Origin of the sequence: Parabacteroides sp. AF18-52 (assembly GCF_003479145.1) — a bacterium.
Lineage (GTDB): Bacteria > Bacteroidota > Bacteroidia > Bacteroidales > Tannerellaceae > Parabacteroides > Parabacteroides faecis.
In genome coordinates this window covers 230,686-283,379 of record NZ_QUGR01000006.1, presented here as the reverse complement: position 1 = coordinate 283,379, position 52,694 = coordinate 230,686, and the positions used below count along the sequence as shown (strand labels likewise).

General features: G+C 44.2%; 25 protein-coding genes and 1 pseudogene. 4 read left to right on the top strand and 22 right to left on the bottom strand.

The window, feature by feature from the left end:
* Positions 1 to 472: 472 nt before the first annotated feature.
* The 11 genes from DWX23_RS12585 to DWX23_RS12535 form a co-directional block, all read right to left on the bottom strand.
* Positions 473 to 4,114, bottom strand: a complete 3,642-nt coding sequence (locus tag DWX23_RS12585) for a family 78 glycoside hydrolase catalytic domain (RefSeq protein WP_122374748.1) — start codon at positions 4,112 to 4,114, stop codon at positions 473 to 475.
* Between the two features lie 174 nt (positions 4,115 to 4,288).
* Positions 4,289 to 7,456, bottom strand: a complete 3,168-nt coding sequence (locus DWX23_RS12580) for a DUF5107 domain-containing protein (protein WP_122374747.1) — start codon at positions 7,454 to 7,456, stop codon at positions 4,289 to 4,291.
* A 59-nt stretch (positions 7,457 to 7,515) separates the two neighbouring features.
* On the bottom strand, positions 7,516 to 10,500 hold the full coding sequence (locus tag DWX23_RS12575) for a glycoside hydrolase domain-containing protein (protein ID WP_122374746.1): 2,985 nt from the start codon (positions 10,498 to 10,500) through the stop codon (positions 7,516 to 7,518).
* Between the two features lie 317 nt (positions 10,501 to 10,817).
* Positions 10,818 to 13,649, bottom strand: coding sequence for an NPCBM/NEW2 domain-containing protein (locus DWX23_RS12570; protein ID WP_122374780.1), 2,832 nt, complete (start codon positions 13,647 to 13,649; stop codon positions 10,818 to 10,820).
* A gap of 77 nt (positions 13,650 to 13,726) precedes the next feature.
* The gene (locus tag DWX23_RS12565; protein WP_122374745.1) at positions 13,727 to 14,962 is read right to left on the bottom strand and encodes a glycoside hydrolase family protein; all 1,236 of its coding nucleotides are present in this window, start codon (positions 14,960 to 14,962) and stop codon (positions 13,727 to 13,729) included.
* 131 nt (positions 14,963 to 15,093) lie between these two features.
* Positions 15,094 to 17,070: a glycoside hydrolase family 97 protein gene (locus tag DWX23_RS12560; RefSeq protein ID WP_122374744.1), complete on the bottom strand. Its 1,977-nt coding sequence runs from the start codon at positions 17,068 to 17,070 to the stop codon at positions 15,094 to 15,096.
* Between the two features lie 198 nt (positions 17,071 to 17,268).
* The gene (locus tag DWX23_RS12555; protein WP_122374779.1) at positions 17,269 to 19,419 is read right to left on the bottom strand and encodes a TIM-barrel domain-containing protein; all 2,151 of its coding nucleotides are present in this window, start codon (positions 19,417 to 19,419) and stop codon (positions 17,269 to 17,271) included.
* 59 nt (positions 19,420 to 19,478) lie between these two features.
* A complete protein-coding gene (locus tag DWX23_RS12550) occupies positions 19,479 to 21,188 on the bottom strand; it encodes a RagB/SusD family nutrient uptake outer membrane protein (RefSeq protein WP_122374743.1) in 1,710 nt (569 codons plus the stop codon).
* A 19-nt stretch (positions 21,189 to 21,207) separates the two neighbouring features.
* Positions 21,208 to 24,579: a TonB-dependent receptor gene (locus tag DWX23_RS12545; protein ID WP_122374778.1), complete on the bottom strand. Its 3,372-nt coding sequence runs from the start codon at positions 24,577 to 24,579 to the stop codon at positions 21,208 to 21,210.
* 192 nt (positions 24,580 to 24,771) lie between these two features.
* Positions 24,772 to 25,752, bottom strand: a complete 981-nt coding sequence (locus DWX23_RS12540; RefSeq protein ID WP_122374742.1) for a FecR family protein — start codon at positions 25,750 to 25,752, stop codon at positions 24,772 to 24,774.
* A 64-nt stretch (positions 25,753 to 25,816) separates the two neighbouring features.
* A complete protein-coding gene (locus DWX23_RS12535; RefSeq protein WP_221267776.1) occupies positions 25,817 to 26,359 on the bottom strand; it encodes an RNA polymerase sigma factor in 543 nt (180 codons plus the stop codon).
* Positions 26,360 to 26,630: 271 nt separating this feature from the next.
* Here DWX23_RS12535 and DWX23_RS12530 point away from each other — a divergent pair, with 271 nt between their 5' ends.
* Positions 26,631 to 26,855 (top strand): helix-turn-helix domain-containing protein, encoded by a 225-nt coding sequence (locus DWX23_RS12530; RefSeq protein ID WP_122374741.1) that lies wholly within the window; start codon positions 26,631 to 26,633, stop codon positions 26,853 to 26,855.
* A gap of 728 nt (positions 26,856 to 27,583) precedes the next feature.
* On the opposite strand, the gene mutS is transcribed toward DWX23_RS12530, so the two are convergent.
* Entirely contained in the window at positions 27,584 to 30,205 is a 2,622-nt protein-coding gene (mutS, locus tag DWX23_RS12525) for a DNA mismatch repair protein MutS (RefSeq protein ID WP_233587599.1), read from the bottom strand.
* A gap of 125 nt (positions 30,206 to 30,330) precedes the next feature.
* Between mutS and DWX23_RS12520 the strand changes: the two genes are divergently transcribed.
* Positions 30,331 to 31,770, top strand: a complete 1,440-nt coding sequence (locus DWX23_RS12520) for an arylsulfatase (RefSeq protein WP_122374777.1) — start codon at positions 30,331 to 30,333, stop codon at positions 31,768 to 31,770.
* A gap of 171 nt (positions 31,771 to 31,941) precedes the next feature.
* Positions 31,942 to 32,766: a DNA damage-inducible protein D gene (gene dinD / locus DWX23_RS12515; protein ID WP_122374776.1), complete on the top strand. Its 825-nt coding sequence runs from the start codon at positions 31,942 to 31,944 to the stop codon at positions 32,764 to 32,766.
* Positions 32,767 to 32,839: 73 nt separating this feature from the next.
* Here dinD and DWX23_RS12510 read toward each other — a convergent pair whose 3' ends face one another.
* Positions 32,840 to 34,666 carry a thiol protease/hemagglutinin PrtT gene (locus DWX23_RS12510; RefSeq protein ID WP_122374739.1) on the bottom strand — a complete coding sequence of 609 codons (1,827 nt, stop codon included), beginning with the start codon at positions 34,664 to 34,666 and terminating at the stop codon, positions 32,840 to 32,842.
* A 170-nt stretch (positions 34,667 to 34,836) separates the two neighbouring features.
* Positions 34,837 to 35,739 carry a hypothetical protein gene (locus DWX23_RS12505; protein ID WP_122374738.1) on the bottom strand — a complete coding sequence of 301 codons (903 nt, stop codon included), beginning with the start codon at positions 35,737 to 35,739 and terminating at the stop codon, positions 34,837 to 34,839.
* Positions 35,740 to 36,248: 509 nt separating this feature from the next.
* Between DWX23_RS12505 and DWX23_RS12500 the strand changes: the two genes are divergently transcribed.
* On the top strand, positions 36,249 to 36,710 hold the full coding sequence (locus DWX23_RS12500) for a helix-turn-helix domain-containing protein (RefSeq protein WP_122374737.1): 462 nt from the start codon (positions 36,249 to 36,251) through the stop codon (positions 36,708 to 36,710).
* A 143-nt stretch (positions 36,711 to 36,853) separates the two neighbouring features.
* Here the strand turns inward: DWX23_RS12500 and DWX23_RS12495 are convergent.
* The 8 genes and pseudogenes from DWX23_RS12495 to DWX23_RS12465 form a co-directional block, all read right to left on the bottom strand.
* Positions 36,854 to 37,519, bottom strand: a pseudogene (locus DWX23_RS12495) (hypothetical protein); the annotation flags it as partial.
* A gap of 3 nt (positions 37,520 to 37,522) precedes the next feature.
* On the bottom strand, positions 37,523 to 39,991 hold the full coding sequence (locus tag DWX23_RS24980) for a hypothetical protein (protein ID WP_199673277.1): 2,469 nt from the start codon (positions 39,989 to 39,991) through the stop codon (positions 37,523 to 37,525).
* Between the two features lie 129 nt (positions 39,992 to 40,120).
* Positions 40,121 to 43,015, bottom strand: a complete 2,895-nt coding sequence (locus tag DWX23_RS12490) for a hypothetical protein (protein ID WP_147382537.1) — start codon at positions 43,013 to 43,015, stop codon at positions 40,121 to 40,123.
* 43 nt (positions 43,016 to 43,058) lie between these two features.
* Entirely contained in the window at positions 43,059 to 45,188 is a 2,130-nt protein-coding gene (locus tag DWX23_RS12485) for a hypothetical protein (RefSeq protein ID WP_147382536.1), read from the bottom strand.
* Positions 45,189 to 45,360: 172 nt separating this feature from the next.
* On the bottom strand, positions 45,361 to 47,223 hold the full coding sequence (locus DWX23_RS12480; protein WP_122374734.1) for a RagB/SusD family nutrient uptake outer membrane protein: 1,863 nt from the start codon (positions 47,221 to 47,223) through the stop codon (positions 45,361 to 45,363).
* Positions 47,224 to 47,234: 11 nt separating this feature from the next.
* Positions 47,235 to 50,603 carry a TonB-dependent receptor gene (locus DWX23_RS12475; RefSeq protein ID WP_158607075.1) on the bottom strand — a complete coding sequence of 1,123 codons (3,369 nt, stop codon included), beginning with the start codon at positions 50,601 to 50,603 and terminating at the stop codon, positions 47,235 to 47,237.
* Between the two features lie 206 nt (positions 50,604 to 50,809).
* The gene (locus DWX23_RS12470; RefSeq protein ID WP_122374732.1) at positions 50,810 to 51,799 is read right to left on the bottom strand and encodes a FecR family protein; all 990 of its coding nucleotides are present in this window, start codon (positions 51,797 to 51,799) and stop codon (positions 50,810 to 50,812) included.
* A 78-nt stretch (positions 51,800 to 51,877) separates the two neighbouring features.
* Positions 51,878 to 52,462 (bottom strand): RNA polymerase sigma-70 factor, encoded by a 585-nt coding sequence (locus DWX23_RS12465; protein ID WP_122374731.1) that lies wholly within the window; start codon positions 52,460 to 52,462, stop codon positions 51,878 to 51,880.
* Positions 52,463 to 52,694 lie beyond the last annotated feature (232 nt).

Below are 52,694 nucleotides of genomic sequence, written 5' to 3'. Positions count from 1 at the left end.
TCCCCCCCCCCCCGTTAAACATTTTTTCATACTTATTTCACATTTATTATGTTATTAAGAATAGAGTATTTTATCAGTCTTACCTGATACGTTTAAGATTATCAAAATTGTACTTTACATAAATTTGATACTAGTGTTTTCAAAAGGAATTAAACCATAGGCATATTATATTAATGTTAAACATCTTCAATTCTTTATTTCACATGGCTAGCGCATTTATTGCAACAAAATTATTCACTTAAAAATAAAGAATGTTTAGAAAAATGACTTTAGATATTATAAAAATGACAGAATAGTTTATATCATACAAAACCCACTTATCCGTTAAGCTTCGTAGACATTAAAAGACTTTTATAAAGAATGATGTAATAACATATATTCACACTCCCCGGTGAAGGCATCACCAGGGAGTGTAAGATGATCCAAAGGATTGAATCACATACGACACACAGCTAAAACCCGAATAAGACTATTAACGCACCTCTACCTGACCGTCCTGTACCAGGAACTCGAAAGAGCCGGATTCCAGTTCATAAACAGCAACAGGTATTCCATTACGAGAAGATTTTCTTACAAATTTCACTCCTTTAATTTCTTTACAATCAGAAACAGACTCAGAGACAGGCAAATAAAGGGTTGCCGTCGTATTTGCCGGTACTGTCGTGCGATAAGCGGTCAATGTACCCTTCCCATCGGCAGTCCAGGCACTATGGATAACACCGTAGCAGGAGACATAACTTCCTGCTAAAGAAAGATAATCGGCACCGGCTGAAGGCTGCAGAACAAAATGCTTATATCCGGCTTCTCCCTGACCGTAATCGCTTGTAATACCTAGTTGATATTCATACATCCATTGCCCGACTGCACCTAAAGCAAAATGATTGAATGAATTCATAGCATTACTATGACCTTTAGCAAAGGCGACTTCATAACCGTTCCAACGCTCCCAAATAGAAGTAGCCCCTTTAGTAACCGGATATAACCAGGATGTAAAATCAGTACAGGTAAACATCCGATATGCTTCTTTAACATGGCCGGAACGACTCAATGCAGGCAGGATATTCGGTGTTCCGGAGAAACCGGTCGTAATCGTATAAGCCGGATAGCTGGCGTCACCCAGACCACTTGCAGATGGATTAGCAGCCAATTCTGCCAAATAGGCTTCCGCCCTGGCCTTGTTCCTATCGGAAAAACAATTGAAGTTCAGCGGTGTGGCATAAGAAGACTGTGAATGAACCAGTTTTCCGTCTACATTTTTGGTTTTACCTGTGGCTTCATCTACATATGCCTTATTCCATTCCTCTTTTACCAAGGCATGGCGCTCACGGAGCAACTCCGCATAGTCTGCCCGACCGATCGCATCGGCCATACAAGCGGTCACTTCCATCATATACATATAAATAGCATTATTAACCAGATCAGCAGGAGTATTCGGGTCCATTGCCAGCCAGTCAGACAATCCGCTTGCTTTGCTCGACAAATGAGGATAGGTCTCACTAAAATCATAAAAATCCATACCGTTCAACCAATCCATCATCGCTTCCATATTTTCCTCTATGACCTGTTTGTTGCCATACTGGATATAGAGTTGCCAGGGCACCATGCAGACAGCAGCCGCCCAAGTCGTACCATCGGCAAACGTCGTATCGTCTGCCAGGTTATAAGTCGGGACCGTACTGCCTATTCCACCCGGAGCTTCTGTAGCACTACCCACTCCCTGGTCTGCCCGCAAGGTCACCATCCATTGCCGGAAGAAATTCTGTACATCCGAATTGTAAGTAGCTGTACGCGTGTAAGCCTGTGCATCGCCAGTCCACCCCATACGTTCATTCCGTTGCGGACAATCGGTAGGGATCGTAAAGAAATTACCCATCTGGCTACGCTGTATATTTTTGAATAACTGATTTACCAGTTTACCAGTCCTGCCATCAGCCGTAACAGCCTCATACTTTCCGGAAGGCAAGTTGTCTGAAGAAAGGACCAATCCCTTCACACTGCTGACGGGTAAAGCCCCCGAATGAGACGGCAACGTAATCTGTATATACTGATAGCCCCGGTAGGTCGTCGAAGGCCGGATAGTCACTTCTCCGTCATCTTTCGCAATATAAAAATCAGAAACCAGCGCAGCACGCATCGTTTCATGCAACGGCCGGCCGGCTATATTTCTTCCCTTCTTCCCGTATTCACCGATATACCAGGCATCATCTCCCTTTAAACCTGGATAGAGCTGTTCTGCATAACGCATGATAACAACATCCCCTTTTTTCAGCCATCCTGCCGGAATAGTCACTGACGGAACACCGACCATATTCACCCCCATATCATATACATAGGTATGCTTATCGGCACTATGTACCGGCATAACCTGTCTGGCAGTCAATACTTCACGGACGCGTACCGGATCATCGTAGCGTGATACTATATCAAAATGTATCCAGTCTCTTTTTTGTATGATATCCGGTTGCCCCCATGCCGAATCGTTATAGGCCGTAGTAGTCCACCCTTCTACAGCCGGTTCCCGGTTCGCATCATAACGTTCCCCATGGAAGAAACTACCGGAGCGGACCGGCCCTTCTTTGTAAATCTTCCAGGTATCCTTATCGGTCACTACCACCTGTTCGCTTCCATCTTCATAAGATATGACGAGACGGGCCAACAGAGCTTCGTGATCTCCAAAGAAATTAAAATTAGGCATCGTAAAGGTCATATAGCCGGTATACCACCCCGGATTCAACCGGGCAGCAATGCAGTTATCACCTTCCGCCAACCGGTCGGTAACATCATATGCATAATAGCCCAATACCTCCCGGTACTGGCTATTACCGGGTGCAAACCAATCTTCACCGACACGGTTCCCGTTCATAAACAACTCATAAGCACCCATGGCCGTCACATACAATTTTGCCCGGGTCATTTTCTTCCCATTCCGGGTCGAGAATGAAGAGCGCAGCATCGTCAAAGCGCCATGACTTGGATCGGCATACCCTATTGTCATCTTTTCCGTATCGTTCCGGACAAGAATATCGTCTCCTTCCACACGGACATTCGGCAATGTTTCAAAAATGTTATAATGCTGTTTATCAAAAGTTACGTTATCCTCACTACGTCCGCAGTTCTGTACCCGATAACCGGAATAACGGACCTCACAATCCGGCATAGCCGCAAAACCGATCGAGGCCAGATGCGGTAATGTATTCTGGTCATGTGTATCTCCCCAGGGACCGACATTAAAACGAGCCGGTGTATTTCCGGAGGCAGCAGTGGTAGTCAATGCCTTTCCGTCGATAGTAAAAGTGAGATTGCTGGATTCGACTTTTACGGTTATCGTATGTTCCGTATTTTTATTGTCTGATGTAAAAAGGGAGTTGATATTGGTTTCCGGATATTTCTCTGCGGAAACAGTCAGGAAAGGAATATCGGCACGGTCGGATTTCGCATAGCCGACACGGTAAATATGTAAAGCTGCCCCCTGAGCACTACCTACACCGGACAGATCCAATTCGACACGCACATAGTTTTCCCCTCGCAGGTTATCAGCATTCTGAAAAGAATCGATCAGGCGAAAGTCGTTTGCCCCTAATATGAACGAAGCCCTATCCCCCTTGAGTAATTTGAACCGGGTCGAGATCATAAAATAGTTGGTAGCCGCAGCATCCAGTATCAACTCTTTCGAGCCGATCCATTCCGCACCGTCCCAGGCCGAAATATGGGGATTCATCAATCCGGTTTCAAAAAAGGAAGATGCCGTATAACTTTTACCTTGTGCATCCCAGACCGTCAGATTCCAGTCATAGGCCATCTCAGCCTGCAATGCCACTCCCATGTATTTTATCTGGGTAGAAATATCCGAATCGACTTTACGACTGTCCCACACCACCCGGTTATCACTTTTACGTGTGACGACTATCCGGTAGGCAGTTTGCTTTTGTCCCACTTCATCCGATTGCATCTGCCAACTGAATACCGGATGTTTATCTTCGACAGCAAGTGGCTCTACCTTATTTTGTACCTTTAGAGAAAGAATGGAAGTAGTGCACCAGGCATATGCCGGACAAAGAAACAGATAGCCTACCAACAAATATATCCAATGTAGCTGTAATAATGTGTATTTCATTGAGACAAAAAATTAAGAGGTTATTTTACAAATACAAAGTTAAGGCAGTACAAGGTTATCCCACATTCAATTTTGATGTTTATCTTTTCATTTTTGACAGTAGCAAAAATAGTCAGCCCTGTTATCGGCCTTACCGATAACAGGGCTGACAAGAACTAAGCCTTTTATACCGGATTATAATCCGGCTATTGAAAACAGGCGTACGATCAGGTCAAAATCGGAATCACGGAAAGAGGTTTCCCAGGGTGTCGTATCCGCCTGATCATTCCGTGATTTAATCATCCCCGCAGCCTTTTCTCTTTCTCCCCGATAAATAGCAGTGCACCATTGTACAATACGGTTTTCCGGAAAATCCGTACTCCAGGCAGTTACCATACGGCCTGCTTCCGGCTCCTTACCTGACTCACGCAAAGCCAGCGCACTTAACAAGTTACCGGAACCGAAATACGAATGTGATGTCTTATATCCGGCTACAGTAGCGAATAAGGCAGCAGCTTTCCGGTCATCCCCCTGCCCTGCCATCGCTTTCGCTTCCATATAATCTTCCAGACGGCTGTCGATCATGTTGTCATAAGGTTTCCCAACCCCCAGATTTTCCGGCCATTCCTTAGAGGCTTCCACGCTTTTCATCGCTTGCTTATAATTTTTACGGCCCAACTGTTCCATTGCCCGATATAGATTAGCCTCCCGGTAAACAGCCCGTCCGGCATACGAGCCTTCATTCGGAAGTACCTGCATCCGGCTCAACAAGGAGATGCATGACTGATACTCGCCCGTTTCACACAATGCCTTCGCATACTTCAAACCGATATAATAGTTCGACGGATACTTCTTCATATACTTCTTTCCCGTCTCGACTGCTTTCTGCCATTGGTTGCCGGCTACATAATAGTTGATCAAGGCAAAACCGGTACGCCATGACAGCCCGACCTGTTCCGCTTTCAACAGATCGGCCAACCGGGATTCACCTTCTTTCAAAGAGGCACGGGTCAAATAGAACGGCGCATAGTCCACGTCGCCACAACGCTCAAACAACGCGAACGCCTTTGCCTTATCCTGATTGGCCCACCGGATCAGCCCTTCATAATAATCGATCTTCCAGTCCGGGCGCACTGTCCTCGCCCATTCCAGCGCTTTCAAAGAGGAGGGACGGAAAGGGAATACCATCGCGGGGGACATCCCGGCAACTCGTTCCAACATCTGCCGACTTTCATCCTCGTTGCCTGTCCGGTGCAACAAGTAAGCCTGTTTGTAAAGGGCAACCGGATAACTACCCACGCATGACAAAAGAGACAGCGCTTCTTCCGTGCACCCCACCGACTCATACCATTCAGACAGCTCCATATAGGTTTCAAACGGCAGTTCATTACGTATCAACGACTGGAAATCATCGATCGGATGTCCGGAACCTTCACCCAGATAGAGCTGTTCAAAACGTGCGGCATGATATAACGGAAGGTCTTCCAACAACGACTCGATAAGTGCTTTTGCTTTTTCCGGTCGATCAGTCTTACGGTAGACCACCATTAGCACATGGTCGGCAGTCAGGTTCATCCCGTTAAACTCTTTACTCTTCAACGCATAATGTTCCGCCTTCGCCCAATTCTTATCGATCAGGAACATTTCGGCTAATTTTTCATAGGCAGCACTGCGTACGCCCGGCGAATAGGATGCTATCGAAAAGCCGTCTTTGGCATCCGTGTTATTCCCCAGCGCCCTATTGCATAACCCATACAGATAATTGACGTCTCCATCATATGTGTTAATGCTCAACGCCGTTTTACAACGGGCAAGAGCCTCGTCATAACGCCCCTGGCGATAATACAGGGAAGCCAGGTCTGTCAGCGCAGGTACGAAATAAGGATCTTTATCCAAAGATGCCAATAAGAATGTTTCTGCTTTATCAAGTACTTTTTGATTCATCCACTGTTCTCCCTGCGTATAAAGACCATACACCGAGTTCCAGTCAAAGTCGGCAGGCAGCTGTTTCGGACGATTGATTATATTATCCGACGGGACTTCCGAATACACCAATAAATCTTCTCCCACCACCACTTTCAGTTTTCCGGCAGCGACTGCTTCACTCAAAGGGATTGAATCTTTCCATGTTTCAAGCACACCGCAATTCAACGGGACGGAACGTACTTCTTTGTCTCCTTCACAGACCTTCAGCGTCGTAGACAGTTTCTGCAAAGGAGAAAAATACAACTTCAGGAAGCCATCTTCCCTCAACACGTTAAGCGCCCCGACACGGCTGGCTTTCGAAACTCCTTTTATTCCTTTTACCGGGAACCAATACTCCGTCCACCGGTCGGTACCCTGCGGACCGAATGCCGTATGTTTATAGGGAGTAAAGCTGCTATTGGAAGCCGGTTGGTTATACATACGTCCGGATTGCAATTCGATATACTGACCGTCGGTATCGGTCAACAGATCTTCCCAGATGCCTCCTTCACGGGAAAGTCCCCAAAGGAAGATCTTCATACCCAGCTTCTCGTCATAATCGGCATGATGGATCGAACCGAAATCATACTCATGCCAGTAAGCACCATAGAAATCGTTATATTTTCCTACTATATGGTATGATTTGGAATTGCCGAAATCATTCTTTTCATACCAGGAGATATCCCGGCCCTGTTCATCCAAAGGAAACGAATGGAGTTCGCCGCCATGCCCGATATAATTGGTTCCCGGATAACAGAACTGCGCATTCCCTGCTGCCGCATATCCGGCATTCATCCACTGATAGTAAGGCTGATCGATGGAAGAACCGTTATGCCAGGTCGTCGTTGTCGTAAAATAAGCTTTATCTTTCGGCAGATTCACTTCCACGGTCCAAAGTGTCCGGGTAACCAGTTCATAAGAGGATACATAACAACTCACACTTCCGTCCGGCTTCTGCCGGGTCACATAGTCTACCGGCGTACTGGAAGTCGGAGCATGGCCGATAATGCCGAAATTAAACTCGATCCCCCCCGATGTCCAGGGACCGCGCATGGCTATATCGCGAAACTTCACGACATGGTTGTTATAGATAAACTCCTTTCCGGTCGTTTTATCCGTCGCCCCCCATATCTTTCCTCCGATTTCCGGGAAGAGCGTCAGCTTGATATAGTCGTTTTCAAGCGAAACGACTTTCCATTGTTTATCGATCCCTTCAGCGGAGAAACCGTCAAAACGGAAATAGGGATAGAACAGATCGGAAGGATCTGCCACTGGGTCGGGATCAGAGAACGGATAGGTTTTAACTGTCTGTACCGTCTCTGTCACAGTCGCTTGCTGCTGTGCAAATAAAGGTTGCAACAAAGAGGTTGCACAAAGAAGGATGAGAATCTTTTTCATGGTAATTCATTTATATATAAGGAGTACATTCCGGATAAATTATACTATGTCGGAAGACTTTATTTCACAATAATTAACAGTCCCTTGCCTTTTGGTACAACCATTTCATCACCGGGTTTCCAACTGGCTTCCTGTTGGAAATTCTCAACAGAGGGAGCATGTAATGTCACTTTAGAAGCATCCAGACCGAGTTTAGCCCAATCGATGGAAAGTGTTACTTTCGCATCTGTATCTTCCCAGGTTGCCAATGAGATCAACGTCTTATCTCCCATATGACGGTAAACGGTAGCCAACGTCTTTTCACTGTTTGTCTTCACCGGATTATCTTTCACCCAGTAACCGATCATTTCGCTCTTTTGCATACCGAATGAATCCCACAATTTCCATAACGGTCCGTTATCCACACGGGGACTACGTCCTGTCATTCCATACAGCATACCGCGCCACGGGTTACCGCCACCTTCCAGCATTTCCCCCATCAGACCGTAAGGGATACCTGAAACCTCTATCAACCAGAACTCGGGAGGATAATCATAGTTGAAATACTCACCGAACCACAGGCGATCGAGATAAGGAAAATGTTCGAGATAAAGATTCGCACTATTGGCAAAACCATCCCTCGGATTATACTGGTTCGCCGAATGCAGATCGATCATCGCTCCCGGATTCGAACGGTTCAGTATCTTACGGATGCGTTTCATCGTCATACGGTCGAACGCCAGGTCGTCGATATACAACCCGTCGATACCAACGTGCCGAACCAGCCAATCCAGACCCTCCAGATAATAATTGTGCCAGCGGGAAACACCGCTGTTAACGATTGCCGCATCTTTCAGATGAGGCACAAACCAGGCACCTATATAATTCGGATCCAGATGTTCCTGCAACCAGGAGAAGCCTCCGCCGGGCCCCTCCGAAAATATTTCATTCCCCAAACTGCGCAAAGCGTACATCTCCACACAACTATTAGACAGTTCACGCACCGTATTATAAATTTTCACCTTCATATCCCGTGCATGAGCACCGTCGATATAAGCTTTCATCTCCTTTGTCCGCAGGAACGGATAGTTAATAAAAGGATTGATGCCGTTTGCATGATGTATATTAATCACATTAGCACCCACCTTTTCAACCTTCTCTATAAAATCATAACTATGATAGTAGCGTTCACGCCATTGCTTATCCGTATCGATCGTACGGAACGGAGTAATAGCCACATTGAAATAATAGTACAACTTATCGCCTTTCTTCACCTGCCGCTTACCGGAATAAGCATTGATGCGTGTCCCGTCGGCAGCCTGATTGATATCGATACCTCCGTTCCCGTTGTTACACCAGGAAACAGGCATGTGCAACGGTTTCTGGTGGTAGAAGTTCGTATTCAACGGACGTTCGTATGTATCGTCATAGAAACGGATCTGAAGTCCGGCGTTGACATCTCCTATCCACGGTCCATCCTGATTCTTTTCCACATCCCATTTCCAACGGATATCTTTCGGACAATAACCGCCTTTTTCACCCAACCCCATCATATAACGGCCAATACCGGAAGCCAGATGAGTTCGCAGGCCGATATCTTCCACAGCCGCATCTTCGCGGGCAACCAGAGTCACTTTATATTCGATATTTCCATCCGATTCCATCTTTCCTTCCAGATCCATCAGGAAACGGCTGTTCTGATTCAGAGCCTTCCAGGCAATAGCTCCCTGTTTATGTTTCGTAATCTCAAAATTCAGGTTCTCCCACGCACCGCCGTCAGCTGCCAGTACCATCGGGGCTGCCAGTATGGAACGGCCGTCGCTGCCGATACCGGTTATCGTTTCTTTAAAATAACTGGTAATATTTGCAGGCAAGCCTAAAGGAGAGAGCGTCACTTCACGTCCCAGGCAACGAATGGTTTTATCCTTCAGTACCAACGGTGTATAGGGGGCGATCACTTCATCGTCAAAACCGATCTGTGAGTTCAGCCAGCGCAGGCGGGAATGACGCCAGGGTTCGTTGTCCCCATGATCGGCAATCACATTCTCCGAAACATTCAAAGCGACCTGTACCGTTTTAGTTTCCGCATTCGCAGCAGACACGGTTACTGTTCCCTGATAAGTTCCCGCAGAGAGATGTTCCGGCAGCTGGGTTCCGATCCATAAGGCCTGGACCTTCCCTTTATCCACCGAACAGTTCTTTTTGAAGACAGTACCGGTCACGTCTGTCCCTTCCGTATTGAAGCAAGTGAAAGAAGAAGCCGGGATTTGTTCGCCCGTCGCCGTATTAGCCAGGCCGGAAAAGTCGACATGCAGGTTCTCCACATTGGAACGGGCCGCCCATACTCCCAACTGGAACACATAATATTCGCCTTTATCCGCCTGCCCGGTGAATCGGTCATGACGGTCTTCCTCAATCCATTTATAGGGAATATCGGTAGTCATCCGGATCGGATATTTCCGGTCTTCGGTAAACAGGATATACTTCCCGGAAGGATGTTCTTTCAACAATCGGGTAGTCTCTGCTGCCGTTGCGATCACCTCCATCGGGTAGAAGCTGTTCAACTGATCAATCGCCTGGAATTGCACCACCTTAGCCGCAGGCAGCAAAGGGGCTTTCTTCCCTGACAACTTATTCTTCTTCATCCACTCGGGTGAAGCCGTATTTTCAAAAGGAGGGTAATCGACGGTCGGATAATAACGGCTGCCGCTCATCACATTCTTCAGGTAATAAATATAATAGGTTCCCGGAACGGTCTGTGGCTGGAAAGCGATTTCTCCTTTCTCCCGATTCACCGTAAAGCGGCAAACGTTCGTAACCTGCTTTCCGGTAGCTGCATCCACAACGATCAGGTTCTTATCTTCCGGATTCAGATCGCGGCGACGCCATTCTACAGTTGCAAGCACTGCGTCTGCCGGCTTCTCCACCGCTACGACAACGCGGTGATTTCCCAACGAGTCGGCATCCCAGGAACCCAAACCATACAGTTCGCCGGCAGGTATGCTCTGAGCTTGCAAGCCTCCGAAGGTTAACAAACCCAACAAAGTAAATAGTAATTGTTTCATATACTTAGTATTTAAGATTCAAATCCGGCTGACCAGTATCATAAGTGCCTTATAAAAGTGTTTATCCTCTGCTTACCGGATAAACTTTTCTTTCGATAATTCTATTCATCAAAGATAATAATATCTTCTTAAGTTGCTTATGCAAAACTTATTATCATTTACTTTTTGTTGGCGGAATAGCTGTTTCAACTCCTTTTGCACTACTATTCCGACGGTGCTCACATACATATGTAAAAGGGACCAGGACTGCGTATCAGTCCTGATCCCTTTCATTCTATCACAATATAAAATATATGACGTTGAAAAAACAAGGTAAATTATTTTTCAACCACCAGCCATGTATTTCCTCGGGCCGGAATAGTCACCTTAATATCTACCGTATAGTCTCTGTTCAGCTTATAGGTAACCGGAGCATTCTCTTTCTCCCTGATCTTCGCCACATCGGAGAGGCCGGTGTAATAAAGCGGAAGCTGGATGGTACGGGTGATAGCCTGGTCGGTCGGGTTGAACAACAAGGCAAAACCTTTCTCCTTTCCTTGCGGATCGACATGCATAAAGCCATCCCAGTCACGTCCGTCGGCACGGCGCAGGTGGATCAGTTCGCTGTTCAGGATATTCCGGTATTTCTTGTACCAGTCAATCACCTCCACCACGGCAGCTTTCGTCTCCGGGGTATCGTACAAACGGGGACCACGGTAACAAGCCTGTACACCGGCCCCATAGTTCTGGATCATATGTGCTTTATAATCGGGGATATGATCTTTCAAAGGCTCGAGTGTGGCGGCTGCCCCACCGCCATGATATTGGGTTAGCGGAACGAATGTCCAGCACATACCCGGCAGACGTTCCCACAGGCCGTCGTACATCACCTGGCGTCCCAGAACCAACTGCCTTTCACGCGGAAGCGACCAGTTCACCTCCCGGTAACCGATACCAACCTTCGTCCCACCGTTCAGCATATAACCGAAGTCGGGGATATTCGTATAAATACCTTTCTCACACATCCATTGGTAGAGGTTCACGATCTGCTGGCGTTGTTTCCACTGGGAATCTTTCAAACCCTTATGATGGGCATGGCTGGTCGAAGCACAGACGTTGCCCGGATAAGAGCCGTCGTTCTCAAAGACCGTCATTCCCGTCTTCTCGTAGAAAGAGCGTATCTTGCGGAAATAGTCATACCCCCACTCGCTGGAAAGACAAGGCGAACTACCGAAGATCATACCTCCGCGCTTTCCTGTTTCCGGGTTGATAACATCCACCTCATCACTGATCCAGCGGCTCGACAGCAGGGAATAACCGCCCAGTTCGATGCCTTTGGAGTTGGCATATTCAGTAAATTCCTTAAACTTGGCAATGTTGGCTTCACTCTCATCCTCCATATTCAGTCCGGAGCCGAAACTGAGGATAACCATCTCATAACCGGTCTCCGCACACTGGTCGATAGCCGTCTTCACCACCTTCGGGTCTGACGATACACAATGGAGGAAGATCGGATTCTCGGTCGTCCACGGAGCTATCTTACGGTACATCCGTTTCAGGAAAAGACCTTTCCGGTCACGGTCGTCGCTGTCGAAAGGCATCAGCCAGGTGCGGAAACTCCTGAACTTGCCACCGGCAGCAATATCTTCATCCGGTCCCATCGGGAGCTTTACCTCCAGCAGGCAAGGGGTGAGCAAGGGATAGTTGCACTGGGAAGTATAGCGCGGGTCGGTATTCCAGAACTCGGTCCGATCGGCTTCCCGCTCGGTAAAGCCCAGGAACGCCCAGTCGCTTTCGACATGGATATTGGGTTTCAGGAATTGTTCGGGACGCTTGGCTTCCACCGGAGACTCAGGTTCCGCCATAGCCAACTGCTCCAGCGTAAATTCGTCGAGCGTAATACGCATGTCGCTTGTATTCTCGATCTCCATCCATTTGCTGATGCAGGGGATGCCGTCATAGAGGGCGTAGTTGAGTTTCACCTTTACCCCTTTCAGGTAGTCCGGTCCTTCGAGATAGAAAGAGAGTACCTTCCCGGTCGTTTCACCCGGCTTCACCAGCGACCAGCGTTTGTTCGCCCAGTCGATACGAGGTGCCAGTTCGGTAATATCGAATCCTGTCACCCGGAACGAGTTCGGCAGGATGGTCAGGCTGTCGATCCATTTGTATTGGGTATATCCGTATTCGAACTGCCCGTCGAGGCCGCCCAACGTATACACCTTATCGTCTATCTTCAAAATACCTTCATTGCTGACGGCACGCAGCATGCTTTCACCGGTCATCTGATTGATCAGGTCGACCGTTGCCAGGTTCGGGTAGACACGGAAAACACGGCTTACCAGGCCGTTGGAAAGGACAATATCTTTTCCGTTATGCGTCTGGAAGATACCGGCTTTCACTCCTTTGGCATCGAGCAGCCAATCCTTCCCGGGACGTGCCACCGGCAGATCGATAACCGGTAATGTGGCGATCTTATTACGTAATTTCTTTTCCACCGCTGCCGGCATCGTTTCGACAGCTCCTTTATAATCGGCATTAACCAGCGATGGTTTGATCTCGTTGTAAGAGAAGACCGGCTCGATCCAGTCGGCATGGTCGCCGCTTACACCGTCTCCGCCATCTTCCACGATCAGCTCCAGGACATCCACCCCGGATACGTTCAACGATACTTCACGGGCTTTCTCGCCTCCACGAACCATCCCGCTGTTATACATCTCTTTCCCGTCACCTACCAGACGGAAGACAACACTCCCTTTCCCCAGGGAGCCGTCACCGGAACCTACTCCGACAAACTGTTTCTTCCCTCCGGTACCATCTGTCCGGTAGAACAGCATCGTCCCGTCCGTCATAGGTATCTTACTGAAATCTTCTTTCCTGTAATCGAGCGAACGATCGTTCACCCCTACTTTGCAGGTAAATTGGGAGGTGTTGTTACGCAGGCTCAGTTTGATCTTACTGTTTGCCTGTACGCCGACTCCTTGTTTAAACTGTTCACCGGCTATCGTCAACGCTTCGCCGGTAACTGCGGTATTCTTCATAGGCGAGCCGTACTGCTGATAGGCAAGAGATAAATCCATCTCCGGCAAGGAGAGGGTATTCTGGGCGTTAGCAGTCAGCCCGGATAAGAAAAATCCTCCCAGAAGGAGAAATAAAGAGATTGTCTTTTTCATGGTAAAATTCAACATATGTATAAGTCCCCCAAAGATACTCAAATATATATCCGGTGACCTTATGATTAATAATCGTTTTATTTCCCTGTCATTCGTTTCAGCGGGATCTGTACATTAAAACATCCTCCGTCCGTACGTGGATTGACATCGACAACTGCACAGGCAGCGTATAATATCAAAGGATTCCCCTTGTCATCCAACAATAGTTGCGGACGTTCCAGACGGTCTACCCGAATAGTATCGCCGGAGTCCAGTATCAACTCTTTTTTGAGGAACCGGGAATGCTCAGGCAGTAACCAGTCGATACCGTCTTTCGAATACATCAGGGCCAGAGAAGGCTCTCCTTTCGTGAACTTCCCGGTAAAGTCCTTGAATATGGCATAAAAGAGTTTGTCGGTCTGATTATACCAGACATAAGGATCTTCGGCAGATAACTTCTCGCCACCTGTCGTCTCTACGGTAAATATCTCCCGGTCGAGAGGGACGAACGGCCCCACCGGCGAATCGCCGATAGCCACCCCGTGCACACCTCTCCAGGTAGGGTCATAGATATTCCCTTTGAAATAAAGCAGATATTTCTGATCGGAAGGACGATAAACGACCGAAGGATTCACTACGATAATATTATCCGGCAACGGTTTCGTTCCCTCGGGGGAAGGGTCTACGATAGCATCCTGTTTCACCCGGGTTCGGGGTATCAACAAAGGCCGGTCGAAATGAGTATAGTCTCCTTTCAACAGGCGATCGAACGACTCGAACTCTATTACCCCGATTTTCAGCCACTGCTGGATACGGCTACGCCGGTCGAGCTCACCGGAAGAACATCGTATGGGAACCTGTCCTGCAGGATCAGTTCCTCCGATATAATACAGATAATATTTACCGTTGAACCGCCGTATATGCGGGTTATGGACTGTCTGAGCATCCCATGATGAGGTATCGGGAGCATATCCGTCCGGATTCAGGAAGAACCCGAGGAAACGGAAACCGCCGTCAGGCCTGTCGGATACGGCAAGTCCCAGTTTTGAGCCCAATACCCAGGCATCGGAAAACTTATAAGTACCCGCCTCAAACCCGGTAAAAACAAGATAGTATTTACCGTCTTCCCCCTGAATAGGTGATGCCCCCCAGACAAAATGCCCGTCCACCTGAAAGCAGGAATGCCCGGTCACCCGGGAACTATCAGCCGATATGATCCGTAGACCTACCGCCTCCGACTGATACCGACAGTTCTCCTCCGGAGACAAAGACCGGCAACCGCTACCCAGTAGCAACCCGGTCAGTGCTATAATGAACAAACTTTCTTTCTTCATCTGACAATTTCTGCAAATTCTATTAACCAGACTGGCTGTACCCAGGGGTAATATCTGCATGATATTTAATACAAAAATAGGCTTTCATCTTCCTCCCGGAAATAGCAAATAATTGTCTATTGCGTGGATTATTATTGCTTATCGTTTACGGATATGCGTGCCACAAAACCTCCTCCCGACATTAGTTCTTCCTTTATTCGCTGTCCGGAACGTATTTTACTCTTCTTTACCCCGATCTGTTTCCGGTTACCGGGAGTATCCGAGGCTATTTCCATATGATATTTACCTTTTGGCAAGAAATCCAGCTTTGCATCAAACGTCCTGGCGGTCTCTCCGTTGAGAACGGTCAGATACCAGACATCTCCCTTTCTCCGTGCTAAAGCAGCCAGTTGCCCGATCTCGCTTTCCGGCAACACGATTGTCTCATCCCAGGTCACCGGGACACTTTCTATGAACGATCTACCGGGGCACGACAGCATATCTTCCATGTCTGCCGCAAAGATCAACATCGGAGAAGTGAACATATAGATCGATGACAGTTGGTGGCCAAAAGTTACGGACGGATGACAAAAACCACGGAAATTCAAAGGTGTATAGTCAGCCGGACCTACCAGCCAACGGGTAAACGGCAATACCGTATTATGATAAGGCCAGGGCGGACCCGGAGCCCAGCTATTCTCTCCGCCTACACATTCCAGTCCTCTTACTGCTTCTTTCGCCAGTAAGTTCGGATAGGTATACGAATCACCTGTCGGTTTATTCACGCCGTGAAAGATGACCATTAATTTTTCTTTGGCTGCAGCTTTCAGAATATCTTCCATCAGATTGACCGTAAAGACATTCTCCGTATGGAAGAAGTCTATTTTCAGACCTTTCACTCCTACTTCCGCACACTTCTTCATAAAATCGGCACGCTCTTCCGCATCTACCAGACCCACATCGGATTTATTTCCAAACCGGGGAGACGAAGAACGCCATACCCAGATATCTACATTCTTTGCTTTGGCATAATCGACCAGGTCTTTCAACATCTCCCATTTACTCCGTCCGTTTACCTCTTTTTCCGTTTGCTGCCACAACTCCCAGCCGTCGTCTACCACAACAGACTCAATACCCAGTTCGGCACATCCGTCCACATATTTTTTATGATTGGCAACACTCAGCCGATCATTGCCTTCCACCAACCAGGTAAAGGTCGCTCTGCCCGGTTTGATCCAATCGGTCTTTGCCCCATCGGGGAAAAGCGTTTTATCCGGTTGGTCGGATACCTGAGCGATAATCCGGTTGTTCACCAGACCATTCAGATCTTTTGCCAGCATAAGAACGCGCCAGGGAGTTACGATTTCCTGACTCTGCTCTTTCGGAGATGCAATCCACGGGACATTACGAACTTCTTCATGCCAGAATTTTGTAGGTGGAAGGCCAGTTATTATCCCCGTTTCCATATGCCCTTTATTCTCTACATAACCGAATTGTACCGTGTTCGGAGCTGTTCCAAATAGTACGGCTCCATGATAATTGAACAGATTCGCTTCCGTGATCGCTGCATAAACTCCATTCGGCAGATGGAAAGTGGCAGGCGGAGCCAGTAGTTCACCTTCTATACGGTCGGTCTCCCGCTCCTGGTACTCTTGTAACCAGCCATATTGGAAAGGGCCGCTGGCATACCAGACTTTCGTCTGTGACGGAAAAATAAATGATGTTTCCTCTCCGTAAATACAGACAGGTCCCTCTGCCGGAACACGGTAACGCAAGGCGATACCGTCCTGAAATATTCGGATATCCATATAAAAACGGCTTCCGTCGGCTTGCTGTAACTCATAGACAAGCGTATTATTTTCCTTTTTTTCCTTGTTAAGCAGCTGAACGTCTTTCCCCAGCTGACGGTGGTCGATATTCAGCCCCAAAGGGGCTTCCCGGATAACTGGATTTTCCTCATAAGAGACATCCAGCACCAATTGCTTATCGGCATTCGCCTCTACTTTCAACTTTACCGGGGTAGCACCAGACACAGCATCAATCCCCTCTGCATTCTTCCCTTTTACGAGCTGATTAACACTCAATAAAAGCAATGCTATCACTAAAATTTTCGATACATGATTATTCATCTCAAGTTATATTAGGGTTCCAAACTTTGAAATGGTAAAAATAGGAAACAATCCGGTTGAGACTTTTATAAAATACGAGATTTATTTTGCATAATCCGGGATTAGGGAAACCTGTTTCACCACCGCCCTAATCCCGGATATAGATGTTTTATAATTTGCAGCTCTGGTCACCGACAGACTATTAGCAGTTGTCGATACTCACTTGACAGTCATAAAGCGGAAATTATAATCACTGAATGACCAGACTTTAGCCCCTTCAGGAATGACAGCTCTTCCCGTTTTATTTCCATCCGCATCTACATCCACTTTCAGAACGATACGGGAGAAGTCTCCTTTCTCATAGTCAAAACTTTTCCCGTCATCATCATACAAATTATAAGAAGAAGCTGCTTTGCCATAATGACGTACTTCCAGCGGCAGTTTTTCATCCTTCACCTTTGTCACGACCGGCCATAGAGGAATAATACCTCCATCTTTCACATATACTGGAATTTTTGACAACCCGGGAGAAACTGTTATCACCTCTCCTTCTCCAGCAAACTCTCCTGTATAGAAATCATACCATTTACCTTGCGGCAGGATCACCTGACGTTCTTTCTCACCTGCAAACAGAGGGGCGACAAGCAGGTTCGGACCTACCATAAACTGATCCTTCACCTCTTTCCTTACAGCCATCGCATACGGATTGGCTGTCGCATCCAACACCCCTTTTTCTGTTTGGGCATCCGCCTGATAACCTTCTTCCAGATTCATGGCACGAACAGGAGGTATTCCTTCAAAAGCATAATCGGCAAAAGCCGTATAGAGGTAAGGGATCAGTTGCATACGTAATTTTGCAATCTCATTCACCTCATCCGTCACATCCGAGAACGACCAGGGCTTTGTTCCGTCTGCCCAGGCATTCAGCATTGCCAAAGGAGAAAAACAAACCGTCTGCATACGACGCAACCACTCTTCTGAAGTCTTAGAAGCACGCACCTCAGGAGTCCACAAAACTCCGATAAACGAACTATTAATCAATGCTGTAATAAAATCTTTATGATTATAATAGTCATTATAAATTACATACGGATAAGAAGACGTTCCTGCATTACCGGCACGAACCAGTCCGTATGTTCGTTCATTCCGTTTATGATACATTTGCGTGGTTATATCCTGCATCAGGGAACCGTAAATCTGACGTATTTGTTCGGCTGGATGTCCGGATGGGAAGGTTGCAACATCAGGCCAAAGCCAAGAATCGAAGCCATCGTTTTCATCCATCTTATATCCGCTAACACCTTTATCCAGCTGGTGCTTTTCAAAATGTTCCGTCATGATCTTTTTTGCTTCCGGCATTGAATAATCGGGAACGATACCACACCAGACAGTATGGGAGCCGGTATAGGGTTCTATTTTATCATACAGTTCTCCATCAGGAGATACATATGGGTTTATCCAGACATTTGTTTTGATATTCTTATCATTCAATCCATTCACAAAGCCTTCCGGGTCCGGGAAACGTCCCTGATCCCATTCATAGGTACAAGGATATGAACGGCTCATCCAGCCAGGTTCAAGGCCAATCACACTCAGAGGAAAACCACGCTTTTCAAATTCGGCAACTTCATCATTCACATCCTTATCAGAAAATAAGGAAGGTACGCGATGCCAGAATCCTAATCCCCATCGGGGCGGCAATGTTCCTCCCCCGTTATAGAGGTTAAAACGGCGTACCACATCTAACATCGTCGGTCCGCCGAAAAGAATGACTTCAACACCATCTGACGGTACCAGAAACTCCAGATTATCCGAATAAGGCTGAGCTTCCCAATTCTTATCACTATTCCGGTCTCTCACAACCGGAGGATTTTTACTGTCTTTACGCACGGAAGTACCCACCCATACATCTATATAACGGGCTGAGTTGATTAATGCACCATATCCCCGGGAAGAGACAAAGAAAGGAACAGGTGCATGCGTACGGCCATCGTCCTTACCACCATAATGGTCCACATGTAAACGCATGATACGCCCTCTCTGTTCTACCGTTTTAAAATTCAATCCTAAACCAAATATCTTTTCCCCTTTCTCCAGCGGAAAACGGATATAGGTCTTTCCGTCGATCTGCTCAAAACTGATATCCTCTTCAGATACCGGCAGTGAAACATCTCCCATCTTTCGGATAGCATCCAACTTCGGAGTTATGTGTAATTCACTCAATAAATTAACCTTCTCAGGCGTCCCGACAGAAATATTCCATACTCCAGCCGCTTTTTCTTGCCATTCTACTCCAGTCTTTTTCTCTGTAGAATGATTACATGCACTTAGAAAACCAAGTACACAAATTAGTGTCAGGTATCTTCTCATTATACTACATATTTGATAAGAAGGCAGGAACGCCGTCCCCGCCTCCATAATTATTAAAATCAATCTAACGGATTGAATGTTCCGCCGCTCCATCCTTGTGTCTGCTCCATCTTGGAATTAGTTTCCAGATATTTGTTCGGTATGGCATAAAAATAATAGTTATCTTTAAAATCGATTGTAAACTTCTTATCCAGAACAACCAATGAGTCTCTGAAGTAAGTGCCATAATCATTCTCAAAGTCAACCGTATCCTTTATTTTATTGAATTCTTCTTCAGGAATATTCAGTTTTGGCTGAACGCCGTGACGAACTTTACCATTCAATTCCGAAGCAAACATACGTCTGCGTCGCAAATCCCAATAACGTTTTCCTTCAAAAGCCAGCTCGATCTTTCTTTCAAGCATGATTGCATCAATCATCTGATCCGATGTCATCCCCTCCTTCAAACCATACATTCCATTATTTCCGGTAAGTATTCCTGCCCTCTCTCTGATCGCTTTCAAAACAGCGTAAGCTTCATCTGTTCTGCCTAACATAGCTGCACATTCTGCATAGTTCAACAACACTTCAGCATAACGGATTTCGATCCAGTCCGTACTGCTTCGTTCCGTATAATAGGGTGTGTAAGACGGATCGACAGCCTTTCTGCAATAAAATCCTGTTGCAGTTGGCATATTTAATTCAGCACCAACGTAAGTCCACTGCTTTCTTCCGCTTTTACCGCTTAATTCCCATGTACAACTATTATATGCAACTGTTGTTTTAAACCGCGGATCACGGTTTTTCCAATATAGAACAGGATCATAGTCCTTCGATTCTGAAATAGGTACTCCTGTAACCATCGGATAAGACTCAACCATTTCCAATGTCGGATGATTTGCTCCCGCATGATTCTGTGCCTCAGAAATAGGACGTGTAGATGCATTCCAATAATTTACAGCACCCGGTTCCTGGTACCTGCGTCCCCAAACGACTTCTTTGTTCATTTCATCATACCACAAATTCTCGTAACTGGGGTATAGACCATAGCCATTTGCTTCCAGTTCTTCTTTTGCTTGTCTATTCACCTTATAGGCAGTTTCCCAACGATCGGTATGATTATCCGGATTAAACTGCGGACTTGCATAATACAACAACACACGTCCTTTGAATGCAAGTGCAGCAGCCTTAGTAGCCCTGCCGAGATCATCACCAGTCCAGCTCCAAGGTAAATTTTCATAAGCATAATCCAGATCCTGCAGGATAATATCTATACATTCGGAGGTTTTATTACGAGTCACCAACAGATCATCCGTCAGTTTCTGTGGTCTGAGGATCATCGGCATACCTCCGTAAACGCGTACCATACCGAAATAGCGCCAGGCACGCAAAATAGAGGCCTGTGCTTTCAGGCTGGTACAAGTCTCAGCATCTATAGCCGGATTATCTTCCAGTTTCTCAAATAACAAGTTGATATTACGGATACAGCCATAGTACCAATAATCCACAGATGCAGTCGTCAACTGACCATACAGATAAGCATCCCCTCCTTCTGACTCATCCGAATAAGCTGAAAAATAGGGGATAGCGGCATCAGCATCTCCATCTGCTTCTCCATCCCATTTGGGCAGATTCCTTTCATATAACCGGTTCAGATAAGCAGTCGCATACTTAGCATCACCCCACACCTGGTCGTCCGTAACGGCAGACAAATCTTTTTTATCAAGGATATCTGAACATCCCATACTCACTGTTAATAATGAGCCGAATAAGAAATATTTTACATTCATACTATTGTGCATTATTAAATTAGAAACTAAGGTTCACACCGAAAGAATAACTTCTCATTAGAGGATATGCCCTGATGCTTGAATTTTCAGGATCATAATATTTCATTTTATTTTGCAGCAGACATAAGTTGTTGCCTGTCAGGAAGAACTTCAGCTGGGCAACACCTAATTTGGTCAAAACAGATTTAGGTAAAGCATACGCCAGATTCACATTTTTCAAACGCATGAAAGAGCCGTCACGTACCCAGAACGTCGATTCTTCACCTGCCGCATTACGGGATGCACGCGGAAAAGCAGCATTCACATTCTCCGGAGTCCAGTGGTCAGTCCAGAAGTCGAAATTCGTTTCCTGCGGCCGTGCCTGAGCACCTCTCATATCAATCATAATATCATTACCGGCAACACCCTGCAGGAAAATATCCAGAGAGATCCCTTTCCATGAGCCCCCCAAAGAAATACCATAATTCAAAGGAGGAGTCGTGTGATTAATAATCCAGTCTTTATCGTTATCATCGATCACGCCGTCGGGTTCGTCACTATTGGCGCCACGTAAATCCCGATAATTCAGCATACCCAGTTCCGGTTTTTGTCCGAAAATGGTATAGCCCTCCGGCAGTGCATCCAGATCCGCCTGTGTACGAAGAATTCCTGTTGCGATATATCCCATTTTTCGGTCCGTACTATAACCAATTTCCGACTTATAGGAACGAAGATTTTCTGCCTCATCTTTCGTAATCACCTCATTAACAGCATATCCCAGATTTCCCTTTACATAATATTTGAAATCATCACCGATCTTGTCATTATATCCCAATTCCACTTCAAAACCTCTTGCATCGATGACCGCATAGTTTTCAGACGGCATTTTTGCCCCGAAAGTAGCCGGGACACTGGCGGCACGATCGCCGAGAATGTCATATGTATGTCTGTAAAATGCATCTACGTTTAGTGAAAGCTTATTATTCAGGAAAGTAGCATCAAGACCAAAGTTATACGTCAAAGACTTTTCCCAGGTAATATCCACATTCGGAATTACATCGGCAGCAACACCACTGCTCAATGAACCGAAATAAGCACCGTCCACCAGATTATAACGCTGCATCCATTGCCATCCGCTAACAGCATTCTTGTCTTTCAACACGATACGGTCATTCCCCAGAAGGCCGATGGAGGTTCTCAGTTTCAGGTAATTCATAAACCGTACATTTTCTTTAAAGAATTTCTCTTCCGAAACTCTCCATGCCAATGAAGCAGAAGGGAAGAACCCCCAGCGATTCTTAGGTGCGAAGTTCACCGATCCGTCGTAACGGAAGGAAGCCTCCACCAAATATTTATCATCGTAACCATAATTCAAACGACCGATGTAAGAGATACGTCCCGTTTCTTCTCCCTTTCCGTCAACTGTCGAATTCTTTGAATCCGAACTACCTGCAAACAGCTGATCTACAGCAGATGAGATGAAATAATTTCTTCTTCCGTTAAACCAATCTACAGTTCCTTCCGTCTGCTCATAAACAAATAGTGCTCCTACATCATGTTTTCCGAATTTATTGGCATAAGTGATATAACCATTCAACTGGTAACTATCCTTCGTATCATATTTTTCTTCCAGATAATCACCGTCATTTCTCACCTTAACAAAATCAACTACATCTGTTACAATATGGTTATGGCCGCCGGTCATTTTAAACTCATACAACGAATAAGGACGGTTAAACTGTTTGATAAAAGTATGTCTGTTATACTTGTTGAACAATAGTTTCAAACTCAGTCCTTTTACAAACGGCACATTATATTGCAACGAAATATTCGCTTCATAGTTAGAATATTTCTTTCTGTTATAACCTGTATTATCGCCTAATATCTCCAACGGATGCCATTCTACAAAACTGCCTGTCGGCAAGCCATTGACATAAGGAGGAACCTGTCCGGTACGGAACAACAGGGCTTTATACAAGTCATTCATCGTATCATTGTCATTATCATATCTCCAATAAGGTTTATGATCATTCCTTATATCCATATTCAGGTTTAATGTAGCAACCAAATCCTTAGTAATATTTGCTTCGATGTTACTTCTCAGATTATATTTTTTGAAACTAAGATTATCAAAAGATCCGGTTTCATAATAATAGTTACCACCTATAAAATAACGAACACGTTCGTTACCTCCGCTTACATTCAGCGAATGTCTGGTAACCAACGGCTGTTTCCATGCTTCATCCAACCAGTTATAGTTATTTTTCCTGAAATATTCTAATTCATCATCCGTATAATAACTCAAATCTGTTGGATCCACATTTTCCACATCGCGATTGTGGTTTATAAAAAGAGCCTGGTTATAAGCATTCTGTGTCTCCGGTATTTTAGTAGCATCCGACAAACCGATAGAACCGGTATAGGAAATGACCGGTTTTCCCATTTTTCCTTTCTTAGTCGTAACTAAAACAACCCCGTTAGCTGCACGTGCCCCGTAAATAGCAGCCGAAGCACCGTCCTTCAAAACAGACAAATTCTCTACTTCACTGGCATCCAAACCATCAAAAGCAAATTTATCACGTATGATACCGTCTATTACATACAACGGTTCCGTATCATTCCAGGTACCTTTTGCACGAACCGTCATATCGGAACTGGCTCCGGGTTTACCTCCGGATTGTGTCAGCAATACACCGGCTATTTTACCGACAAGTGCATTCGACAAACTAGAAGCCGGTGTATCCTGTATCTCTTCTGCGCTGACAGAAGAAACTGATCCGGTAAGGTTCACTTTTTTCTGGATACCATATCCAACAACCACCACTTCTTCAAGTTTCTGGGTGTCTTCCAACAGCTTCACATTAACAGGAGAACCATCGCGTACAGTCACTTCCTGACTGATATAACCGATATAAGAAACCAAAAGACTTTTACCGGAAACATTATCCAAAATATATTTACCATCAACATCTGTGATCGTTCCGTTCGTAGTACCTTTTTCCACCACGTTGGCACCGATAACCGGTTCTCCATTAGCATCCATAACCACACCTGTGATAGTAACTTTCTTTCCCTGTGCCACAACCGGTATTCCCGGACCATCATTCTTTTCCGCCGGGTTGATCAGGATCAGGTTGTTCTCTGTGATCTCATACTTGATCCCTTCCTTTGCAAACAGACGGTTCAGGATCGTTTCGACACTCTGGTCTTTCTCGCGGACAGAAACTTTCTTATCCAGGTTGATTTTTCCACTCTCATAAATAAACCGGAACTCGGACTGGTTCTCTATCAGGAAAAGGATTTCCTTGATGGACTGATTGCTTACGTCCAACGACAACTTCGTCTTTTGGGAATAAACGGTAGCCGAGATATTGAGCGAGAAAGCAATTAAAGCTAATGTTGTCAATCTCATAATAGCGTATACCTTTTTAAGGGCCGGAGACGATTCCGGTCTTGACAAATTAAAAAAATTCATATATTTGTAATTTGATTGTTAGTTAACAATAGTGCTGGACACACTGTGTATTAATGATCAAAAAATAGGACGGGAAGTGTTGCTGCATTTCCCGTTTTTGTGTTTTATGATAGTTTCTTCATAGGCAAATTATTTAGAGGTTATACTTATATTTTTTCCCTTCACGTGATAGGCAATATTACTTAAATGGGACAAAGCCTCCAGTACTTCCGTTATAGTTTCTTCCTGGATAACGCCATTGTAATGTATTTTTTCTCCCAGATTCTTCTGAATAGTGATATTGACATTATACCATCTTTCGAGATATTTACAGACATCCCCTAACGACATATTATCCATATAGAGCTTATTATTCAACCATCCGTAGGCATGAGACAAATCACCATCCAGCTGTTTCAGCTTGTTGGTCCGTTTGTCGAATTCCACCATTTCGCCGGCCTTCATATTCAGTTTGTTAGTGTGATCTCCCAGTTCGATATGCCCTTCCACCAAAGATGCCTGTACGGTCGGATCGTCGGCATAAGCCTTCAGGTTAAAGGTCGTACCCAACACCCTTACCTCCACTCCGTTTGCCATTTTCACGACGAACGGGGTTTTACTTTTCGATACGTCAAAGAATCCTTCTCCCTGGAAACGGACCTCCCGGACTTTCTTTTTCGAATTATATACATAGGTAATATCTGACCCCGAATTCAACTTAACGATCGAGCCGTCGGGTAAGGCTATTTCCGAACGGTTCCCGTAATCGGCCGTCAGGCTGACCGAGATATCCTGTTCCTCTTCAAACACTCCACTCAAGGAAAGGACGACCATTAATAAGACAGATGCTGCGATACCCGATAAAGTATAATACATATTATTCAGATGTTTCCGGAAGATATTCTTCTGCCGGTTGACCGTATCGATCTTCTCCCAGGCGCGATCCGTATCGAACAGGCCGATATCCATATAATGTCCGGATTCCTCCCAGATCCTGCGATACCGGTCCAGTTCCTGCCGGTTCGACTCATTCCGGTCCAGCCATTCCTGCAGCACCGGGTCGGTGATCTCTTTCCCACCACTGAGCAGGTAGTCTACTATATGATCGCTTATGAGTCCTTTTCTCTCCATAAATATTCCTTTTATAAGTAAGACACCACAAAACAACAAAGGTCCTATACGGACCTAAAAAAAATTATGCACCCTTTACTTCCAGACACTTTTTCAGTCTCTGAAGGGATACCCATATCTGATTTTTAATTGTCTTGACAGAGATGGATAACTGGTCGGCAATCTCTTTCTGTTTCAGTCCTTTTACACGGTGGAGGAGTAATACCTCTTTACACCTGCCGGGCAGCAGGTTGATACAATCGTAAAGAGCCATGCGGAATTCTTCAGACTCGAGCGGATTTTCCTCATAATAGGGAAGCTGTTCTTCCCGATTTTCCAAAAGTGTTCTGTAATTTGTTTGCGTACGGATATGGTTCAGTGCCAGATTTCTCGCCATCTTATACAAGTAGCCGGAAACATTCTCCCCGACCACAATCTTCTTCCGGTTATTCCAAAGCGTAAGAAACAGCTCCTGCACAACATCTTCGGCATCCTCTTTATCCTCCAACAGACGGTACGCATAACAGCACAGGCGGCTGTAGTAACGGACAAACAGCTTATTGTAACTACTGTAATCATCTTTTCCGATTGCAGCAATCAGTTTTTCATCTGTTATAGAGGCATTCAATATATACTAGATTAAATATTTAACATGTAAAGGCAATACTATTTCTTTTCTTACTTTATGCATACTTATCGGAATTAGAATTACACAATAGTCGTTTCCCATTCACAAAATAAACATTTATATTTGAATTCTATTTATTATATTAACATATATTATTTATTCAATAAAATTCCCAAAGAAGAACCTTCGTTTTTATACGCACAAAGATAATAAGAATACATATACGCTCAGCTATTCTCTAAAAGAAATCTTTCTTTAACAAAAAAAGAAGATGACGGAAATAGAAGACTTTGTAATACAGAGAGTAAAACAACTACGAATTGAGAAAGGAATGTCACAAAGAGAATTTGCTGATAACATTAACCTTAGCCAAGGTTTTATCCGTGATTGTGAAAGCCCCCACAAAAGGGCAAAATATAATATAAATCATTTGAATGAAATAGCGAAAGTATTCGAATGCAGTTTTAGCTATTTTTTTCCAGACAAGCCTTTTTAATTCTTTTCAAACATCACATTTCAGTCTCCAGGTTGTCTTTATAACTTATCTTTCAAAGCTAACTGAAAGAAGAATGAGATGAATTAACAATGTGATTATTATCTGAAGACATAATGATTTAAAAAACAAATTTTAGGTTTCAATATGTAAGACAATATCTTAATCTGACAACTCAACAATCTGCCGAAAGGTAACTTCCAGGAATCTTATTATCACAATAATTAACAATTTAAACATCTTACTTCCTACTTCCAGTTTGTCTTAAACAAATTTCCACTTCGTTTAAAACGAATATTTTTTTGTTTTAAACGGAATGAAGGTTTATTTTAAACCAAAAACAGTGTAAATATACGTTAATACGCCTCTGTTTGGTTCTTTTTTTATCCTCAAATTCTATGTTTTATAGCTATTTCTTGCTCTGGAAGCTCTCAAACCAGAGCTACGATAGCAGCGACATAATTCTCAATAATATCTTTTATCAAAGAAAAAAACTCCGTATTATCTGTTTTTGGGGTGCAATTTGGAATGATCAACCATGCTATTGCATCCAATATGACAATATGGAACTTTGCTACGTTTGCGTAAAAATAGTCACAACTGTCCACTGTTCATACAGCCTCTTCAGAAACTACTTAAAGTAGCATTTTGACAATTTGACTCAAGCAATATTTTGTAATAAAATCAGTATGTAACCACTATGGTACTACTTCGTTATACCTGAATCTCCCTTATTTCCCTGTAATAATTTTCCGTATCTCACTTAATTTGTTAAGGGCTTCGATCGGAGTAAGGTTGTTGACATCGAGATTCTTGATCTCATCTCGAACCTGGCTTAAAACAGGATCGTCCAGTTGGAAGAAGCTGAGTTGATAACCTTCGGCAGCAGAAGCAATTTCCCTGACCGGCTTCGCTTTTACCTTACCTTTGCCTTTTGCTTTCTCTTTGCAATCGATACTCTCCTGCCGATTATCCGTTTCCAGTTGTTTCAGGATTTCACTGGAACGTTTCACGATACTTTTAGGCATACCCGCCATCTTCGCCACATGGATACCGAAACTATGCTCGCTACCACCGGGAATCAGCTTACGCAGGAAGATCACCTTATTGGAGACTTCTTTCACCGAGACATTATAATTCTTTATCCGTTTGAAAGAACGTTCCATCTCGTTCAGTTCATGGTAATGAGTGGCAAAAAGCGTCTTGGCACGGGCATCCGGATGCTCATGGATATACTCAACGATCGCCCAGGCAATCGAGATACCGTCGTAGGTACTTGTTCCCCGTCCCAGCTCATCGAAAAGAACCAGGCTGCGTGAAGACATATTGTTCAGGATATTCGACGCCTCGTTCATCTCCACCATAAAGGTAGACTCACCGACAGAGATATTATCGGAAGCCCCCACACGGGTAAATATCTTATCTACCATACCGATACGGGCAGACTCGGCAGGGACGAAACAACCGATCTGTGCCATCAGCGTGATCAATGCCGTCTGACGCAGCAACGCCGACTTACCCGCCATATTCGGACCAGTGATAATGATGATTTGTTGCTGTTCGCTATCCAGATAGACATCGTTGGCAATATAGGCCTCGCCGAGCGGCAGCTGTTTCTCGATCACCGGATGACGGCCCGACTTTATATCGATCACATCCGAATCATCCACGTTCGGACGGATATACCGATTACTTTCCGCCACTTTGGCAAACGACAACAGGCAATCCAGACGACCGATCAGATTCGCATCCACCTGAATAGGGGGTATAAACTCCGCCAGACAAGTCACCAGCTCGGTAAACAGGCGGCCTTCGAGGGATAATATCTTTTCCTCAGCGCCCAATATCTTTTCTTCGTACTCTTTCAGTTCTTCTGTAATATAACGTTCGGCATTCACCAATGTCTGCTTGCGTATCCATTCGGCAGGTACTTTGTCCTTATGCGCATTACGCACTTCGATATAATAACCGAATACGTTGTTAAAGGCAATCTTCAGGCTCGGGATGCCGGTCTTTTCACTTTCCCGCTGTTGTACCTGAATCAGGTAATCCTTGCCGGAATAAGCAATGGCACGCAACTCATCCAGCTCCGCATTGACCCCTTTGGCTATGACACCGCCTTTATTCAGCAAAGACGGCGGATCGTTATTGATCTCCTTTTCTATCCGGTCGCGTATCTCGGAACAAGCATTCAACTGTTCGCCGATACGGGAAAGGCTCGGCTCATCACTTGCCATACAAGCCTCTTTGATCGGTTCGATCGCCCGGAGAGCAACTTTCAGCTGCACCACTTCACGAGGGGAAACGCGGCCTACAGCCACTTTTGAAATAATACGTTCCAGGTCGCCGATCTGCTCGATCTGTTCATCCAGTATATCCTTTACCTCCGGATGACGGAAGAAATAATCCACCACATTCTGACGGTCCCGGATCGGTTTGACATCTTTCAGGGGGAACAGCACCCAGCGACGCAACATACGCGATCCCATCGGGGAAACCGTCTTGTCTATCACATCCAGCAGGCTGGTTCCCTCATCATTCATCGTACCGACCAGTTCCAGGCTGCGTACCGTAAATTTATCGAGACGCACATAACGGTCTTCCTCGATACGTGAAAGCGCTGTAATATGCGAAATATGCGTATGTTGTGTCTGATCCAGATAATAGAGGATCGCTCCCGAAGCGACAACCCCCAGTTTCAGATGTTCCACCCCGAAGCCTTTCAGGTTCTTCGTCTCGAAATGTTTCAGCAGGCGGTCGTTGGCAGCATCGGCGGAAAATACCCAGTCCTCCATCTCGAAAGTGAAGAAACGGGGACCGAACACTTCCTCGAATTTCTTACGGTTGTTACGCTCGACAAGAACCTCTTTCGGAGAGAAATTATTAAGCAGTTTGTCGATATAATCGATCGTTCCCTCGGCTGTCAGGAACTCACCGGTCGAAATATCCAGGAAAGCGACGCCGCAAACATCTTTAGCGAAATGAACGGCAGCAAGGAAGTTGTTTTCCTTATGGTTCAGAATATTGTCATTGATAGAAACTCCCGGGGTAACCAACTCCGTAACCCCTCGTTTCACCAGTTTCTTGGTCATCTTCGGGTCTTCCAGCTGATCGCAGATTGCAACACGTTTACCGGCACGGACCAGTTTCGGCAGATAGGTATCGAGCGCATGATGCGGGAAACCCGCCATTTCGATAAATTGTCCCGGTCCGTTGGCTTTTTTAGTCTGTACGATTCCCAGTATTTCGGCACCGACCACGGCATCTTCGCCATACATTTCGTAAAAGTCTCCTACACGGAATAAAAGGACAGCATCCGGATGTTTCGCCTTAATATCGAAATACTGCTTCATCAATGGGGTTTCAACTATCTTAGCCACGGGATATAATTTTTTATCATTTTAGTTAGACCGTACAAAGGTACAATAAAAAAAAATATAACTTTGCCGACATGTCTGACAAGAAACATCTTAGAATCATGAAAAAAACTATTTTACTCGCTTCCGGCCTGATTGCAGCCGTTCCTTTTGTGCATGCACAGAAAAACAAAGACAAAAAACCGAATGTGGTATTCATCCTGGCGGATGACCTGGGATACGGCGACCTGAGTTGCTACGGACAGGAAAAATTCGAAACTCCCAACATCGACCAACTGGCCCAAAACGGCATGCGTTTCACCCAGTGCTATTCGGGAACCACCGTCAGTGCGCCTTCCCGCTCCTGCCTGCTGACAGGTACACACAGCGGCCATACTCCCATCCGTGGAAACAAGGAATTAGATCCGGAAGGGCAATTTCCATTACCGGAAGATGCACGGACCATTTTCCATGTCATGCAGGACGCAGGATATAAGACTTCGGCATTCGGTAAATGGGGATTAGGTTACATCGGTACTTCCGGCGACCCCAGGAATCAGGGATGTAAGACATTCTTCGGATATAACTGCCAGCTGCTGGCCCACAGTTATTACCCCGACCATCTATGGGATAATGACCAACGGGTGGAACTGAAAGACAACGTAGTGGACGTTCAATACGGGACAGGTACTTACTCACAAGACCTGATCCACTCCAAAGCACTCGATTACCTGGATAATATCAAGGAAGACGAACCTTTCTTCATGTGGTATCCGACCATCTTACCACACGCCGAACTGATCGTTCCGGAAGACAGCATCATCAAGAAATTCCGGGGTATGTATCCGGAAAAGGCATATAAGGGAACAGAACCGGGAAATCCGGCTTTCCGTAAAGGCGGTTACTGCACGCAGCTTTATCCGCATGCCACGTTTGCTGCCATGATCTACCGCCTGGATGTATATGTCGGACAGATTATCCAGAAACTGAAAGATAAAGGTCTATACGACAATACGATCATCATTTTTGCCAGCGACAACGGCCCGCATATGGAAGGGGGTGCCGATCCTGATTTCTTCAACAGCAACGGCATATACCGGGGTTACAAACGCGACTTATACGAAGGCGGTATCCGTGTACCGATGATCATTTCATGGCCGGGACATATACAGCCGGGAACGGAAACGAACTTCATGTGTTCATTCTGGGATGTATTGCCTACGTTCGAAGAGATCATCCATCCGAAGGCGAAACAGAAAGAGATGGACGGCGTAAGTATGTTGCCGCTGTTGCAAAACCGCAAAGGACAGAAGGAGCATGAATTCCTGTATTTCGAATTTCAGGAAATGAATGGCCGCCAGGCTGTCCGCCAAGGCCCATGGAAACTGGTCCATATGAATATCCGCGGCGACAAACCGTATTATGAACTGTATAACCTGGCAGCCGATCCTTCGGAAAAACATAATATCCTGGACAAATATCCGGATAAAGTGGCCGAACTGAAAGAGATCATGGTCCGTGAACATATCGAAGACCCGAACTGGCCGCTGCTGAAGAAATAAAGGATCATATCGTTGGCTTCAACGAGATGATCGAATGGAAATATTAAAGCAGGCTGAATTATTTTATTGGTTAATTCAGCCTGCTTCCATTTTATATATCCCTTATTTATCCTACCTTTGTAAGCACTATAAACAATCTTAAACTATAAGAACATGGAAACAAACCGTAACATGAAAAAAGTAAACAAGAGTATCTTTGAACAAATCAAAAGAACAGATGAAAATGGGGCCGAATACTGGTCTGCCCGGGAACTAGCCAGAGCATTGGAGTATACGGATTACCGTAATTTCGAAAAAGTAATTGAAAAAGCGCAAGAAGCCTGCGAAAACAGCCATCAGGTAGTTCTCGATCATTTCGTTGGCTTCAACGAAATGATCGAAATAGGAAAAGGAGGTAAAAGAGAGATAGATTCAGTCAAACTTTCCCGCTACGCTTGTTATCTTATCGTCCAAAATGCAGATCCCAGCAAGGGGGTTGTTGCTAATGGGCAAACCTATTTTGCCGTACAGACCCGTATTGCAGAAATCAAACAGATGGACGAATATAACCGCCTGAATACAGAAAATTCAAAGCGATTATTTCTCAGAGAAGAGTTAAGCCGACATAATATTCAACTTGCTGATGCTGCCAAATGTGCCGGAGTTATTGAACCCAAAGACTATGCTATCTTCCAGAATCACGGATATATGGGGTTATACGGTGGTATGAATGCAAAAGATATCCACACCCATAAAGGATTAAAGAAAAGCCAGAAAATACTTGACCACATGGGTAGTACAGAATTGGCTGCCAATCTGTTCCGTGCCACACAAACAGAAGATAAGTTACGTAGGGAAAATATTCAAGGTAAGGCAAAAGCCAACCAGACACACTACAATGTAGGAGCTAAAGTTCGTAAAACAATTGAAGAATTAGGCGGTACAATGCCTGAAGATTTGCCTGTCGCAGAAAGCATTAAAAAGATAGAAACAAAAGATACGAAGAAACTATCCTAATCTGTCAATAAACCAAACAAGTAATAACCATTTCGTCGGAGCAGACGAAATGGTTATCTACAAAAAAATCCGGTTATTTCCTTATCAGCTTATGATTGCTTCTCCCTTCGGCAGTCACAACCTCCAGCACATAAATACCGGCCGGATAGCTGTCGTAGGAAAGCGATAACTGCGTATTGCCTGCCGCCGGTTGCCTTTTCATCAGGCGGCCGTTCATATCGTATAGAACGACCTCTTTAATAGCCACAGGAGCAGTTACCTGAACCGTTCCCGCCGCATCATAAGAAACAGTAACACCGGTTCCGGCGGTTATATCCTCCGTCGAAGTAGAAGGGTCGGCAGCCACGACGATCTCGCCGGTCGTATTGCCGTTGCCTCTCACCCACTGCCATTCGCTACCGTCGCTGCTTTTGTAAAGCAGGCGGATACGGTCGCCGGGAGCAATCGTCTGAGTGATCGTACAAGGCACTTCCTGCGCTACTCCGCGTTCGATCTCGATGGTGACAGGTTCTTCGCCGGAGATAAATTCTTTCGTATTCCCGTCCTTGTCCACAAGAGCAACGACCAGGTTACCCGAGAACGTACGGATACTCATATTACCAACATAACCGTACTGGATAGCGAAAAGCTGGTTCTGCTCAAAATCATCCGTCGTCGCAGTCAGGCCGGCAAAGACAGTACCTTCGTTTTCACCATAGAAAAATACCAGCATGTCCTGATAGGCGGAACCTTCCACCGGTTTTCTCATGCTGATGATGGCATCCTGTCCGAGCGAGAAACCGCCTCCGCTGTTCCCGCCGGTCCCCTGCACTTCGGGTTCGAGGACGGATAAGAGGTAATAGCCGTTCGCCAGTCCGCTCCAACCCCAGTTCACGTGATAATAGTCAGCATCATTATAGCCGTCGATGATAAACTGATGGCCTTCTTTCTGGTCGTTCTCGCCGCCATAGACAACAGGGCGGTTGTCGTCAAGTTCGCCTTTGATAATGGCTTCCCATTCGTCTTTCTGATAATTATCGCGTTGCAGGACATGGAGGGATTTGTCGTATTTCATATAATTGACAAGCCCCCGGGCGGCAGTCAATGTCAGGGCACCGCTGTTACCCGGCGCATAATTCATTTCAGAGAAAACACCGCAGTCGTACATCAGGGTGGCTACGTTTTGAGCCTGTGCGCTGGTGTACTGTCCCGCCGTATAAGTGGACGGCATATTATCCCACTGGTAAGGCGTATCGAACGTGGCGGATAACGACAAATTATATGTCTGGGAGGTATAGGAATGGCTTCCCGTCCCTATGTCCGGCCATTTATGATATTGCATGGCAATGGCTGTCGAGGTAGCCACACAGCCGGTCGGCGTACGCTGGTTATCCACGATCGGACAGAGATCGTTGTAAGGCGTCATCTGGTCCCACAGCACGGTGGTCAGCTGCACGCCTCCGGACTTCAACTGCATATTGCCTTGCCTCAACCGGCTCCAGGCAGCCGTCACCTCTTTGGCTGCCATCGACTTATTCTCACGCATCCAGTCGATCTGACGCCGGTAGCCGTCGAACCAGGAGCGCACATTCACCGGCATAGAGTCTTTCCGGAAAGACTGTTGCATGCCGTATCCTAAAATAGGATAAGCCAGATCGTCGCCGGCAACGACCACAAAGCCGTTACCATCGGTCTGGCTGAATACATAAAAGGTAGCATCCTGCGAAGGGTTGCCCGAACGGGTGGCGGCCCCGGCATCCGACCAGACCAATGCCAGTTCCGGAACGGAAGACCGGGTCTGCAGATGATTGCTTTTCAAAAAACTGAGCGCAACGCTCCGTGCCTGTTCAACATCGACAGGGGCGGCACTTATCGACATCGTCAACAAGGCGGCCAGGAAAACAAGAGTACATCTTCTCATTACTTGTAATTTTTTTAGTTTAAATTTAGCTTATCTATCAAAGGCCAGGTTAGAGGTTTTTATTAGCGTTTTTTACCTGTAATTACATTGTCATTCAATAACAAAGCAAATGGGAAGATGGTTGAAAAGGGCTGAAAAAAGTTAACAATCGCTGCCAAGAGAATACACAATTATTCCCCGGTAACCGTCACATACCGTAAAAGCTCGCAATTCCCGTCGATATCCAGTATGCCTTTTTTTAATAATTCGCTTTCCAGCCTCTTAAACGACACCTCTCCCATGTTATGCAATGTTTTCAACTTATCCAGACCTTTGTGTTCTATAACATACTTCATCAAGTCCTCGAGCGTCTCTATATCATTGCCTCTTAACGCATTGACGGTTCTTCTATCCAGCTCGAAAGGTACGGTCAACGGCTTATCCAGTAAGTGCCGCTGGTCCTCTATAGAGATCTTCTCTCCGGAAAACTTTATCCGCAAGGCTAGCGCACTCTCCAATTTCTCTATTCTGGTATTCAACGATATTATCTTTGATTTCAGTACTCTGATTTCTTCTTCTTTCTCTACGCCCTCATCCAGATATTTCCTGACAAATCCGGTCTGAATGCCGATATCCGTCAGGGCATCCTGGAATATGATCTTTACTTTACGCTGTGTAATATTGAGATGTTTTGCCACCTTTCTGATACTTATGTGGGTTGCCAACGCATGAAATACGAATTTCTTTCTCTCGGAGTTAAGCAGATTGCGCATTTCCGTTATGATAAACAGATATTCCGGGGTGAGCTTCTTAAATGATTCGGACAGGAACTCTTTCTCCGTCACATATTTTTTGGGGGATACAGGTTGTGGCTGTGTCTCTGCGCTTTGTTGTTCAGATACGGGAGGTTGTTCAGGCATGGGCGCTTGTTCAGGCATGGGAGATTGTTTATCGGGCGTTGAAGGGACAACGCAAGCTTCCTTCGACGACGTTGCGGCAGGGTCAGGAAGCGGATTACTTACAAGGCTAAGCTTCGGGTCGTAGGTAAAAAGATGTTTTACATAATCGCGTAATCTAGTTAACAAATTCATCATAATATAAATAGTTTAGTTTAAGTCAAAATATAAAAGAAGAAAGTCAACGCCATGGCTTCTAAAACATTCCCTACAAGGACAAAGGTAACGGATATGATTAAAAAAACAACAGAATAAGCAAGAAAATCAATGTCAAGACTAAAAAACTGCCCTATCCTCACGAACCGAACAGTCATCTACATATTTGAATGAGTCGTATACTTCTTCCAAATATGAATAGTTGGGAGCTTATGGAAAGCTCTAACCCTCTTTTAATGTTTACCAGTCTTATCTCCTCTTTCATTTGTATCTACATTTATGAATCTAAAACCTGTTATTTCTTCCTTACAAAGAAAGGCAGAATATTCCCATACCCCAATATTCATGCCTAGGTAAAAAACATAAACGACTAAGTTTTTTACCTGGCATGCAGGAAAAGAAAAAAGCAAGGCAGATTGTTATTTCCCATATGACAAGCAAGGACTTTATCGTTTTGTCCTTATATTTGTCTCAAATAAACTAAGTTCGATATGGAAAGAGAAACAGAAGAGAAAACCAGAAAGAACGTTCACCAGGGTGCGAACGTCCGCAGATTACGTAATATAATGGGTGTCAAACAAAGCTCATTGGCGGAAAAGCTCGGTACTACGCAGCAAAAGGTTTCACGCATCGAAAGCCAACGGGTGATCGAAAAAGACACATTGCTCCAAATCGCGAATATCCTCCATGTTTCCCCAAAGATCATTGAAGAACTGGATGAGAACCCGCTGTCGATCGTGATTGAGAATAACAATTTTGAAACAGGTTATGGCAGTATTGGTAATTTAGGAATAATCCAGAATGATCAAAACAACGAAAACACGATCAACAATCCTCTGGATAAAATCATGGAATTAAACAAACAGGCTACCGACCTTTTTGAACGCATGCTGGCTGTTGAAAAGGAAAAGTCCGCCTTGCTGGAACAATTGTTGAAGGAGAAGGGGAAATAAGGCCTGTCTATTATAGCGCATATCTTGTCAGATGTGAACGTAGGGGCGGGGTCTGCCCGCCCATCTTCACCGGTTGTTATATTATCGTCGCAAAGGGCGGGCAAACCCCGCCCCTACAGAACCTGTTATTTGGGTTCAAATTTCTATAGCTTCTCTATTTCCGCTACCGGCAACCCTGTACATTCGGCAATGTCGGCTGTACTTATGCCCATATGTTTCATGTTAACTGCTGTTTGTCGTAACCTGGTCTTTCCTTCGGCAAGTCCTTCTGCCAGCCCTTCTGCTTTGCCTTTGGCTTCTCCCTCTGCAAGTCCTTCGATCCGCCCCTCCCATTTGGCGGTGTCGAGCACATCGTTCTGGATCATGATTACATTCAGATGTTCATCGTATGCATGCCGCTCACTTGTAGACATCGAGTAATATTTCAGTTTTTCCCGGGCTTCACGAAGACCCGGTGCCGTCGTGTCAGGACGAATCGTTCCGTCTTTCAGATATTCGATCCATTCGTCCAGAGGGGTCATGGCTACTTTATCGAACTCGTTTACACGAATCAGGATATACTCGGGGAAGATATTTGCGGGCAGGCGGGTGATAACGGCATCACGGTCGCGAGTATTGATTCGCAAGCGGTCACCGGTATGTACACCCGTGAAATGGTTCTGCCCGTGGTAGATATAATCTGTGCCCACGCCGAGGTCGAAATAAAGGATGCTGATGGAGTAGATTTTCTTTATATCCCGATAGCCTTCGCCCAGCGAGATATGCTCGGTGATGGCTTTGGCTACACCGTAAAGGATGCGTTCGAGATAAATCTATTCCCTTATACTTTCCTTATTTCCCAATGCCTTAAATTCCACATCGACAGAGGGGGCTTGGGGGGAAGAGAAGTCGCATTGTACCGTCACATTGTTTTTCCCTTTATTCCAAGAGGTCGTTTCAGAAACATCAAAACGCTTACGCGGTTGCCAGAAAGCATCGCAAACATAGACCGACGTGCCATCGCAATACAGCTTATCTCCCGCTTTCAGCAGCTCCTGTATTTGGATCGGAGCGCATCCTTCCACCAGTATTTGCATGTTTGCTATTTGAGCAGATACGTCTTCACCGGCTTTAACCACCGCATAGAATTGCACCGGTTGTTTCTCATACGGATTGTCGAAAGTAAATTTACTTAACAAAGGTTCTCCCGTTTGTACGGAACGATACTTGTGGATATTATCCCCTTTCAAGGTTACTTCATACAGGTTCCAAGCCTTATCGCCCGCCTTTTCCAAATGGAATTCGTTTTTAGGATTCTTCATCTTCTCTCTTTGTGCAGCTGTTAACAAATGGTTGTTGCGCACTTTCTGCCACTCACGGATGGCATCAAAAAGACGGCTCTTAAATCCGCTCTGTTCGATGCTTTCGTCTACACGCAATAAATAGCCGGCATCAAAAGCGGCACTACGTGCCTGGATCCATTCAATATCTTCCGGCCGATAAGTCTGTTCCAATTTAAACCAACCCAACATGCCCGGCATCAGGTTACGTTCGAAATAACGCTGGTTTTCCAAACGGTAATTGACCTGGCTTTCACGCAGATTGTCGTACCAAGGTTCTCCCCAGTTCATGAAAGAATAGATATGCCACCAATAATGGAACGGTGATGAGCCACAAGAGATAATACCTTTCTGATCCAGGTCGTCAAACCATTGTTTCAAGAACCTGGAAGCCCCATATAAACCATGTCCCGTAGGTGACCCACCGTAATAACCGTCGAAATCCATCAATCCGACTCCCGTTTCATTACACACTTCAGCCAAACGTTTTGCAAAAACATCACTCAAATGAATATCCGGGAAAAGACCGCTATAACAATTATTCAGCAGCTTATCGATCTTTTCACCCGTTTTATGAGCCGTTGGTTTCGTTCCGAACTGTCCGCGAGTGCAATCCAACAATTTATAAGGTTTATCCGATGTCACCTCCCGATACGACACAATCTCTGTCCCAATCTTTGCCGAATGCGTTTCACCCAAATAGGTAAAAAATTCCGGTGATTCAATTTCTATATCCTTATCAGTAGCACTGATCTCTTTTGTTAAAACAGAACTTCCTGAAATGGCCAGGCTATCACTAGGCACGGGAGAGACATACGGGTCATGCGTAGAAGTAAACATCGTCAGTGTATGTACACCGATTTCAATGCCACGAGCTTTCGCTTTGTCGGTAAAAGCTTTAATTTGCTCTGCTCCCTCCGGAAAACGAGAGGTGTGTAAATCAAAATGTCCCCAGCTTTTGAATAGGTCCCCGATATGAACCAAATTGAAGTTACAAGAATCGGCATAATTCAATGCATTATCCAACGAACGACCCTCATATAACATATAAGCCGGATTCCGGAGTTTCCGTTTTTTGATCCACTCTCCGTTCATCATCGGATGTGGCAATCCTTCCTGCACCTCGATCTTCCCTATGACATCAACCACTTCCGAAGAGGGTGCGGCAAACAAGGCAATAGAACTTCCTATGAAATCCTGATCCAAAGCCGTCACCGTCTGTCTTCTTCCTATATAATCTATCACTTTTTCTTTTCGCCAATCACGTGCGAAAAATTGAATATCACTACCATACGGACGTGCTACAGCCGCATTCCCCCTGATCATACGTACATATTCGGGCATATCTCCTTCTTCATTCACATTGATGTCGTACGTTTGCTGTCCGATCTTATCTTTCAAATCGTCGGGCACCTCTTGTCCCGGCAGCGGATCGATGTAACAACCGCCTGTAGCATCATCGCCCAGATGAGGTCGTCCTTCTGTCGTGTTGATACCGAGTGCCTGTACTCCAACGGCAAACACGGTATCGCGTACCACTCCCACCGTTTCTCCTATATATTGAGATATATCGGTTGCATAAGGTCCCCAGGCAATAGCTTCAATCTGATCACGATTACTTAACGAAACCAATGACAAACGGATATATCCGTCTTTTATCTCTTTGGAAACGATCGCTTCCGATTGGTTGGCAAAGGTCAGTATCCATTTATCTGCTTCGGTTTTCAAGCCAGTAGGCAGGATATACTCTTTCCCGTCATAGAGGCTCAACACAGGAGAGGAACCCTCTTTTGCCAAGTAGTTCACACCGGTTCGGTTGTCTGCCACTTGACGGATAAACCCTTTTCCATCTACACTGAATGTGGCATACTGAGTCGATAGTTCATCGACATATGATTGATTGCATGCGCATAGCATTAGAAATGCTACTACACAAATACTGCTAATTTTTCCCAATCTCATTGTTTACAGCTTATTTATCTGATTTTCCTATTTATACTCATTTTTCACAAACAAAAATAATGCTTACTGATAAGCCATAAAATAGCAAATAATTGTCTATTCCATGGATTATTATTGTTTCTACAGTAGTCAGTTTTCAGATGAGACAGGGCAAATCTTATATTTGTAATAGTGCGGTTTGTGTTCAAAATGAACTTGGTTGGTTATAGGCGCTTTGTTAACCACCGTCATACTATTTCCATCCTTATCCACCGCTTCTATATCTACACCTAATGCTGAAAATCCAAGTAGAGACAAATTGAAATCAACCTCCTCTAAATCTCTCAGAGGGATAATTTCCCAACCAAACTTTTCTTTCTTCAACATATAAGACCCCTTACCACCAAGTTCTCCCTTTTCTACTTCCCCATACGTATCGATATAAAATAAATGATCGGAATAAACCTTGTCAAGTAATTTACCCGTTGATGAGGCTGGGTTTGTAGAAGAAACAGAAAACAAACGACTTCCAGGCAAAACAGCCAAAGTTCCATATTCAGGCAATGAATAGTCGCAATCATTCTCTTTAACTCCCCACGGCTGATCGGAAAAGTTGGCATAAATCTTTAAACCACTATTATATTCAACCTGAATACAAGGAGATTTTAATAAATCTTTTTTGATTGCATCTGAAGATGATACATAAGATTTGCCATCAAAATACCGGATACTTTTCACCGGAATCATCGAATAGCTATTTTGGAATGGTTGCAAGAAAGCATATCTACGAACCGCATCGAATCCCTCTGACAAAATACCAATATTACCGAAAGCGTAGGCATAAGCAACATAGGCCTCGTTAGATACATTAGACATTCCGTCCATTTCCAACGGATTAATCTTCAATAATTGAAAATCAGGGAATATAGGTAAACTATGATTCATATGTGAATAATTCCCATCTAACAATCCTGCATAGAACCAATGTGTACCACCTTCTGAATAAACAGGACCTTGGTAGGCACGGCGTTCGTTCATCAAAGTCATACCAATATATTCAAATACAGTACGAAATTTTCCTGCTCCAGGAGTACGATAATCGTAATCCACCCGATCCATAGGAGAAATACAAGTCTCTACATCGCAATAAGAGAAGTTGGTCCCAAATGTCTTATGTATTTGTGGAGCCAAAATGGCCTGTTGTTCCCAACCTATAGTTACTTTATTAGCATAGCATCTACACCAAGCAGGCCCCCAACCATAATCTTTGTGGCTAATACGTACCCAATCTTCATTCCACAGAGCATTTACAGGGGCAAAATCCATGTAATTTGAGTAAAAACCAATCCTCCAATCTTGTCCTTGTACAAAACGGACATATTCTTTCAGGCGCTCTATTCCCAGATCAGGATTAGGTATCGTTCGAAACGTATAACTTTCTCCATCGGCACGCCAAAAATCTTCGTGATAGCGAATACTAACTTTTTCTACACCTTTAGAACGTAAATCGGTCACGAACTTTCCTAATTTAGGAAGATCACTTCCACCGTTGATCGCCCACAAACGATCTACCTGATTAGAACGCATTGGAGAAGCCGGGTTATCAATCGTCGGGAATACTTCGTGTACATCAGGTGATACGTTAATGAAAAGACGTTCACGTAAGGGATTACGCTTTTTGTTATTCAACGGATAATATTTTACTCCGCCATTGTAAGTGGCTTTACCCTCTTTGATACCCTGTTCTCCACCATAATACATGGAAGCATTGGTATAATACCAATCAAACATTGTCAAATAGAACAGATTGTCAGCATACAGTATGCTGGGAGCATCAGCCGTATAGGAATCATTGGCAAAAGGGTTATACACCAAGAAAGGGACCCCCACCAATTTACCATCCGACACGTTACCTGTTGTGCCTAAGCAGATCTCTTCCACTTTCCCATCCGCTGCTTTTTCTTCAATCGTCCAAATCAAAGATTTCTGCTTGATCGTATAAGAACAATCAAAGCGTTGGCTCAACCCCTTTCCTACTGCTTTATAACGAATGAACAAAGTATCGTTTTCTAGTCTCTTATCCATAACTATCCACTCTGCTTCTGTTCGTTTTTCAAAAAGGATCTTAGCGTTGGCATTCACCTTTTTCTCTTGCCCGTCACACAAAAGTGTCACGCCGCCTATCGGATAGGCCGGGTCTACTTGATACATCAGCTTAGCATCTTTCCCTTCGTATGAGAAAAGGAATTTCTCGTCTTGTTGCTCCACACGATTACTAAATCCGGTCGTCTTATTCGTCGGTAAGATCGTCTCTTCACGAAGCGGAAAAGGTAATCTCTCCGGGAACGGTTTAAACTTCATCGGCTTCAAAACTTCTTGATATCCATAGATAGGGCCCAAGAAAATATTGTTCTCCACATCCGGTTTTGTGCCATTCCCTTTAAACTCCAATCCGATGAATGTAATCGGTCGGGCAATACTATCATTCAATTTGATATGGTTCAAAAACCAATACTTGTAATTCATATTCCGCCATAACCATTCTTGCATGAACGGAATTGTTATCTCCCGGCCTTTGGCATCCTGGATAACGGCATAATGGGTCATGGCTTCTCCGCTGTTCTCCCATAACCAATGGTTTCCATAATTCCAAAAGTTGATGCAATCCCACTCTTTCTCAAACTTGTACGGTTTGACGAGCTCTACACGAAATCCGGCTTTTGCCTGCTTAGTCTTGTAAACAACTTTTCCACTGTAATCACCTATTACCCGTTGCTCTTTAGTTCGATATAATGTGACTTCGGATTGATTTGCCCGAACCTGCCACTGCGTACAATCATCAAAAGTAAACAGTGGCTCTCTGGCTTCTGTACGCCCTTCCATTTCATAAGGTTTACTCCCGATGCTTTTTTGCTTCGGATCTTGATTCATTCCTCGGATCGCCTCTCCATATTCCAATCCGTTTGTCTCTTGTGCTTTTCCTTGTTGGATATTCAGAGCCAAACACAGCAACACACATGCACGTAATAATTTATGTTTTAACATATTGTCTAATTTATAAGAAACTACCATCAAAAAATTTCAGGATCTATTTAAGCGCAATATCCGATGAAAGAGTTCTCGGATCGACACGCTCACCGGAAGTATTCACTGTATATAGCGTCCACGTATGATCATTGGTACGTTCCAAATGGTACCGGTTCTCTTGAGCTTTCATTTCTTCTTTCAATTCTTTAGAAAAAATGTCGGCACGCCGAGCGTCTTCCCACACACGAAAAGCCTTAAACACACGCTTTTTATCCAAACATTTTTCAACAGCGTTTTCACTTAAACCAAGCATATAAGTAGCATTCCATGCAACAGCCTTTGATTGTAGATTCTCTATCACTTGTTCATCCCATTCCGATTGGAAATTTTGGATACCGAAAGTGGGACAAATGAAATTATTAACATTACCGTTCCTTTCATCTTTCCCCTGAATTCCGAAAGAATTGGTTACAGGGTTAAACATATTGTTTCCTCCACCAATATTTCCATTCCCCATATATAGCCAATTACCATACATGATACCAGATCCCATCACACGAAGTTCATTTCCGCCATATGTATGAAACTTCTCAAACAAATTCCGATAGAATCGTTTCATAGAATAATAGCCATGTCCTTGATACATGAAACTTTCCTGCCCATCATAATCGACATAATCCATGCCACCGTCAACCAATAACCGCGCATAATAATCGGCATAATCGTCTTGCAGATTCATATCCGGAACAAAACCATTATAACAGTTCATCTGTAATTTTGCTAACACCTCACCCGCTTTATGTGTTTGAGCCACGGTGTTGTAAGCACCACGCTTCACTCCTTTCAATGTATAAGGTTGGGTTGTTGTAACTCCTTCGTAAGTAAGTAATTCTTTTCCTAATTTCAAAACATTGAGTTTATTGCAATGCCAAGTTCCCCATTCATTTAACCAACTGGTATCAGCCACACAAATATCCGTTTGAGAAGCATTCAAATCGTGAGTGATCGTTGTTTTCAGTACCACACATAAGCTATCATTAGGAATGGGACTGACATCACTGCAATGTGGTTGCAAAAATTCACACAACGTATGTAACCCATAAGCGATTCCAGCCTCGTTCGTCATTTTTGTAAACTCAGCGATAGAAATTTGTTTTCCACCATAAGAAATCATCTTATCCGCCCATCGATTTGCCGGGTTGACATAATACTCTCCCAGACCTTCATCCTGTACAGCGCGTACTCCCAGCTGAGTTGCATAAGAGATCAAACTATCATGCCGTCCCCACCATGCTAAATCGGCACAAGCAGCTTTCGGATCACGAACCCATTTCCCTTGCTGAGTAATATAAGGTAACCCTTCCTCCAAAACGACCTTTTCATAAAGTTTTAACGTATGTTCTTTAGGACAAACAAAAAATGCAACCGATGATCCTAAAACATCCTCATCTACAGCCTCCACCTGATGATGCTTAGGTACATTCACATTTTCAAAACCAGGTATAAGTGTAAAAAATATATCACGGGTAGCACGGCGATCACGCGAACTCATTACAATGTAAGAACCATATTCCGGTATATACTCTGCCCCATTTCCTTTATTAAAAAAGAAATGACCTTCTTTCCGATTCGTAAAAGCAACATCGCTAATGCCATCTCCACCTATACGCAATCGCTGCCCTTCATATAATGAATCCGGCAAAGGATATTTGATCGGATCTGATGTATGTACTCTGTAATACATTTGGTGCATATCTCCATCTGTAGGAAGACCGGTATTCGTATTGTCATTGCAGGCTACCATACCGATCGTACAACGTTCATTACTGACCACTCCCAACAAATCTCCAATATATTCACGTATCGTGGTATAATAAGGTCCCCACACTACATGATCCGTTTTACCACGATTAGTCAGTGATATAAGTTTAAACGTCAAGTACTCTTCTTTTTCTCCTACTTCTATAATAGCTTCAGCTCCATTTATATATGTCAACATCAACTTTTCGTCGATTTGTCGAGCCGAAACAGGCAAAATTACCTGATCGTTACCGGCATAAAGAGCCAATAAAGGAGAACTTTTCTTATCAGATAAATATTCTATATTATCGACTTTACTGTAGATACTCGTTAAGAATCCTGTAGAATCCATCTTTAATACTGCATAATCCGTTTCAAAGCAAATATTCATCTCTGCCTGATTGCACGAAAAAAATAGTGAAGATATAACTACCCACACCCATTTTAATAAGATATTTTTCATTTGTCTCATATAAGATTTGAACAGGTTCGAAAAAGCAGAGTAAAAGATCATTAAAACAAATATCTTCTACTCCGCTATAAAAATAAATGAGTTTTCAGTATTACTTCAATGGATCAAATGAGCCACCCCATTCGTTGTTTTGTTGTGACATATCATTGTCGAAGTTTGCTCCTATAGTCTTGTCCCCAATGGCACCAAACCAATGCTTGGTGGAGATATTAAACGTGGAAACTTCAACTTGCTTCACATTAGGCACGAAATCAATATGGAAAAATTTCTGCGTTTCAGCATCTTCCAACGTACGTGTCCAGTCGAATTTTCCAGCTTCTTCCTCATCCCCGTTAAATACCACATACAGGTTGTTGTAATGTTTCTGGGCATTGATGTTGCCGAAATTCATCCAACGACGGAGGTCGCCATAACGGAAGTTCTCTTGAGACAACTCAGCTGCACGTTCGTTGTATAATAAACGACGAACCCCTTCGATCGTGTTATATACATCCAGCCCATACCCGATAGCGCCCGCACCTTTATCGATACCTGCACGTTTACGGATTGCAGCTACATAACCCAACGCTTCATTTATATGACCTGCTTCGGCAGCACATTCGGCAAGGTTCAGGTAAACTTCACCCAAGCGTAAACTGATAGCATTATTTTCACCTTTATATGAATCTGCATTATTCAATCCCGGAGTAATGGCTTTTAACGGGAAGAATGATCCATAATGGGTAGTTCCGGCATTACGCTCAAGCTGTATGTTGGACATCGCTTTATAGAACGTTTCTGTCTTCACATACGAAGTCCAGAAATACTGCCCGGCAGGAATTTCCAACGACGGGAACTCGCAACCTGGAACTGAATAAGAGTCGTAGAAACGTGGATCCATTCCGTTCACCAATTTGTCAAGAATTTCTGCATTGTAAGTAGCATCCGTAGAAAGGCGGTTTACATCCAGTTTCTGGCTCTTATACTCTTCGTTTTCGTAGATAGCTATAGAAGAGCCATCCTTCAACGGGAATGAAAGAAGTTGAGGTGTTTGCGGCACTTGACGGCATGCCCATCCATGGGTAATATCTTCAGGAAGATATTGGTTCATGTCATAATACGAATCTGGATATTTGTAATGTCTATAGATCAAGGCTTCCGTATTAGACTTCCCTTTTGTCAACCAAATATCGCCAAATTTATCCATCAATTTATAGCCATTCTTTTCAGCATATTCAAGAGCTGCCTTATTAGTTTGATAGGCAGCTTCCCAACGCCCCTTGTCGTTGGAGCGATTGAATAACTTACTAGCATACCACATTTGTACGCGTCCTTTGAAAGCCATGGCAGCACATTTGTCAATACGCCCATAGTTAACACCCGACCAACGGTCTGGCAAACCTTGGATGGCATCATCCAAGTCTTTCACAATTTGTGCCATACAATCAGAAGTAGAACTTCGCTTCACCATCAATGAAGACAGATCGTTCACATCCTGCGATTTAAGAATCAGAGGAACACCACCCAAGTCCTTTACATAAGACCAATACCGGTAAGCCCGCCAAAACTTGGCTTGTGCCACCACTGCATCTTTATCCTCAAGAGCCATGACACTTTCCGGTACTGTCTCCAACTGCTCAAGCAGGTAGTTAATCTTGTCAATAATTGTATAATTAAAATCGACCCCATAGCTGGAAGCTGAAATGTTTACCCCACGTAACCACTCGCTCATGCTATCGTTTGAATCCGTTGTAAGGTCCGTGTCGGTATCAGACGTAGAAGACCATCCCGGCACTATGCCGCTATAGATATCGGTCAGATATGCTTGGATCATTGTTTCATTCTGCCACACATTATCCGGATTAATCGCTGATTTGTTTTCGTAATCTAATTGGCAAGAAGACAACGCCAATACGCATACCGACAAAGTCAGGAATTTACGTCCACTTTTCTTTATTATATTTAAGTTGTTCATAGAATTTATGTTTAAAAATTAACACTTATACCACCACCCAGAGTTCTCATCACAGGGTAACCAACACCGCTCCATCCTGGGTTCAATTCCGGATCCCAGTGACCGAATCCAGAGATGTAGAATAAGTTCGTACCTGTTGCAAACACCTTGATACTAGAGATTGCGTTACCTAGAGGCTGGGCAAAATTAAACGTGTAACCGATATTTAAATTGGAAAGACGGATATAGTTCGCCTTCTTCCAGAAAAAATCAACATCTGTCCAACCATATGAACGATAGTCGCGCGGAGCCAACATAGGCAGGTTTGCATTGGGGTTTTCCGGAGTCCAAGAATTTTCAATCCATTCCATGTTCCACATCTGGTTGTCATGATAATCTCCTATTACACCAAAGTTTTTATGATTATGGAATTTACCGGTGAAAGTAGCTTCTACAGAAAGTCCCTTCCAAGTGGCACCCAAATTCAAGCCCATATAAACCGGGTTATTGTTGTTGTATAGGATATCCTTATCATACTTGTTGATAACACCGTCTTTCACACCATCAGGACCACTCTTATCAATATAGACGAACGAACCGGGACGAAGATCTACACCACCACCTGAAGGCATGACATAATTAGGATTTTCCTTTTTGAAAGCATCTACTTCCGCTTGCGAACGGAGGATACGTCCTTCATAGGCAGCAATATAACTACGGTCTTTACCTACGGGAATTTCCCAATCCAACAAACCGGCAGCATAATCCTGAACCTTTACATTGTTCCATCCGTATGACAAGTTCAAACCGGCATGCCAATTGACATTACCTGTCTTATCTTCCCATCCCACACTGAAATCAAAACCTTGTCCGTTGATCACACCGTAGTTCTCAGCCGGCATCGTCTTGGAGAAAGTGGTCGGTAGTGAATTTTGGCGGTTACCAAGGATATCAAACGTATGCTTGTGCCAATATTCAACAGCACCGTGCAGGTGATCCAGGAAGCGGTAATCTACACCGACGTTGATACCGGTAGATTTTTCCCAAGTCAGGAACTCATTCACCAAACTTCCATACTGCAAACCATTATTCAAAGCAGCGTTTTCGCCAAGCATGTAGTTACCGCCACTCTTATAACTGGTCTGCCATTGCCATCCACCGACAGCGTCGTTACCTGTTAAAGCGATAGATCCGCGCAATTTCAAGAAGTCGAGCCATTCAACATCTTTCAAGAAGCTTTCTTCAGAAGCGACCCATGCAGCCGATACAGCGGGGAACACACCCCAACGTTCGCTAGGTGCAAAGTTCATGGAGCCGTCATAACGAACAGAGAGGTTCAAGATATATTTGTTGGCATAATCGTAACCGCCGATAAATACCCAAGAAGCACGTCCACCGTCTGTATCAGGACCACCATTGGAGAACTGTTTATCGGCAGAAGAACCGGCTGCCCAGAACTGATCGGTCTGGTACAACGGGAACTGGTCGCGTCTACCATATACATAATAGTGATTGTAGTTCGAAGCCTCATATACGGCAGCCGCATTCACATGATGATCTCCCCAACGTTTATCGTAATTAACCTGGAAGTTCAACTGTTGGTAAGTCCACCAATTGCCCGAAGCAGAAACACCGGCACCTTCATTGCTGACATAATAATTAGTCAAATTGTTTACATCGATGATATGGTTGTTTTCACCCGATTTTATTGGATAATAAAACCTTTGCAGCTCAGTGTAGTCTTTACTACGCGATGAGTTCCAACTTCCCAAATAAGAAGCCTTTACGCTCATTCCTTCTATCCATGGCAATTTATAAGTCAAGCTGACGTTGGCTTCGGGTCGTATCCAGCTATTTTTTCTGTAACCGGAAGCACCTTCGGCAGCCGCAGCCGGGTTACCATATGCCCATCCGTCGCCAATCCACTTACCGTCAGGCGAACGTGAAGGCATATATTCAAATGATACACGTGCTTTCGTGTAAGTTGCATCTGTACCTTCTGTTGGAGAAGAAGCATAGTTTGTATTCGTATTAGCAACAGAAGCGTACAATTGCAAATCGTCGGTTATGTTAGCCGTCACATTCAAACGTATATTCAACTTATTGTAGTCGGTTGACTCCATGAAACCACTCTGTGTATAGTAATTAGCAGCCCCAAAGAATTTGATTCTTTCCGAACCGCCGCTGACGCTTAATGCATGATTCATCACGTAAGGTGTATGCCATGTATCATCAAGCATGTTAAACCCTTGCCCAGGAAGGTTTTTGGCCCATTCCAACTCTTCATCACTCCAACCTGAACCTTGGGGAGCAGTCAAGCCGAAGTTTTTGTATGCCTGATTAATAGCCATACCTTGCTGATAAAGATTCGTCAAAGCTACTTCTTGCGTAGCAAAATCGGCAGAGAAGTTGGCTGTATAGTTAACCGATATCTTCCCTGAGATTCCGGAACGTGTCGTAACCAAAATAACCCCCGCATCCGAACGTGCTCCATAAACAGCAGCCGAAGCGGCATCCTTCAACACGCTTACCGATTCAATTTCATTCGGACTTAAATTATTGAACGTTTCCGCATCACGTACAACCCCGTCAATTACAAACAACATCGGTGAGGAATTCCACGTCGTACCGGTACGTACTCCTACACTGGCCTGTTCGCCCGGCTTACCGGAAGGAACGGAGATATGCACACCTGCCATTTTACCGACCAGCGACTGTGCGGCACTGTTTGTCGGAATCTGTGCCAACGATTCTGTGAATTTGGTAGTTTCAACAGATCCAGCCAATAGCCCTTTCTTCTGGGAGGTATAGCCCACTACGACCACCTCTTCCAAAGCCTGGGTGTCTTCTTTCAGAATAATCGAAAATTTATTTTTTTTACTTACAGATATTCTTTGGGTTATATAACCAATATAAGAGATTTCAATTGTTGCATTGTCGGGCACTTCCAAGGTAAACTTTCCGTCCATATCCGTAGTTGTTCCTGTACTTGTTCCCGGAATGGACACGTTCGCACCGATAATAGGTTCGTCATTATTATCAAGCACGACTCCAGTTATCGTTTTAAGTTTCTGATTCACACCTGGTAATTCAGACTTATCAGCTCTGTATAATACAATATGTTTATCACTGATCGTATACCTGATATTCTCACTTTTGAATATTTCATCCAGAATATCCGTCACCAGCTTATTCTTTACATTAACAGATACTTTACGGTTTACATTTACCTGATTCAGGTTGTAAGTAAAATAGAATGAACTTTTCTGCTCTATCATTGACAAGACATCCTGCACTGTCATGTTCTCCACGTTCAACGATAGTTTTACCGATTGCGAGTAAGTGACACTCGCCGTGATTTGCATTGTACCCAATAATAAAAACAATAAGATACACCTCATAATAAATAGACATTTCCGGAGCCATGACGATTTATGTGTACCCCATGGCATACACTTCTTAATAAAATTCATACATTTGTAAATGATTAGTTAGTAATAAATTTAGGTTGTCTCTAATGCGTTACTCGCTTAATCCGAACCGGGGATGTTTGCAGCATCTTCGGTTCTTCATTTTTATAACATCCATGTCTTCTTCATAAGCATTCTCATTTTATAGGTTTATAAATCTGTATATGATTCCCCTGAATTTTATAATCCAGTTTGCGGGTATCTTTCAATAAGGTAAGTATCTGATTTATTTTAGCTGTTTCCTTGAAACGGCAAGTAAATAATTCCGTATTGAGTTCGTGATCCTTCACTGTGATATGAACATTGAAACGACGTTCCAGATCGACTACAATATCGATCAGTTGTTTATTAATATAAGCCGCTTCGCCCACCGTCCACGATTTGACTAAAGAGGTGTTGACCGTTTTATTGACTATCAGGCCGTCATCTTTAGAATAGGTAACCTGCTCATTCGGTCTTAGAGTTACTTTATGTTCATTGTCATTTGTAGCGACTTCCACTTTTCCTTCTGCCAACGTTATGGAAGACGGTTCTTCATTGTATGCTCTCACATTAAACTTCGTGCCCAATACTTTTACCTGGAGTAAATCAGCATGTACGATAAACGGCGCTTTTTCATTATGTGCGACTTCAAAAAAACCCTCGCCTTCAAGCTTAACATCCCGCATCTTTGATGAAAACTGAGCAGGATAGGTAAATTTACTATGAGAATTCAGCCAGACTTTTGTACCATCGGATAAGGTTAAAGAAGTCCTTTGACCATTAGGGACTTCAATCGTATTCATGGAAGAGGGCTGTTCCTGCAATAAAAAATAAAGATTAGTACTTAATAATCCGATCAGCACAATTGCTGCAGCATATTTCATCCATGAAATATAAACAGGACGTCTCCGGCTTATTTCCACTTTTACTTCCTTTTCCTGCAATCCAGACATAAAACGTGCATAGGCCCTTTCGACCTCTTGTTTGTCGGAAAAACGTAGCTGGTCTTTCAAACTCCAGATACGCTCCATCTCAAACAGCCAATCAGCATTTGCCTGATCAGAAGCAATCCATTGATCGACCACCTTTATTTCTTCCGAAGTACATCGGTGGATTAAAAATCGTATTAGTATTTCTTCATTCATAGATCTTTCTTATCGTTTATATAAAGAAGACAACTGGGGCATCGGAAACTACGTAGTCAAAAATGAAAAAAGTTCATATTAATTTATAATCTGGCAAAAAGCTATATATAGTATCAGTAAATCTTTTAAATCTTCCCGCAGGAAAAGTACCGCATTACGGACATGAACTGCAACTGTACGTGGTGATATTCCAAGTTTATCTGCAATTTCTTTGTGAGGTAAATCTTCATAGTAGCATAAACGGAACACTTCTGCCGCTTTAGGTGGCAATTTTATCACGGAAGCTTCGATCTGTTCACGAATATCCCAATCAATCACTTGTTTCAATACATCATTTGTATCGGTCCGGTCATTCAAAAAAGCAATACGTGCTTCGGCTATTCGTATTTTAGCATTATACTCTTCTATAACCTTTTGGTGTTTCAGATAATTTAAACAACGGTTCTGAAGGGATTTAAAGAGATAGGATTGTACGCTATTTACATCAATTTGTTGTTTTTGTTCCCAATAGAATATAAAGATATCCTGCACCAGATCTTTCGCTGCCTGTTCATCCACAAAACGACAAGCCAACGACAGCAGTTTCGGATAAAAGTGAACAAAGAATCTTTTAAATGCTTCCTGATCCCCTTCCTGTATTCCATGTATATCAATAGGCCCCAAGTTATAATAGTTTTAATTAACAATAATATCTATCAGTGGTAATACCAAGTTCTTGAGGAACTATGTTATCATTTTTCGATAAATCACTTAAAATCAGGCATCTAAAGAAAACAATACAATTATCTTCAAATATTCATTTTTAAATATTATTTCTCTGTTTATAACAGCTCAATGGATTTGTCCTATTAAATTAACTATTTATAGTATAAATAGATTATATTTGCGGTGGGAG

Coding starts and splice junctions, on each gene's coding strand:
- DWX23_RS12585 (WP_122374748.1), bottom strand. CDS start 4,114: ATGAAATACACATTATTACAGCTACATTGGATATATTTGTTGGTAGGC.
- DWX23_RS12580 (WP_122374747.1), bottom strand. CDS start 7,456: ATGAAAAAGATTCTCATCCTTCTTTGTGCAACCTCTTTGTTGCAACCT.
- DWX23_RS12575 (WP_122374746.1), bottom strand. CDS start 10,500: ATGAAACAATTACTATTTACTTTGTTGGGTTTGTTAACCTTCGGAGGC.
- DWX23_RS12570 (WP_122374780.1), bottom strand. CDS start 13,649: ATGAAAAAGACAATCTCTTTATTTCTCCTTCTGGGAGGATTTTTCTTA.
- DWX23_RS12565 (WP_122374745.1), bottom strand. CDS start 14,962: ATGAAGAAAGAAAGTTTGTTCATTATAGCACTGACCGGGTTGCTACTG.
- DWX23_RS12560 (WP_122374744.1), bottom strand. CDS start 17,070: ATGAATAATCATGTATCGAAAATTTTAGTGATAGCATTGCTTTTATTG.
- DWX23_RS12555 (WP_122374779.1), bottom strand. CDS start 19,419: ATGAGAAGATACCTGACACTAATTTGTGTACTTGGTTTTCTAAGTGCA.
- DWX23_RS12550 (WP_122374743.1), bottom strand. CDS start 21,188: ATGAATGTAAAATATTTCTTATTCGGCTCATTATTAACAGTGAGTATG.
- DWX23_RS12545 (WP_122374778.1), bottom strand. CDS start 24,579: ATGAGATTGACAACATTAGCTTTAATTGCTTTCTCGCTCAATATCTCG.
- DWX23_RS12540 (WP_122374742.1), bottom strand. CDS start 25,752: ATGGAGAGAAAAGGACTCATAAGCGATCATATAGTAGACTACCTGCTC.
- DWX23_RS12530 (WP_122374741.1), top strand. CDS start 26,631: ATGACGGAAATAGAAGACTTTGTAATACAGAGAGTAAAACAACTACGA.
- mutS (WP_233587599.1), bottom strand. CDS start 30,205: ATGAAGCAGTATTTCGATATTAAGGCGAAACATCCGGATGCTGTCCTT.
- DWX23_RS12520 (WP_122374777.1), top strand. CDS start 30,331: ATGAAAAAAACTATTTTACTCGCTTCCGGCCTGATTGCAGCCGTTCCT.
- dinD (WP_122374776.1), top strand. CDS start 31,942: ATGAAAAAAGTAAACAAGAGTATCTTTGAACAAATCAAAAGAACAGAT.
- DWX23_RS12510 (WP_122374739.1), bottom strand. CDS start 34,666: ATGAGAAGATGTACTCTTGTTTTCCTGGCCGCCTTGTTGACGATGTCG.
- DWX23_RS12505 (WP_122374738.1), bottom strand. CDS start 35,739: ATGATGAATTTGTTAACTAGATTACGCGATTATGTAAAACATCTTTTT.
- DWX23_RS12500 (WP_122374737.1), top strand. CDS start 36,249: ATGGAAAGAGAAACAGAAGAGAAAACCAGAAAGAACGTTCACCAGGGT.
- DWX23_RS24980 (WP_199673277.1), bottom strand. CDS start 39,991: ATGAGATTGGGAAAAATTAGCAGTATTTGTGTAGTAGCATTTCTAATG.
- DWX23_RS12490 (WP_147382537.1), bottom strand. CDS start 43,015: ATGTTAAAACATAAATTATTACGTGCATGTGTGTTGCTGTGTTTGGCT.
- DWX23_RS12485 (WP_147382536.1), bottom strand. CDS start 45,188: ATGAATATTTGCTTTGAAACGGATTATGCAGTATTAAAGATGGATTCT.
- DWX23_RS12480 (WP_122374734.1), bottom strand. CDS start 47,223: ATGAACAACTTAAATATAATAAAGAAAAGTGGACGTAAATTCCTGACT.
- DWX23_RS12475 (WP_158607075.1), bottom strand. CDS start 50,603: ATGAGGTGTATCTTATTGTTTTTATTATTGGGTACAATGCAAATCACG.
- DWX23_RS12470 (WP_122374732.1), bottom strand. CDS start 51,799: ATGAATGAAGAAATACTAATACGATTTTTAATCCACCGATGTACTTCG.